Raw genomic sequence first — 55,839 nt, 5'->3', positions numbered from 1 at the left:
CCGGAGCTGCGCCGCTGGCATCTCGGGGAGCGGGCGCACTTCGCCGCCGACGGTACCGAGGCTCGGGCGGACCTGGTGGTCGACGGCGCCCCGGGGCTGCCGCACGACGCCGCCCGCTACTACGTGCGTCGCCGGTGAGGTGGTCGGGCGGGCCTGGCCGTGGCGACCGCCACCGCGTGCGTCGGTAAGGCCGACATACGATGCCGGTCATGACCACACCGATCTTGTCCGAGTCCGAGGTCCGGGCCGCCGTCGAGCGGGAGCTGCCCGGCGTCCGTGCCGACCTGGAACGCCTCGTCCGCATCCCCGGCATCGCGTTCGAGGGCTTCGACCACTCCCACGTGGAGCGTTCCGCCGAGGCGGTGGCCGACCTGCTGCGCGGCTGCGGTCTCGACGTCAAGATCGTGCGTTCCGGCGGCCAGCCGGCGGTCATCGGGATGAAGGCGGCCCCGCCCGGGGCGCCGACGGTGCTGCTCTACGCCCATCATGACGTGCAGCCGGTCGGCGACCTGACGCTGTGGGAGTCGGACCCGTTCGAGCCGGTGGAGCGGGACGGCCGGCTCTACGGCCGGGGCGCCGCCGACGACAAGGCCGGCATCATGGCGCACGTGGCGGCGCTGCGCGCGTACGGTGACGCGCTGCCGGTCGGCGTGGTGCTCTTCATCGAGGGCGAGGAGGAGTACGGCTCCGACTCGTTGGAGCAGCTGCTCGCCGAGCACCGCGACGAGATCGCCTCGGACGTCATCGTGATCGCCGACTCCGCCAACTGGGACATCGGCGTGCCGGCGCTGACCACCTCCCTGCGCGGCATCGTCAACTGCTTCGTGGAGGTGCGCACGCTCGACCACGCCGTGCACAGCGGCATGTTCGGCGGCGCGGTGCCGGACGCGCTGACCGCCCTGGCGCGGCTGCTGGCCACCCTGCACACCGACGCCGGTGACGTGGCCGTCGACGGGCTGGTCAGCCGGGAGGGCGCGAGCGTCGACTACCCCGAGACCCGGTTCCGCGCCGAGGCCGGGCTGGCCGAGGGCGTGAGCCTCATCGGCACCGGGCGGATCACCGACCGGCTCTGGACCAAGCCGGCCCTCGCGGTGCTCGGCATCGACGCACCGGCCACCGGCGAGGCGCCGAACGCCCTGGTTCCGGCCGCCAAGGCCAAGCTGAGCGTACGGCTGGCGCCGGGCGACGACCCGAAGCGGGCGTACGAGGCCCTGCGCACCCACCTGGAGAAGCACGCCCCGTGGGGGGCGCAGGTGACCGTCACCTTCGAGCACGACGGTGACCCGTGCGTCATCGACGCGTCCGGGCCGATGTTCGACGGGGCCCGTTCGGCGTTCCGGACGGCCTGGGACGGCACCGACCCGGTGGACCTCGGCATCGGCGGGTCGATCCCGTTCATCGCCACCTTCCAGGAGATGTTCCCGCGCGCGGCGATCCTGGTGACCGGCGTGGAGGATCCGCAGGCCCGGGCGCACGGCCCGAACGAGAGTCTGCACCTCGGGGAGTTCGCCCGGGTCTGCCTGGCCGAGGCGCTGCTGCTGAGGAACGTCGCCAAGGTGGGCGTCGACGGGCGTTAGGTGTCGGAACCGTAACTTCCGGGTCGATGTGGGAGTTTGCGGTGTGTCGGCCGTGGGGTTGTTATAGCCTCTCGAACATGCGTACGAACGAGGTGATGGGCCGGCTCGAGGCCGCCGTCAGTGCCCTGGGGGACGTAGACGTCTCCGCGTGGCCCGAGGACACGCTCAAGGAACAGCTCGGTGACCTGTCGGCCGCGCTGGTCGCGCTCGACACGGTGCTTTCCCGGGTCGCCGAGGAGATCCGTGCCCGGGGCCTGCGTATCGAGGAACCCGTCTCGGCCTGACCTGGGCACGGCAATGCCCGGGCGGTGTCGGCGGTGGCTGGCAGGATGGAGCTCGTGCGGTTCCTAGACCTGGCAGCCACCTCCGCTGCCGTTGGCGCCACCCGGGCCCGGCGGGCCAAGGTGGAGCTGCTCGCCGCCGCGTTGCGGGCGCTCGACGGGCCCGAGGTCCCGGCGGGCGCCTGCTGGCTGGCCGGCGAGCTGCGCCAGCGGCAGACCGGGGTGGGTTGGGCGAGCCTGCGTGACCTGCCGCCGCCGGCCGCCGAGCCGACCCTGACCGTGGCCGGCGTCGACGCGGCCATCGCCGAGATCGCCTCCGTGCAGGGGCCGGGCTCCCAGGCCCGCCGCCGGGCACTGCTGGGCGCGCTCTACGCCGCCGCCACCGCCGAGGAGCAGCGGCTGCTGACCGGCCTGTTCAGCGGCGAGCTGCGTCAGGGCGCGCAGGCGGGGCTGCTCGCCGACGCGGTGGCCCGGGCCGCCGACGTGCCGGTCGCCGCCGTACGCCGGGCGCTGCTGCTCGCCGGCGACCTGCGTACGGTCGCGGTCGCCGCGCTCGACGGGGGCGCGGCGGCGCTGGCCGCCTTCGGTCTCCAGGTCGGCCGCCCGCTCGCACCGATGCTGGCCCAGAGCGCGCCCTCGGTGGACGAGGCGCTCGCGGCCACCGGCACCCCGGCGGTGGTCGACGTGAAGCTCGACGGCATCCGGATCCAGGTCCACCGCTCGGGCGACGACATCGCCGTGTTCAGCCGCAGCCTGGACGACATCACCGCCCGGGTGCCCGAGGTGGTCGCCGCCGTGCGGGCGCTGCCCGCCCGCGAGCTGGTGCTCGACGGGGAGGCGATCGGGCTCGACGAGACGGGCCGGCCGCTGCCCTTCCAGCAGACGTCGAGCCGGGCGGCGCGGCGCAACACGGCGAGCGGCACCGGCCCCGCCCCGGCCGTGCGCGCCGCCGCCGGCACCAGCGACGAGACGGTGCTGACGCCGTACTTCTTCGACCTGCTGCATCTCGACGGCGACGACCTGATCGACCTGCCGGGTCGGGAGCGCTGGGCCGCGCTCGACGCGGCCGTGGGCGCCCCGCTGCGGGTCGGCCGGATGGAGGTCGACGGCCCCGACCAGGCCGGCGAGGCGTTCGCCGCCGCCGTCGACGCCGGCCAGGAGGGGGTCGTCGTGAAGGCGCCCGACGCCCCCTACGATGCCGGCCGGCGGGGCGCCGCGTGGGTGAAGGTGAAGCCCCGGCACACCCTCGACCTCGTGGTGCTGGCGGTGGAGTGGGGCAGCGGCCGGCGGCAGGGCTGGCTCTCCAACCTGCATCTCGGCGCCCGCGACCCGCGCACCGGTGACTTCGTCATGCTCGGCAAGACGTTCAAGGGGCTCACCGACGAGCTGTTGCGCTGGCAGACCGAGCGTTTCCTCGGCCTCGCCGTCGAGCACGGCGACTGGGTGGTGCGGGTGCGCCCCGAGCAGGTGGTCGAGATCGCCTTCGACGGGGTGCAGACCAGTTCCCGCTACCCGGGCGGGATGGCGCTGCGCTTCGCCCGGGTGGTGCGCTACCGCGACGACAAGACGGCGGCGCAGGCCGACACCATCGATGCCGTACGCGCCATCCACGCCGGCCGTGTCACGGGCTGAGCGGGCGGTCCGGGCAGCGGGCGTGGATCGTCAGGCGGCGCCCTGCGACGCGGGCTCGGCGGCCCGGTCGACGGGCCGCTTCGGTCCCACACCTGCCAGCCTGCGGGCCTCCCGGCGGGCCACCCAGCCGTAGCCGAACAGGGTCATCACGGCGAAGATCCACCACTGCACGACGTAGCCGAAGTTCTGCCAGTTGTTGGTGTATCCGACCGGCACGTCCTTGAAGGTCGGGTCGGCCGCCGGGGCCTGCTCGTCCAGCAGCACGTACGCCCCGTGCACCGGGTAGGGCAGCTCCCGGGCGAGGCGGGGCACGCCGATCCGTCGCGTCTCCAGCTTGCCGTCCCGCCGGGTCACGGGGACCGAGCCGCTCTCGCTCAGGCGTACGCGCCCCGTGACGGTGACCTCGCCGGGCGGGAGGGCCGGCACGTCGGGCTGGACGGTCGCGTCGCCGCCCGGGGCCGGCGGGATCCAGCCCCGGTCCACCAGCACGGCCGTGCCGTCGGCCAGCACGAGCGGGGTGATCACCTCGAAGCCGACCTTGCGGTCCACCGAGCGTCCCCGCACCAGGACCACGTTCGCCGGGTCGTAGCGGCCGGTCACGGTGACCTTGGTCCAGGACTTCTCGGCGGCGGGGGCGGGGCCGGCAGTGCCGTTGCCGCCGGTCGGGGCGGGCAGCACGTCGCGCAGCGGCACCGGGGTCATCCGCAGGCCGGCGTCGATCCGTTCGTTGATCTCCGTGCGGCCGTGGTAGCGGTCCAGCTGCCAGTTGCCGAGCAGCACCATCACCGCCGAGGCGACCAGGGTCAGTGCGAGAATGCCCAGCCAGCGCGGCGTCAGCAGGAACCGGTACACGACAACGAGGCTACCCCTCCGGCCGGAGGCACTCGCTTCGACAGCCCCCATTCGGGTCCGGGCGGGCGCCGACGGTCCGCTCGGCGACGCCCCAACCCCGTCGACCGGCCGGCTCGGCGACGCCCCGACACCGCCGACAGGCCGGTCCGACACCGCCGACGGGCCGGCTCGCGGCGGTCGCCCGCCGGTCGCCTGGGCTATCGTCACGCGGTCGGACCGGGCGGCCCGCCCGCCGCCGCGTCCCACCGCCACCCCGCAGGAGTCGATGATGACCGTCGTGCCGCGCCTGGTGCTCAGCGCGCCGTCCTCCGGCCACGGCAAGAACGCGCTGGCGATCGGGTTGCTCGCCGCGTTCGCCGACCGTGGTGTCGACGTCGCCGGATTCAAGGTCGGCCCCGACTACGTCGACGCCGCCTACCTCGGGCTGGCCGCCGGCCGCCCCGGTCGCACCCTCGACCCCCGGCTGGTCGGCGTCGAGCGCATCGCCCCGCTAGTCGGCCACGGCGCGGCGGGCGCCAGGCTCGCGGTGGTGCAGGGCAGCATGGGCCTGTACGACAGTCTCGCCGGCCGCCCGGAGAGCGAGTCGACGGCCGCCGTGGCCACCGCGCTGCGCAGCCCCGTCGTGCTGGTGGTCGACGTCGCCGCGACCGGGCAGTCGGTGGCCGCCCTGGTGCACGGCTTCCGGTCGTACGACGAGCAGCTCTGGCTCGGCGGGGTGATCCTCAACCGGGTGGCGTCCTCCCGGCACGAGGAGCTGCTGCGTGCGGCGCTCGACGACATCGGCGTGCCGGTCTACGGCACACTGCGCCGCCAGGACCTGCCGTCCGTGCTGCCCGCCCGCCGGTACGGGGCGGTGCCCGCGCTCGCCCGCACCGACGAGGCCACCCGGGCGGTGCGCCGGCTCGGCGAGGCCGTCGCCGCCACCGTGGAACTGGACCGGCTGCTGGGCCTGGCCCGTTCCGCCCCGCCGCTGCCCGCGCCGCCCTGGACGCCGGAGGCCGGGCGGGACGACGCCGGGGCCGTCGGTCCCGGCCCCGGGCCGCGTCCGGTCGTGGCGGTCGCCGGCATGTCGGGCGGCAGCTACAGCCACGCCGAGACGGCCGAGCTACTTCGGGCGGCCGGCGCCGAGGTGGTGACGGTCGATCCGTTGCACGACGAGGCGCTGCCCGCCGGCACGGGCGCGCTGGTCGTCGGCGGGGGGCTGCCCGAGGCGTACGCCGAGCAGCTCTCCGCCAACCGCAGGCTCTGCATCGCGGTCGCCGAGCTGGCCCGCACCGGACGACCCGTCATCGCCGAGGGGGCCGGCCTGCTCTGGCTGGCCCGGGAACTGGACGGGCTGCCCATGTGCGGTGTGCTCGACGCGGTGGGGACGCGCCGGGACGGCCTGGTGACGGGCTACCGGGAGGCGACGGCGCTGACGGACAGCCTGGTGGCGCCGGCGGGCACGGTGGTGTCCGGGCACAAGGAGCACCGCAGCGTGCTCACTCCGCGCGCCGGGGCACGGCCGGCGTGGAGTTGGGACGGCGGGTCGCCCGAGGGCTTCGTCTGGCGGGGGGTGCACGCCTCGCAGCTGACCCTGCACTGGGCGGCGTACCCACGGCTGGCCGCCCGGCTGGTGCGCGCCGCGGCGGACGCGCCGGCCGACCCCGCGATCGCCCCGCCGGGCGCGGTGAGCGCGTGACCGGTCAGGTGCGGTCCGCCGCTTCCCGGGGCTGAACTGCCCGGCCGGCGCGGGGCCGGCCGGGCCGTCAGCCGACGATGCGGTCCGAGGGTGGGGTGAACTCGCGGGTGGGCTTCCCCTTGAGGCCGTCGCGGAGGGTCTGCGCCACCGCGTTGATCGGGATCTGCGACTGGCCGTCACCGACCGCGTTGAACGGATTGTCCGGGTCGGAGATGAAGCTCGCCGCCGCCAGCTCCGGCGTGTAGCCGACGAACCAGGCCGACCGGGTGCTGTCGGTGGTGCCCGTCTTGCCGGCCACCGGGCGGCCGACGGTGCCTCGCACGCTGTCCGCGGTCGACCAGCCGCCGCAGCTCCCGCGGGCCGGGCTGTCGCCGGTCGGGCAGCGGGCGGCGTCGGTGGCGGCCCGGGCGGCGTCGGCGTTCACCACCTGCCGGCAGCGCGGCTTGGCGATCTCGCGTTCGATCCCGGAGGCGGTCTTCCAGGTGGCCGGTGTGCCGTCCCGGTTGTAGATCGCCTGCACCGGGATCGCCTCGCAGTAGCGGCCGTCCGCAGCGATCGCGGCGTACGCGTTGGCCATCTCCAGCGGTGTGGCGTCGGAGACTCCGAGGGTGAACGCGCCCCACTGTTTCGCCCTGGCCGGGGACGCGTGCTCCCGGTCGACGTCGGTGCGCCAGCGCAGCCCGAGCTGCTCGGCGAGGCGGACCGCCTTGTCCGCGCCGACCTGCTCCTCCAGCCACACGAAGTACGTGTTCACCGACTTGCCGAAGCCGGACCACATGGTCTGCTGTCCGCTCATCGCGCCGCTGGCGTTGGACGGCGCCCAGCCGTCGTAGATCTCGGAGCGGTACCGGTGCGGGGCGTTGAACGAGGTGGACAGCGGCATGCCCGCGTTCAGCGCGGCCAGCATCGGGAACATCTTGAACGTCGAGCCGGCCTGGTAGCCGGGCAGGTCGCCGCCGCCGAGCAGGGGCGCCACCGTGTTCGGGTAGTTCGCCTTGACCTTCGGCCCGGCCTCGGGGTTGGAACTCTGCCCGTTCTCGCTCAGGTCCAGCGAGTACGTCCGGTTGACGGCCATCGCCTTCACCCGGCCCGTGCCGGGCTCGGAGACCACGATGCCGTTGGCGAACGGGCTGCCGGTGTTCTCCTTGGTGCCGACGTTCTTCTCGGCCGCCTCCTGGATCTTCGGGTCCAGGCTGAGCACGATCCGGTAGCCGCCCCGGCGCAGCTTGTCCATCCGTTCCAGCCGGTTCTCCCCGAACGCGGGCTGCGCGCTCCACCAGTTCTTCAGGTAGTCGCAGGCGAAGCCCCAGCTGTTCCACTTCTCGGGCACCGAGGCGCAGTCGTTCGGCGGGTAGGTCAGCTTGAGCCGGATCGGCTCGCTCTTCGCCTGCGCGGCGTCGTCCGGCGAGAGGTAGCCGAGCTGGGCCATCCGGTCCAGCACGTAGTTGCGCCGGCCGGTGGCGTCCTTCTGGTCCGAGCTGGCGGGGTCGTACTCGGACGGGGACTTGACCAGGCCGGCGAGGGTGGCCGCCTCGACCGGGGTGAGGTCCTTCGGGGCCTTGGAGAAGAAGATCTCGCTGGCCGCGTAGATGCCGTACGCGCGGTGCCCGAAGTACGCGGAGTTGAGGTAGCGCTCCAGGACCTGCTCCTTGCTCAGTTCCTTCTCCAGGTCCATCGCCATCCGCATCTCCCGGACCTTGCGCAGGCTGGTCTGCTGGGTGGCCTCCTGCACCTCCTTCGGCGTCTTCGCGCTGTCCCGCAGCGCCATCCGCACGTACTGCATGGTGAGGGTGGAGGCGCCCTGGGAGACGCCGCTGGAGCGGGCGTTCGCCACGAAGGCGCGGGCGACACCCTTCGGGTCGACGCCCCGGTGCTGGTAGAAGCGGTTGTCCTCGGCGGCGACGATCGCCTGCTGCATGTTCGGCGAGATGTCGGCCAGCTTCGTGTACTGCCGGTACTCCTCGTAGAACATCGTCAGCACCGTCCTGCCGTCCGGCGCGTAGACGTACGACGTCTCGGCCGGTAGCGCGGTGGTGAGGATCTTGGTCTTGTGTTCCATGGCGTGCGCCGTGACCTTGGCGCCGAGGCCGGTGGCGGCGGCCACGGGGTACGCCACGGCGGCGACCACGATGCCGGCGATCAGCCCGGCGCGGAGAAGAGGGACGAGACGACCAACGGCAGCAAGGGGTCGATTGCTCACAGGGCCAAGTTATGACATTTCCGATTCGTACCTGTGAAATATTCATAAACGCCCGTGTGGTGATGCGGCCCACGCCGCGATCCGCTGTCCCGCGCGCCGCCTTCCCGGCAGGATCGCGGACATGCGTGGTCAGCCGACCGAGACCCTCCCCGGAGCCGGGCCCGAGCCCGACCCCACCCGCCCCGGCACCGGGCCCGAACCCGACCTCGGCCACCACGGCGACGCCGAGGTGGGGCCGGGGCTGGTCGACCTCGCCGTCAACGTGCGGCGCGACGCCATGCCGGACTGGCTGGCCGACCCGATCACCGCCGCGCTCGGCGACCTCGCCGCGTACCCCGACCCGCAGCCGGCGCGGGCCGCCGTCGCCGCCCGGCACGGCCGCCCGCCCGCCGAGGTGCTGCTGACCGCCGGCGCGGCCGAGGGCTTCGTGCTGCTCGCCCGGGCGCTGCGCGGCGTGCGCCGGCCGGTGGTGGTGCACCCGCAGTTCACCGAGCCGGAGGCGGCCCTGCGCGCCGGCGGGCACCAGGTGGAGCGGGTGCTGCTCGACGCGGACGACGACTTCCGGCTCGACCCGACCCGGGTGCCCGCCGACGCCGACCTCGTGATGATCGGCAACCCGACCAACCCGACGTCGGTGCTGCACCCGGCCGCCGACCTGGCCGCCCTGGCCCGGCCCGGCCGGGTGCTGGTCGTCGACGAGGCGTTCGCCGACACCACCGTCGCCCCCGGCGTGGCCGGCGAACCGGAGTCGCTGGCCGCCCGGCGGGACCTGCCCGGCCTGCTGGTGGTCCGCAGCCTCACCAAGACGTGGGGCCTGGCGGGCCTGCGGATCGGCTACCTGCTCGGCGAGGCCGCGCTGCTGGAGCGGCTGGCCGCCGCCCAGCCGCTCTGGGCCGTCTCCACCCCCGCCCTGGCCGCCGCGTCGGCCTGCGCCACGCCCGTCGCGGTGGAGGCCGAGCGCGCCATCGCCGCCCGCCTCGCCGCCGACCGCGACCACCTGGTCGCCCGCCTGTCGGCCCTGCCCGGCGTACGCGTCGCCGGCCGCCCCGCCAGCGCGTTCGTGCTGGTGCACCTGCCCGGCGCCGCCGACGTGCGGCTCGCCCTGCGACAGCGCGGCTGGGCGGTGCGCCGGGGCGACACGTTCCCCGGCCTCGGCCCGGACTGGCTGCGGATCGCCGTCCGCGACCCGGCCACCGCCGACGCGTTCACCGACGTACTGGCGGAGATCCTGGAGGCATGATGCTGGAGACCACGATCGCGGCGATCCGGCCGCCGGACGAGCCGGCGATGGCCGCTGCCCGGGAGTTGCAGGGGCGGCTGACGAAGCCCGCGGGTTCGCTCGGCGCCCTGGAGGAACTCTCCGTACGCCTCGCCGGCCTGGCCGGGCACTGCCCGCCGCCGCTGCCCGAACCGGCCGCGGTCGCGATCTTCGCCGGCGACCACGGCGTGCACGCCCAGGGGGTGACGCCCTGGCCGCAGGAGGTCACCGCGCAGATGATCGGCAACTTCCTGGCCGGCGGCGCGGTGGTCAACGCGTTCGCCCGGCAGGCCGGCGCCTCGGTCACCGTGGTCGACGTCGGCGTGGCCACCCCCTTCCCGGCCACCCCGCTCCCGGCCGCCGACGGTCCCGTCACCGCGCCGGGGGCGGACGACGGCGGCGACCGGCCGACCCGCGACGCGCCCCGGCTGGTCGCGGCGAACGTCCGCCCCGGCACCCGGGACCTGGCGGTGACCGCCGCGCTCACCCGGGACGAGGCCCGCGCGGCCGTGGAGATCGGCATCCGGGTGGCCGACGAGCTGATCGACGCCGGCGCCGGCATCCTGCTCACCGGGGACATGGGCATCGGCAACACCACGCCGGCCGCCGCCCTGATCGCCGCGTTCGCCGGCATCGACCCGGCGGAGACGACCGGCCGGGGCACCGGGGTCGACGACGCGACGTACGCCCGCAAGGTGGACGTCGTGCGGGCCGCGCTGCTCCGGCACGCTCCCGACCCGGCCGACCCGCTGGGCGTGCTCGCCGCGGTCGGCGGCCTGGAGCACGCCGCGCTGGCCGGGCTGATCCTGGGTGCCGCCGCCCGCCGGACCCCGGTGCTGCTGGACGGGGTGATCGCGGTCTCGGCGGCGCTCGCCGCGGCGGCCTTCGCCCCGCACGCCGTGGCCGCCATGGTGGCCGGGCACCGCTCCGCCGAGCCGGGGGCCACGGTCGCGTTGCGCAGGCTGGGCCTGGAGCCGCTGATCGACCTCGGGCTGCGCCTCGGCGAGGGCACCGGCGCGCTGCTCGCGCTGCCGGTGGTCACCGGCGCCGTCCGGGTGCTGCACGAGGTCGCCACCTTCGACTCGGCGGGGGTGGCCGAGAAGTGAGCGGACGAACCATCCGGCCCGGCGGAGAGGGAGCGGCGTGAGCGGCAACCCGTACCCGCTCGGCCTGCGGCTCGCCGGCCTGCGGGTGGTCGTGGTGGGCGGGGGAACGGTGGCCACCCGGCGGGTGCCGGCCCTGCTCGACGCCGGCGCACACGTCCTGCTCGTCGCGCCGGAGCTGACCCCGGCGCTGCGGGCGCACGTCGACGCCGGACGGCTGCACTGGGCGCCGCGCCGGTTCGCCCCCGACGACCTGGACGGGGCGTGGCTGGTCCAGGTCGCGGTCGACGACCCGACCGCCGCCGCGTCGGTCAGCGCCGCCGCCGCCGAGCGACGCATCTTCTGCGTACGCGCCGACGACCGCGTCGCCGCCACCGCGTGGACCCCGGCGGTGACCCGGCACGGGCCGGTGACCGTGGCGGTGCTCGGCGGGGGAGACCCGCGCCGGGCGATGAGCGTCCGCGACGCGATCCGCGACCTGCTGGAGGTAAGGAAGGGCCCCCTGTCAACGCCTGCGGTAGAGGAAGGGTCCCTGCCTTGCACCCGGGGCGGGCGGGTTGCGTTGGTCGGGGCGGGGCCCGGTGATCCGGAGTTGATCACCGTGAAGGGCTGGCGGCTGCTCACCGAGGCGGACGTGGTGGTCGCCGACCGGCTGGTGCCGGGGCTGCTCCTCGACGAGTTGCGGGCCGACGTCGAACTCGTGGACGCCTCCAAGATCCCGTACGGCCCGTCCCGCGCGCAGGAGGAGATCAACCGGATCCTGGTGGACCGGGCCCTGGCCGGGAAGTTCGTGGTCCGGCTCAAGGGCGGCGACCCGTACGTCTTCGGCCGGGGCGGCGAGGAACTGCTGGCCTGCGCGGCGGCCGGTGTCCCGGTGACCGTGGTGCCCGGCGTGACCAGCTCGATCGCCGCCCCGGGCGCGGCGGGCATCCCCGTTACGCACCGGGGGGTGGCCCACGAGTTCACCGTGGTCTCCGGGCACGTCGCGCCCGACTCGCCGGCATCCCTGGTCCGCTGGGACGCGCTGGCCCGGCTGCGCGGCACGCTGATCGTCCTGATGGGGCTGAAGAACCTGGCGGCGATCACCGCGACGCTGGTCGCGCACGGCCGGCCGGCGGAGACGCCGGCCGCCGTGGTGCAGGAGGCGACGACCGGGGCGCAGCGGGTGCTGCGTTCCACGCTCGGCGAGGTGGCCGCCGACGTGGCCGCCGCGGGGCTGCGCCCGCCCGCGGTGGTGGTGCTGGGGGATGTGGTTTCGGCCCTCGCCGGGGCTGAGCTTGAGGGATTTCCGGGGAGCCCGCTCGCTCCGGACGGTCAGGCTTGATCCCTCCGCGAGCGGGCTCCCCGGAAATCCTTCGTGGGCGCGTTGTCCGTGCGTTGGCTCGGGTTTGGACCGGGCAGGGTCTGACGGGATGAACGACGGCGGCCGGAGACGTGGTCTCCGGCCGCCGTTTAGCTGGTCAGGTCACTGCTTGAGCATGTTGTCCAGCAGCAGGGCACAGCGGATCAGGCCGAGGTGGCTGTAGGCCTGCGGGTGGTTGCCCAGCCCGCGTTCGGCCAGCGGGTCGTACTGCTCGGGCAGCAGGCCGGTGGGGCCGGCGGTGTCCACCATCTGTGCGAACAGCTCGTCGGCGTCGGTACGCCGCCCGGTGCGCAGGTACGCCTCGATGAGCCACGCCGTGCAGATGTGGAAGCCGCCCTCGCGCCCGGGCAGGCCGTCGTCCCAGTGGTAGCGGTAGACGACCGGGCCGCTGCGCAGATCCGACTCGATCCGCAGGACGGTGGAGAGGAAGCGCGGGTCGTCGCCGGGGAGCAGGCCGGACAGCCCGATCCACAGCGACGAGGCGTCCATGTCCTCGTCCCCGTACGCCACGCTGTACGCCTCGACGGCCTCGTGCCAGCCGTACTCCAGCACGTTGGCGCCGATCCGGTCGCGCAGCTCCACCCACTCGGGCCGGTCCTCGCCGCCGTGCTGGCGCATCACGTGCAGCGCCCGGTCGACGGTCATCCAGCACATCACCTTGGAGAAGATGTGGTGCCGAGGGGGGAGGCGGGCCTCCCAGATGCCGTGGTCGGGCTCGTGCCAGCGGCGGCGGACCGCCTCGACCATGTTGTCCAGCACCCGCCACTCGTCCTCGCGGACGGAACCGCGGGCGTCGGCCACGGCCGCGATGAGGTCCGCGATCGGGCCGAAGACGTCGAGCTGGAGCTGGTGGTTGGCGAGGTTGCCGACCCGGACCGGCCGGGAGCCGGCGTAGCCGGGCAGGGTGTCGATGACCGCCTCGGCGCCCAGCTCGTAGCCGTCCACCGTGTAGAGCGGGTGCAGCCGCTCCGGGTGCCCGCCGGTGCGTTCGATGCACCCGTCGACCCAGCGCAGCAGCGCCTCGGCTTCCTCGATCGAGCCAAGGTCGACCAGGGACCGTGCGGTCATCGCCGCGTCCCGCAGCCAGCAGTAGCGGTAGTCCCAGTTGCGGACTCCGCCCAGTTCCTCCGGCAGCGAGGTGGTCGCGGCGGCCAGGATCGAGCCGGTGGCCTCGTGGCAGAGCCCGCGCAGGGTCAGCGCGCTGCGTACCACCAGGTCCCGTGCGGTGTTCGGCAGCCGCAGGCTGGCCACCCAGTCCTTCCACGGCTGTTCGGCCAGGGCCTGCCGTTCGTGCACGGGCAGCCGGTGGTGTTCCAGGCTGTGGGTGGCGAAGCGCAGCTCCAGCACGACCTGCCCGCCGGCGGCGGAGAGGTCGACGACCGCCTTGGCCGTCTCGTAGCCGCCGTCGTTGGTGACCTCCCACTCGACCCCGGGCGAGTAGAGCGCGACCGGCTCGTTGGAGCCGAGCACCAGCAGTCCGTCGCCGATCGGCTGCAACTGCACCGCGACCTGGCCGAACTCGGGGCGGGGCGCGAACTCCACCCGGGCCCGGCCGGAGCCGGTGAGCACCCGGACCAGGGTAGAGTCGCCGGTGACGACGGCCGGACCGTCGGGCGTGGTCTCCTTGGCCGGCTTGTCGAGCCAGTCGGTGACGGTGAGGCCCGACCACCGGGTCTCGACGGTCATCGTGCCCGAGCGGTAGCGCTGGCCGAGCGGGATGCCCCCGCGTTCGGGCGAGACGCTGAAGTGCCCGGCCGGGCTGCCGCCGACCAGGTCGGCGAAGATCGCCGCCGAGTCGGGCTTGGGGTGGCAGAGCCAGGTGACCTTGGCCTCGGGGGTGAGCAGGGCCACCGTCCGCCCGTTGGCCAGCATCGAGTGGCGCTCGATGGGCACCGCGCGCTCGCCGAAGAGCCAGTGTCGGCGGGTCTCCAGCAGCAGGCCGAGGGCGCGGGCGGCCTCGATCGGCTCGGCGACCCGGTAACCGGCCCTGGTGTCCCCGGGCCCGATCTTGATGCCGACGTCCGGCCCGTGCAGGTTGCCGAAGGCGTTCTCGTCGGTGACGTCGTCGCCGATGAAGAGCACCGCGCTGGCGGAGAGCTGGGTGCGCAGCTGGTCGACGGCCGTGCCCTTGTGGGTGGCGACCACCGACAGCTCGATGACCTCCTTGCCCTGGGTGACCGTGACGTCGTCCCAGGTGGCGGGGCCGCTGCGGACCGCCTCGATGGCCGCCGCCGCGATCTGCGGATCCACCCCCCGGGTGTGCACCGCGACGCTCGCCGGCTTGCGTTCCAGCCGGATGCCGGGGTGGGCCGAGGCGATCTCGCGCAGCGCGTCGCGCAGCCGGGTGCGGACCGCGATCAACTCGGGGGAGAGCCGCTCCACGAAGCCGATGTCGAACTCGGAGCCGTGGCTGCCGACCAGGTGGACCTCGCTGGGCAGCCGGGAGAGCGCGGCCAGGTCGCGCAGGGCCCGCCCGGAGACCACCGCCACGGTGGTCTGGGGCAGGGCGGCCAGCGCCCGGACGGCCGCCACCGACTCCGGCAGCGGTACGGCCTTGCTCGGGTCCTCCACGATCGGCGCCAGGGTGCCGTCGTAGTCGCAGGCGATCAGAAGCTGGGGCACCCGGGCGATCCGGCCGATGGCCGCGCGCAGTTCCGGGTCCATGGAGCCGGCCGCCGGGGTGACGATGTCCGTGGCGGCGTTCACGCGTCCTCCGTCTGAGGCACACCGAGTTCGGTGAGGAAGGACTTCGCCCAGTGACCCACGTCGTGGGTGCGTAGGTGGCGTTGCATTGTCCGCATTCTGCGGCGTGCCTCCGGCTTCTCGACATGCACGGCCCGCAGCAGGGCGTCCTTGACCGCGTCAGGGTCGTGCGGGTTACACAGGAACGCCTGACGCAGCTCGGTGGCGGCGCCGGCGAACTCGCTGAGCACGAGTGCACCGCCCTGGTCGGCGCGAGATGCGACGTACTCCTTGGCTACCAGATTCATTCCGTCTCGCAGCGGGGTCACCATCATCACGTCGGCGGCGGCGTACATCGCGGCCAGTTCGGTGCGACTGTACGACTGATGCAGATAATGCACCGCCGGCACGCCGACCCTGCCGAATTCGCCATTAATCCGACCAACTTCGCGCTCCACCTTGACGCGAAGCGCCTGGTAGTGCTCCACGCGCTCGCGGCTGGGCGTGGCGACCTGCACCATAACCGCGTCGGGAACTGTCAACTTTCCGTCAGCGAGCAGTTCGCGGAAGGCCTTCAGGCGCAACTCGATGCCCTTGGTGTAATCCAGCCGGTCGACGCCCAGGATGATCGTCTTCGGGTTGCCCAGCTCCTCGCGGATCTCCTTCGCGCGGGCCTGGATCGCCGGGTCGGCGGCCAGCCGCTCCATCTCCTTCGTGTCGATGGAGATCGGGAACGCGCCGGCCTTCACCTGGCGGCCGTCGACCTGGATCATCTGCCCCTCGTAGCGCAGCCCGAGCAGGTGCCGGGCCAGCCGGACGAAGTTCTGCGCGGCGAGGCGCTGCTGGAACCCGACCAGGTCGGCGCCGAGCAGCCCGCGCAGGATCTCGGTGCGGAACGGCATCTGCATGAACAGCTCGATCGGCGGGAACGGGATGTGCAGGAAGAAGCCGATCCGCAGGTCCGGCCGCAGCTCGCGGAGCATCGCCGGGACGAGCTGGAGCTGGTAGTCCTGCACCCAGACCGTCGCGCCCTCGGCCGCGACCTCCGCCGCGGCCTCCGCGAAGCGGGCGTTGACCAGGCGGTACGCCTCACGCCAGCGACGCTTGTAGGCCGGCGTCTCCACCGCGTCGTGGTAGAGCGGCCAGATCGTCGCGTTGGACTGGCCCTCGTAGTAGCGCTCCAACTCCTCCGCGCTCAACGGCACCGGGTGCAGCCGGATGCCCTCCAGGTCGAAGGGCTCGGGAGCGGCGCCGGTGCCGCCGGCCCAGCCGACCCAGGTGCCCTGGTGCTCGGCGAGGACGGGGTGCAGTGCGGTCACCAGCCCTCCGGGGCTGCGACGCCACTGCCGTCCTTCGGGGGTGCTCACCTCGTCGACGGGTAGCCGGTTCGCCACTACGACAAAGGAGCTGCGGACGGTCACGTTCGGCCACCTCCGGGTGCTGACGGGTCAACCGCGAATGAGCGTACTGAGCGTAGCTGCGGCTTCTGGGGCCCCGTGCCGGAGTCACCTACCCATCCCACGATCGTCCAACCACCGACGTGATCTTGTCGATACCCCTGCTCGGGAAGCAGGGGTCACCCGGCGCGTCCGGGGCGTCGGGGGCGGGGTGATGTGGGCGCGGCGCCGCGTACCTGTCAGGATTGACGATGGCGTGCGTGCGGCCGATCAGCGGCCGGCGGCGGCGGGCGGAGGTCGAAGCCCGCGTCCGCGCCCGCCGGCCCCCAGTCGCAACCTATGGAGGTAGCCCGCACCGTGGCCCAGTACATCTACGTCCTGGAAAAGGCGCGCAAGGCGCACGGCGACAAGGTCGTGCTCGACAACGTGACGCTGAGCTTCCTGCCGGGGGCCAAGATCGGTGTGGTCGGCCCGAACGGCGCCGGTAAGTCCAGCCTCCTCAAGATCATGGCAGGGCTGGACAAGCCGAGCAACGGCGAGGCCCGGCTCATGCCCGGCTACACCGTCGGCATGCTCGCCCAGGAGCCCCCGCTCAACGACGCCAAGACCGTCCTCGGCAACGTCGAGGAGGCGGTGGCCGAGACCAAGGCCAAGCTGGAGCGGTTCAACAAGATCGCCGAGCAGATGGCCACCGACTACTCCGACGAGCTGATGGAGGAGATGGGCAGGCTCCAGGAGGAGCTGGACCACGCCGACGCCTGGGACATCGACTCCAAGCTCGAACTGGCGATGGACGCGCTGCGCTGCCCGCCGCCGGACGCCGACGTGACCCAGCTCTCCGGCGGTGAGCGCCGCCGCGTGGCGCTGTGCAAGCTGCTGCTGGAGGCACCCGACCTGCTGCTGCTCGACGAGCCCACCAACCACCTGGACGCGGAGAGCGTCTCCTGGCTGGAGCAGCACCTGGCCAAGTACGCCGGCACCGTCATGGCGATCACCCACGACCGGTACTTCCTCGACAAGGTGGCCGGCTGGATCCTGGAGCTGGACCGCGGCCGGGCCATCGGCTACGAGGGCAACTACTCCACCTACCTGGAGAAGAAGGCCGCCCGGCTGGCTGTCGAGGGGCGCCGCGACGCCAAGATGAAGAAGCGGCTCACCGAGGAGCTGGAGTGGGTCCGCTCCAACGCCAAGGCGCGGCAGACGAAGTCCAAGGCCCGCCTCGACCGCTACGAGGAGATGGCCACCGAGGCGGAGAAGACCCGCAAGCTCGACTTCGAGGAGATCCAGATCCCGCCGGGCCCGCGCCTGGGCAACACCGTGATCGAGGCGCAGGGCCTGAGCAAGGGCTTCGGCGACCGACTGTTGATCGACAACCTGTCGTTCTCGCTGCCGCGCAACGGCATCGTCGGCATCATCGGCCCCAACGGCGTCGGCAAGACCACGCTGTTCAAGACCATCGTCGGGCTCGAGCAGCCGACCGACGGCGAGGTCCGGGTCGGCCCCACCGTCTCGCTGTCGTACGTCGACCAGAACCGGCAGGGCCTCGACGGTGACAAGAGCGTCTGGGAGGTCGTCTCCGACGGGCTCGACCACCTGATGGTCGGCAAGGTCGAAATGCCGTCGCGGGCGTACATCGCCGCGTTCGGGTTCAAGGGGCCGGACCAGCAGAAGCCGACCAAGGTCCTCTCCGGCGGCGAGCGCAACCGGCTCAACCTCGCGCTGACGCTGAAGATCGGCGGCAACGTGATCCTGCTCGACGAGCCGACGAACGACCTGGACGTGGAGACCCTCTCCAGCCTGGAGAACGCGCTGCTGGAGTTCCCCGGCTGCGCCGTGGTCATCTCCCACGACCGGATGTTCCTGGACCGGGTCGCCACGCACATCCTGGCCTGGGAGGGCGACGACGAGAACCCGGCCAAGTGGTTCTGGTTCGAGGGCAACTTCGAGGCGTACGAGAAGAACAAGATCGACCGGCTCGGCGCCGAGGCGGCCCGCCCGCACCGGGTGACCTACCGCAAGCTGACCCGTGACTAGCAGCACGGATCGCTGCCTGACATGAGTGACCGTTTTGTTTACCACTGCACGCTGCGGTGGTCCGACCTGGACGCGTACGGCCACGTCAACAACTCGCGCTTCCTCACCCTCTACGAGGAGGCGCGGGTGGCGTTGATGTTCGCCGGCGGCCGGGCGTGGGGAGTGGGCTCGTTCGCCGACGGCGTCGTGATCAGTCGGCACGAGATCGACTACCTGCGTCCGATCGAGTACGCCCTCGGCCGGGCCACCGCGGAGGCCGCCCCCACCGTGCGCATCGAGCTGTGGGTGGAGGAGATCCGGGGCGCGTCCTTCACCGTCGCCTACGAGCTCTTCGACGGCGACGTCCTGGCCAGCCGTGCCCGCTCGGTGCTGGTGCCCTTCGACCTGACCCGGCAGCGGCCCCGACGGATCACCCCGGAGGAGCGGGCGTTCCTGCTCACGTACGCGCCGCAGGGCGGGGTGGCATGACGGCGGACGGTGGGCACGGGATCGCGGACGCCGCCGACGCGGAAGCCTTCCTGGCCCGGCTCGTCCGGCTGGACCGCGACGCGCCGGTCCGGCTCCGGGCGACCGGGGCGACGGGGCGTACGGCCCTCTGGGGCCGCCTGCCCTGGGGCGTGCTGGTCGTCCGGACGGTGGCCGGCGCAGGCCCCGGCGACGTCACGGTCTCGGCCGGCGAACTGCTGGCCGAGCTGGCGGCGGGGGGCGGGGCCCTGCCGGCGCGGCGGGACGAGCGGTGGCGGTGGCCGCTGCCGCCCTCGGCGAGCCGGCGGGTGGAGACGCTGCCCGGCGCGGAACTGCGGCGGATCGCGACGGCGGCGGCGGGTGCCCTGCGCGACGCCAGCACGCACGGCGTGGCGGGGCGTGCGGTCGGGCAGCGGGCGCTGCGTGACGCGCTGCTCGACCACGTGCCGGTGGTGGTCACCCCTGACGACCCGCCAGGCGAGCCGGTCGAGGTGACCCAGCGGCTGGTCCAGGGGTTGGTCCGGATGGGCTTCCTCGGTGCTGCCGAGGGGTCAGCCGAGACGGGCGGTGGTGGAGACGTACAGGTACGGACGGTTGGCCGATGGGTCGGCCTGGTGGGACCGTACGGAGCGATCTGGTCGCAGAAGGCCACGGATCTTGCCCTGCGGCCCGTCTGAAATCATCCGTTCGGATGACCCGTAGTCATTCTTCTGTCCTGGTGCTGGCGTTAGGGGGGTGCTTCAACTCGGCTGTCCGGGTACCGTCCATCCTCGGATCCAACGCAACGTAGGCGACTGGATCCGCTGGGGAGTGAGGTGCGCGAGCGATGCCGTGGTGGTCATGGCGCCCCGGTCCCGCCAACGGCGGCGGTGATCCGGAAAGGCGGAGCGGGATCACAGTGGAGAGCACCGTCCGGGTCGGGCCACCGACCCCCCGTCAGCCGGGAGACGACTGCCCGCCGACGGAACGAGCCGTGATCGCGGAGATGCCCGCCACGGTCGAGCAGGTCACCCTGTGCCGCGTCCGCGAGGCACTCGACATGCTCGACGTGCGCTACCTCGCAGACGGCGACGGCAACCTGCTGGCCATGTGGGAGCGGCACGCCGTGCTGGTCACGCTGGAGGGTCCGGAGGACGAGATCCTGGTGATGCGGGCGCGTCCACACGCGACGGTTCCGCCGGACTGGGCCGACCGCGCCTACCGCGTGGTCAACGAGTGGAACCACACCCGCCGCTTCTGCAAGGCCTACATCGGCGACCCGACCGAGCGCGGCCAGTTGCCGATCTACGCGGAGTTGCAGGTGCCGTTCAGCGCCGGGGCGCACGACGCCCTCCTGGTCGAGATGCTCGACTGCGGAGCGGCCGTCGCCACCAGCTTCGTGGACTGGCTGCACGACGAGGGCGCCCTGCTCTGACCCGTCCGACGCCCGTCAGCCGTCGACCGGGCCGTCAACCCGCCGCTTCGGCCGTCGTCGCCCCAGTGGGTCGTCAGCGGACGCGCCGGCCGGGCTGTCAGGCGGGCTGTGGGCCCGTCGCGGCCCCACGGCGTGTTTCGACCCGCCCGGGTGGGCCGCCAGGCGTCCACCGGGACGCGTGGCGGCTGGCACCGTCAGGCCGGCCCGGCCGGGTCCTCCATCACGTTCACCATGAAGTAGGCGGCGCGCTCCAGGTAGTCCCACAGCGCGGTGGCGATCTCCGGCGGCAGGTCGAGACGGTCGACGGCGCGGCGCATGTGGCGCAGCCACGCGTCCCGCTCGGCGGCCCCGATCCGGAACGGCGCGTGGCGCATCCGCAGCCGCGGGTGCCCCCGCTGCGCCGAGTACGTGTTGGGGCCGCCCCAGTACTGCATGAGGAACAAGGTCATCCGGTCTGCGGCCGGGCCCAGGTCCTCCTCGGGATACATGGGGCGCAACAGCGGGTCGGTGGCGATCCCGGCGTAGAACTCGTCCACCAGCTTGCGGAAGGTGGGCTCGCCGCCGACCGCTTCGAAGAGGGTCATCGACGCACCGGGACGGTCTGAATCACCTGCGGCATTCACCGTTCCATCCTGCCAGGTGCCGCGCCGGGGGGCCGGGGGGTGGCGGCTGTGGATCGGGTCACCGTGTGCCGCTGGTGTCCCGCCTCGCCGGGGCGACCGCCCAGTGGCCTGCCGACTCGCCGTGCCGTTCGTCCTCGGACGGCCCCCGTGCGCTCGTCGGGCCGATGGGGCCGGCCGGCCCGGGCACCGCCCCGCTCGCCTGCTGGGCCGCCGCGACGGCCGCGTCGATCGTCGGGCGGCTCGGCCAGCGTAGGGCGACGAGCGTCATCAGCAGCACCCCGACGGCGCTCCACACCCCGACCACGAGCGGGATGGAGTATCGCTCGGCCAGCAACCCGGTGACCAGGACGGCCATGCCCTGGATGACCTGGACGCCGGTTGCCATCACGCCGAAGGCGCGGGCCCGGAAGCCGTCCGGCAGGGCCTGGACGAAGAGCCCGTTTGCCACCGGCAGCATGCCGGCGACGGCGAACCCGCAGGCGGCGGCGAGCAGCGCCACCACCAGCGGCGGCGGGTCGAGCAGGGCCGGCACCAGGGCCAGCGGGGAGAGCACCGCCAGCGGTCGCATCAGGCTCAGCCGGCGGTCCGGCCCGAACGCCCGGCTGACGATCAGGCCGCCGAGGATGAAGCCGACGGGGTTCGCCGCCATGATGATGGCCTGGGCGGCGCCGGCGTCCAGGCGGCCGGCGTGCTCGCTCGCCCAGGCGGCGGCGAGGCCCTCCGGCACCACCGAGAAGAGCATGGCGGCGAAGACCAGCAGGGCGATGGCCCGCAGCACCGGGGTGCCGAACACGATCTGGAAGCCCTGCGCGGTCTCCCGCAGCAGGTGGCTGCGGTGCGCGGCGGTCATCGCCGGCGGCCGGTCCGCCACGCCGAACCGGACCAGCGCGGCCGACAGGGCGAAGGTCGCCGCGTTCACCAGGAGCGCCGCGGTCGGGTTGAACGCGGCGATGGCGGCGCCCGCCAGGTAGCCGACGACCTGGGCGGCCTGGCCGACGCTGCTGATCATCGAGAGCCCGACCACCAGGCGGTCGCCGGTGAGGATCAGGGGGATCAGCGCCGACTTGGCGGCCTGGCTCGGTGGATTGGCGAGCGTGGTGGCGAAGAGCAGGGCCAGGATCACCGGGATGGGCATGCCGGGGATGGCGATGCCCACCATCAGCACCATCCGGACGACGTCGCAGATCGCCATGACCTGCCGGTATCGGTGCCGCTCCGCGAGCGTGGCGAGCAGGGGGCCACCGACCAGCCAGGGCAGGTAGCTCACCGCGAAGGCGGCGGCGGAGAGCGCGACGGAGCGGGTCTCCTCGTAGACCAGCAGGGTGACGGCGGCCTTGGCGATGTAGTCGCCGATCCAGGAGAGAGCGCTCGCTGAGAAGACTGCGCCGTATTCGCGATTGGCGAACACCTCGCGGAAGGTTGCCGGCCCTTCCGGGGATGGTCGCTCGTCGGGCACCGTCGCCTCCATCGTTCCCTGGGCGGGCCACTCGTGATGGACGGCCCGGGAAACCGTCGTCAGATCTGCGGATCAGCGAGGACGTGATCACGCTCCGGGGAGCGCGTGCACCGGATTTTGCCCGATCGTCCGACGACTGGCTAGGGCGAAGGGGTTGATCGTCGCATCTCCGACTGAACGAACGGACGATACCCGAGGGGCCACCCGGCTCGCGACCCCCGCCGCCCGTCGCCCTGCGAACCTCAGGTGGCGCCGCCCTGCCCGGTCTCGCCGGGGGCGCGGACCGGCAGGCCGGGATAGAGCCGGGCGGCGGCGATCTTGGCAGTGATGCCCGAGTTCTCCAGCGACTCGGCGAGCCGGCGGCGCAGCTCCCGGCCGACGGCGAACTGCCCGTCGGCGGTCGTCTTGACCACCGTACGGATGACCGCGCCGTCGACCGTCATCTGCTCGACGCCCAACACCTCCGGCGCGTCGACGATCTCCGGCGCCAGGTCGGGGTCCATCGCCACCGAGGCTGCGGCGGTCCGCAGCACGGCCGTGGCCTCCTCCGTGCCGGCGAAACCGATCGGCAGGTCCACCACCACGAGGGCCCAGCCCTGGCTCTTGTTGCCCACCCGGACGATCTCGCCGTTGCGGATGTACCAGAGCACGCCCCGCGCGTCGCGGACGGTGGTGACCCGCAGGCCGACCGCTTCCACCGCACCGGTCGCCTCGCCGAGATCCACGGTGTCCCCGACGCCGTACTGGTCCTCGATCAGCATGAACAGGCCGGCGATCAGGTCCTTCACCAGGCTCTGCGCGCCGAAGCCGAGGGCCACGCCCGCGATGCCGGCGCTGGCCAGCAGCGGGGCCAGGTCGAAGCTGAACTCCTTGAGGACCATCAGCAGCGCGATGCCGAAGATGAACGCGGTGCTCAGGCTGCGCAGCACCGAACCGATCGCCTCGGCCCGCTGCCGGCGTCGCTCCGGGACGAACTCGCCCGGCTCCACCGCAGCGGTGGGGATCCGCTCGCGCAGTGGCCGCAGCATGGTCGGCACGCCCGCGTCGGTCGTGGTGCGCACCAACCGGCTGATCGTCCGGTGCACCAGCCACCGTGCGGCGACCGCCAGCAGCAGGATCAGCACGATCCGCAGCGGCTTGAGCAGGATCCAGTAGCTGCCCTCGGCGAACCACACCGAGCCGGTCACGTCGTAGACGCCCTTGCAGAGGACGTCGTCCAGGCAGGTCGGCGACGGGGCCGGGTCCGGCGCGTCGACGACGGGCAGGGCGGGCGGCGTCAGGCTGGCAGCGGTCACGTTGTCTTCGTACCGCACGTGGCCGGGCCGGATCCCGCCGACCCTCCGCGCCGTGACCCGGCCGGCCCACCATGCCGAGGGGCGTCAGCGGAGGGGAGCAGGAAGCGGCACTTCCCCCCTCATCGCCTTCCCGGCCAACTCGATGCGCTGTGGGTGGAGAGTGTTGTCACCCAGCGGGTGGCCAGGCACCTTCATGCAGCGTTGGCCCGCCCGGGAGTCGCAGACCGGGCACTGGAGGAACAGTCCGCTGGACGGCACAAGATCAACGCCTTGGGTCAGGGCCGCCCGACCGATCTTGACGATTGCCTCGTAAAGGCTGTTGTCGTTGTAACGCGTGGCGGCTGCGGCTGCCTCCCGCATTCCTTCCCAGAACTGCTCGGCGGCCCTTGGCTCGTCCAGGTCGATGCGCACGGGCGGGAGTTCCCGCCCCCGGGCCGGCAAAACCTCGGTTGACTAACGAAATCCAGTGCACGTAGGTCTCCAACGTGATCCGCAGGCTGGCGTGCCGCAGTGCCTTCTGTACCTCCTGCGGCTCGACCCCGTTGCTCATTTAGGTCCCTCTGGTTCCTGGCGCGTCCGATCAGCTCGGTCAGGCCGAGGTGATCACCGTTACGGGCGAGCCGAAGGTGGAGGAGCCGGGACCGTGCGCGAGGCGGATCAGGACCCGGTTACCGAGCGGGGCGGCCAGGCGCACCACCACCTCGCGCTTCTCCGCGTAGGCCAGTCGAATGCCGCCCGGTTCGTCAAGGGGGACTACCACTGGCTTGACGAGCACCGCCGTGTCCGTCTCGAACACCTCGGCGTAGGGATAGTCGGCATATTGCTTGGGTGTGCCCGTGAACCGGTACGTCAGAGTGCGGCGGTCATCCGCGAGCACGGATTCCTCGTCACTGTAAGCGCTGAGGCCCGGCGGCCACCACGTCATCCGTCGTTTGAAGTCTGGGTCCAGGGCGATGAACGGCCATCTACGGTCCTCGGGATACATCATCCACGCCGGAAGCCCGCGGAGGCCCCGATCGGTGGCGAAGGGCCCGTTCGCCCGAATGAAGCGGGCCAACGGTCTCGGCGCCCCGGTCTGCAAATCGCGGCAGTAGTCGATCGCGGCCGGAACGATCTCCGGCGGTAACTCAGACTCCGGAACACCAGGGCCATCGAACAACGCTCGCCACCGGGTGTTCGCCTTGAGCCGGTCGAGCGCCACGACGCCCATCTCCGTCAGCACGAATGGGCGTGGCTTACGGTGGACCGGAAAACCCTCCCACTTCGCCAACGCCTGTCGGGCATGCTCCGCATCGATCCGCATGTCGGTCAGGCTACAGATCTTGAATGGCCAGGTTCGTCCGATGTGGTCTGTGTGATGGCCTTGGGCAGGGGTAGATCGATGGGATGAGGTATCCCGATGGAGGTGGGTTGTCCGCGCGGGGGCGGGCGAAGCGTGAGGCGGTGCGGCGGCAGGCGGCCGGGTGGTTCGCCGAGGACGTGTCGGTGCCGGAGATCGCGCGCAGGCTGCGGGTGTCGCAGACCGCGGTGTAGGGCTGGCGTCAGCGGTGGCGGGCCGGTGGTGAGCAGGCTCTGGCGTCGAAGGGGCCTGGTGGGTCTCGGTGCCGGCTGGATGAGGGGCGGCTGCGGCGGCTGGCCGATGCCCTGGAGCAGGGGCCGGCGGCGCATGGGTTCGGCGCCGATCAGCGGTGGACCCTGGCGCGGGTGTCGGACTTGATCGCTCGAATGTTCCGCACCCGGTACACGCTGCGTGGCACGGCGAACATCATGTATCGGCTTGGCTGGTCGGTGCAGGTTCCCGCGCATCGTGCGGTCGAGCGTGACGATGCCGGGATCGTCACTTGGCGGCGGGAGACGTGGCCGGCGGGAAAACGGTAGCGGCGCAGCGGCAGGCGTGGCTGGTCTTCGAAGACGAGGCCGGCCAGACGCTGCGCCCGCCAAAGGCGCGGACCTGGGGACGACGCGGCACCACCCCGGTCGTCCCGGTCTCGGGCAAGGGATCCGGTCGCGTCTCGATCGCCGGGTTGACCTGTTACCGACCCGGCCAGCGGTCGCGTTTCATCTACCGGACGATCGTGCATCGCGGCCGCAAGAACGAGCGCCGAAGCTTCAGCGAGCGCGACTACATCGCCCTGCTGGATGCCGCCCACCAACAACTCGACGGCCCGATCGTGTGTGTCTGGGACAACCTGAACACCCACGTCTCCGCCGCCATGCGGCAGATGATCGATGCCCGGAACTGGCTGACCGTCATCCGGCTACCGGCCTACGCCCCGGACCTGAACCCAACCGAGGCAGTGTGGTCCCACCTCAAACGCAGCATCGGCAACCTCGCCGTGACCGGCGTCGACCATCTCCTCGCGATCATCAAGAACCGGCTCAAGAGCATCCAGTACCGCACCGACCTACTCGACGGCTTCCTCGCTCACACCGGACTGACACTCGAACCCGACACAACCTGACCATTCAAGATCTGTAGCCACTCAGCGCTCGGCCGAGCGTCACGCACGTCCTGAGACCGGTTCGGCACGCCGGTCCTGAGACCCGACACTATGGCCGAAGCGTGTGCCTGGTCTCGCATGGTGGTTGACGAAACGGCGTCGCAGGACGCTTGACACGAGGTCGAGATCGATTAGGGCTTGTGTTGCCGTTCAGCGTAGGGCAGTCAGTTTGAGCGGGCGGGGCTTCCTGGTCGTTAGTCCTGCTGGCCCGGCCGGTTTTCGATGACGATGATCATCTCTTGGGTGTACTTGTCGAGGTCGTCGTGGAGCCATGCTTCGCCTGGGCGCAGTTGGTGGAAGCGGAAGGTTCCGTTGGTGTCGTTTGCGCTGGTGATGCAGCAGATCGGTGGCCTGTCGGGCAGGTTGGCGGCCAGGCCGATGATGACTCGGGACAGCAGCACGCCCTGTTTGAGCATGTGCAGTTGGTGTTCGTAGCTGATGTGTGGTGCGCCCTCGTCGTCGATGTCGACATGGATGACCGGATGGTCGTCGAGGTGCCAGGAGTTTCGCTGCGTTTCTCGGTAGGTGAGCTCGGTGAAGTCTGGGACCTTGAACGACAGCCCGGGGATGATCAGTCCGCCTCGTTCGTCGCGGGCCAGGCCTGCCGCGACGATCCTGAGGGCGAGCTCACCTACATCGATGTTGTCGAGGCCTGGAATGGCTGCGAATGGTTGATAGCCGAGGCCGCGGGCGGCTGCCTCGTTGAGCCGCATGCCGATCACTGCCGGAGCATGGCGTCCGGCATGGTCGGGGTCAAGGCAGTTACCGACGTTATGAGGCCGACCACGGCTCCCCACTTGACCGTCCAGACCCTCCACCCGCCGCGAACTTCTCGAACCTCAGGGTTTGATTCCGTGGCCTGTGCTTTCGTGGCCGCAGGCGGCCAGGGCGGGCAGGTCGAGGTCAGCGGCGGACCAGTTCAGAGCGGCGGCGGGATGGCAGAGGGCCGGCGCTGGTTGCGCTACGCCGGGCGGCTGCCGGGTGGTCTCTTCGGCAGCGCGCGCCTACTCGGAGGTCAGCTGCTGCGCCAGCCGATCCAGGCCGCCCTTGATCAGCTGCCCGTACTCGTCATCGCCAAGCGTGCCAATCCCCGCCTGCGCACTCTGGAGGTACTCACGGGCACGGCCGAGATCGCCGAGCTTGCGGTAGCACTCACCCAGGTTGAGGTGCAACGACGGATACAAACCGGCCACCGGCAGCGTCACCCCAGCCTGAGCAACCTGGGCATCGGTGAGCAAGTCGGCCGCCGCCAGCGCTCGCTGATCCCAGACCAACTCCTGGTGGACGTCGTCCTGCACATCGGCCATCGCGTGCGCGAGGACGCAAACGTGCAAAGGGTCGCCTCGCTCCCCGTCGATCTCATCCCAGATCTGCGCAAACAAGTCGCGAGCAGCCTCACGCTGGCCTTGATGATGATGCAACTGCACCCCTTGGTTAATGCGGGCGAGCGTTGCGTCGGTGATCATCGGCTGCTCCTGTACGGCTCATCTCGCGACGACGGCATGGATCGTACTTTGCTCGGGCCGAGCAAGCGGCTGAGTTCGTGTCTCATGGGATCTGGCGGCTCGGCGCACTCGTCTCACGGCGGCGACCACCCTGGTCGCAGCGCTGACAACCTTCGTCGGTGCTGTCGCGACCGTCGCGGCACTGTTCGTCGCCTGACGGCCAGGGAGCAGGGTCTACGTATGCTCTGCCCCCAGCCTGCTTTGGGCCGACAGCACGCTCATCGCCACCAGGCAGTGGGGCTTCCCACTTCACGTCAGGCACTCAAGTGATCTTGAGCTATCTTGATCAAGTTTATCCAACTCAATATGCACGCATGATCATCGGGCACGGATTCGGCACAACTGAGCCCGAAAACGGGTGTAAAACGTCAGGAGGCGTTGAGGAGTCCAGCCCCGCTCAGAGGCGGGATCTGCCCTTTCCGGGCGATGTCTACTTGGCTTCCGACATTAGTACGTGCAATCCGGGGGCCGATCAGGGACGATGGGCGCACGGACGTCGGTGATCCGGCCGGCGTCGGCCGTGTGGGTCGCTGTGCCCGTTCCCGGTCGGCGGTGGTAGGCAGGAGCCGCTGAACCGGGAGGGTGAACGCGATGCCTGACATACGACCCACGGTGGGCTCCGGTGCGCTGGTCCTCAACGCCACCTACGAGCCGCTGTGCGTCGTGTCGGTGCGTCGTGCCGCCATTCTCGTGCTCTCCGCCAAGGCGATCTGCGTCGCCGACGGCGAGGGCATCCTGCACAGCGCCCGCGACGCGCTGCCGGTGCCCTCGGTGGTCCGGCTCACCCGCTTCGTGCGGGTGCCCTACCGCACCCATGTCGGGCTCTCCCGCCGGGCCATCTTCGCCCGGGACAGCTGGCGCTGCGCGTACTGCCGGGGCCCCGCCGAGACGATCGACCACGTCTTCCCGCGCAGCCGGGGCGGCCGGCACGCCTGGGAGAACGTCGTGGCGGCCTGCGCCCGGTGCAACCACACCAAAGGCGACAAGACGCCGGCCGAGCTGGGCTGGCGGCTGCACGCGCTGCCGGCGGCCCCGAAGGGCACCGCCTGGCGGGTGCTCGGTCACCGGGCGCCGGATCCCCGCTGGGCCGACTGGCTCGACCTGCGCGAGCCCGAGGCCGCCTGACGAGAGGTCCTCGGCGTCCTGGAACGGCGCCTCAACCCTGACGTGCGCGGACCAGGGACGCGAAGACCACCACGTTGTCGGCGTATCCGGTCTCCCCGCCCACCCAGCGGCCGCCGCAGGTGATCAGGCGCAGCCGGGGGCGGCTGAAGTCCCCGAAGACCTCGTCCGCCGGCAGTTTGTCCTTGTCGAAGCGTTCGACCGAGTCGACCTCGAAGACCGCCACCGAACGGTCCTGCCGGGCGACCTCGATCCGGTCGCCGTCCCGCAGGTCCCGCAGCTTGTGGAAGACCGCCGGCCCGCTGGTGGTGTCGACGTGGCCGACGATCACCGAGGGACCGTACTGCCCGGGGGTCGGTCCCTGGTCGTACCAGGCGGCCTCCTGGGCGCGGGCGGCGTCCGGCACCGCGATGCTGCCGTCCGGGGCGATGCCGACGCCGTGCACTGGCGCCTCGACGTCGATCGGGTCGATGGCGATGCCGACGGGCCGGCTGGCGGGCAGCACCGGGAACTTCTTCGGCGCGGGCCGCAGCCCCGCGAGGAAGCGTTCCGGCAGCACGCTCACGCCGGCGACCCGCTCCACGCCGAGCATCGTGACGATCAGCACCATCAGCGTCCCGATCACCAGGACCGGCAGGCCGGGGCCCCGACCGGGGACCAGCCAGCGGCGGCCGGCCGGAATCCGGGACCGGGCGGGCAGCGGCCCGGCCGCCGGGTCGGTGGTGGGGACGCTCGCCGACACGGCCTCCCCGGCCACCCGGCGCAGCCGCCGGGCGGCCGCGGCCGCCGCCCGCCGTGCCCGCCGGGTGGTCGCCCGGACCCGGCCCGGATCCGATCGCCTCGTACGCCTGTGGGAGCCGGCCATGGCGACGGCGGGTCAGGAACCGGCCCCGGTCCGGCGGCGGTTGCCGAAGAAGCCGAAGCCCACGGCCAGGCCCACCACCGCGAGTCCGCCGACCAGCAGCATGGTGCCGGTGCCCGAGGCGCCGGCGGTGCCACCGCCCCCGGTCGCCGGGCCCTTGCTGGGCTGCTCCATGTTCAGCACCGTCAGCGTGGTGGTCGCGGTCCTGCCGTTGTCGCAGCGCAGGTCGACCGGGTAGTCGCCGGGCTGCTTGTTGCCCGGGATGGTGACGTGGCCGGTCAGGAAGCCGTTGTCCGGCCGCAGCGCCACCGGCCCGCCGAACGCGTCGGAGCGGACGGTGGCCTGACGGTTGTTGGTGTTGTCGCAGCTGGCCCGGATGCTCACCCGGGTACCGGCCTGCGCGCTGTTGGGCACCACCTCGACGAAGGTGTTCTCACCCGCCCAGGCGGGTGCGACGGTCGTCAGGACGAACGCCCCGACCAGGCCCAATACGGTCAGGGCGCGGGTCAGGGCACGTTGGAACGATGTGAGCACCGGCATGATCCCCCCTTCCGGTGACGATCACCGGAATCCTCCCCGGGCAACAGGGCCTGCTTTCCCGCTGGCCGGGGGGCAAACCCGGGCGGGTCAGCGGGCCTGGTCGGCCGGGGGCAGGGAGGTGACGGGCTGCCACTGGAGCGGGGTGGAGAGCACCATCGTGCTGGACGGCTGGCCGTACGGGGCGAGCCGGTCGATGACCGCCTCGAAGTCCCCGATCGAGCCGGCGGCCACCTTGAGCATGCTGCACGCGTCGCCGGTGATGCGGTGGATCTCCAGGATCTCGGGCCAGCCCGTCACGTCCGGGTCGTGCAGGATGCACCGCGCGCCGTAGCAGGACATCCGGATCAGCGCTACCACGGTGCGGCCGGCCCGGGTCAGGTCGACGTGGGCGTGGTAGCCGGTGATCACCCCGGACTCCTCCAGCCGGCGCACCCGCTCGGCCACGGCCGGCGGCGACAGGTGCACCCGGCGGGAGAGTTCGCTGAAGGAGAGGCGTGCGTCGGCCTGCAGTTCCCGGAGCAGTGCCCAGTCCATGTCGTCCATGCGGCGACCTTACTTTCCCGAAGCCGAATCCCCCTCATGCCTTCTGCGCCGCAGGTCAGATGGGGTAAGTGCCGTTGATCCGGCATTCCATTCGGGCGTTCCGCCGAGAGATCATGTCGGTCATCCCCGTAAACGGGCGGCTGCCGGCCGTCCCGGGTGACACAGAGCAGAGGGAGGCCACCGGTGGAGCAGACGGACCTGCGTGTACCCGTCCAGGCGGCGGTGCGCCCGGCGACCCCGCGGCAGCGCGCGGCCCGCGCCGCCCGCAACGGCGGCGAACCGACGCTGGAGTTCACCGAGCGGGTGCCGTACGACGCGTACGTGCAGGCCAGCACGCTGCACCGGTTGCAGCAGCCGCTGAGCGACGACCCCGGCGAGATGTCGTTCCTGATGGTCAGCCAGATCATGGAGCTGTACTTCGGGCTGACCTGCCACGAGTTGCGAGACGCCCAGCGGCTGCTGCGGGCGGACCGGGTGTGGGACGCGCTGGCCCCGCTGCGCCGTGCCGCGCTGCACCTGGAGGGGCTGAACGCGGCCTGGAAGGGTCTGCGCTGGATGACCCCGGCCGACTTCAACCGGTTCCGCAACCTGCTGGGCGAGGGCTCCGGCTTCCAGTCGGCGATGTACCGCCACCTGGAGTTCCTGCTCGGCCTCCGCGACGAGACGCTGATCCGGCCGTTCCGCCGGCAGACCGACGTGTACGCCGACCTGCGCGCCACCCTGACCGCGCCGAGCCTCTGGGACGACGTGCTCGCCCTGCTGGCCCGGCACGGCCACGACCTGCCGGCCGACCTGCTCGACCGGGATTTCACCGCCGAGCACCAGCCGCACGCCGACGTGGAGGCGGCCTGGGTACGGATCTACGCCGAGCCCGGGCCGGAGAACCACCTGCGGATGCTGGGCGAGGCGCTGACCGAGGTGGCCGAGCAGTTCGGCGACTGGCGGCAGCACCACGTCAAGGCGGTGCAACGCACAATGGGCGCCAAGGTCGGCAGCGGTGGCTCCGCCGGACTGGCGTGGTTGCAGCGCAGCATGGCCCGGGTGGTCTTCCCCGAGCTGTGGTCGGCCCGGACAGCGATGTGACCCGAGAGCGAGACAACCCCATGAACACCCCCGCACCTGAGTCGTCCGGGTTCGCCGCCGGTGAAGCCGAGGCACGCCGCCTCGACGCCGCCCACCCCGGGCACCGCCACCTGTTCCACGTGCCGCCGGCCGAGGGCGGGCGCTTCCGCGACGCCGCGTACCTGGCCGGCAACTCCCTGGGCCTGCAACCCCGGGCCACCCGCGACGAACTCATCGCCGACCTGGACGCGTGGCGCCGGCTCGGCGTCGAGGGGCACTTGGAGGCGGAGCGCGCCTGGCTGCCGTACCACGAACTGCTGACGGCGCCGGCGGCGCGACTGGTCGGCGCCGCCCCGGCGGAGGTCGTGGTGATGAACTCCCTGACGGTCAACCTGCACCTGCTGATGGTCAGCTTCTACCGGCCGGCCGGTGCGCGGACCAGGATCGTCATCGAGGACAGCGCCTTCCCCTCGGACAGCTACGCCGTGCGCAGCCAGGCCCGCTTCCATGGCCTCGACCCGGACACCACCGTCGTCCGGCTGCGCCCCCGCGCGGGCGAGGACACCCTGCGCACCGAGGACGTGACCGCCTACCTGGCCGCCGAGGGCGACAGCGTGGCGCTGCTGCTGCTCGGCGGGGTCAACTACCTCACCGGCGAGCTGATGGACATCCCGACGATCACCGCCGCGGGCCGCGCGGCGGGGGCCGTGGTCGGCTGGGACCTGGCGCACGCCGCCGGCAACGTCCCGCTGGCGCTGCACGACTGGGACGTCGACTTCGCCGCCTGGTGCTCCTACAAGTACCTGAACTCGGGGCCTGGCGCGCTGGCCGGCGTCTTCGTGCACGAGCGGCACCTCGGCGACCCGGCCCTGCCCCGCTTCGAGGGCTGGTGGAGCACCGAGGCGGCCACCCGGTTCGAGATGACCCCCGTCTCCCGGCCGCCGGCCACCGTCGAGGCCTGGCAGATCTCCAACCCGCCGATCTTCGCGATGGGCCCGGTGCGGACCTCGCTGGAGCTCTTCGACAGCGTCGGGATGCCCGCGCTGCGCGAGCGCAGCGTCCTGCTCACCGGCTACCTGGCCGGGCTGCTCGACGAGGTGACCGCGAACCGTCCGCTGACCGTGGTCACCCCGCGCGAGCCGGAGCGGCGGGGCTCCCAGCTCTCGGTGCGCATCGGCGCGGGCAGCGCGGCCGGGCTGGCCAAGCGGCTGCGGCACGAGCACGGCGTGATCGCCGACGCCCGTGAGCCCGACATCATCCGGTTCGCCCCGGTGCCGCTCTACTGCACGTTCCACGACTGCTGGCGGGTCGCCGACGCGCTGGCCGCCACCGTTGCGGAGGTGAGGAACTCATGACCGACCAGCGGGACGAGATCGCGGTGGTCGGCGCGGGACTGGCCGGCTGCCTGCTGGCCTGCTACCTGGCCCGGCGCGGCTACCCGGTGGCGCTCTACGAGCGGCGGCCCGACCCGCGTATCGGCACGGTCGAGCGGGGACGCTCCATCAACCTGGCGCTCTCCGAGCGGGGCCTGGACGCGCTGCGCCGCATCGGCCTGGAGGAGCAGGTGCTGGCGGACGGGCTGCCGATGCGCGGCCGGATGATCCACCCGGTGGAGGGGGAGGCGCAGTTCCAGTCGTACAGCGCCTCCGGCGACCGGGCGATCAACTCGATCAGCCGGGGCGCGCTGAACAACGCCCTGCTCGACGCGGCCACCAGCCTGCCCGGGGTGCGGGCCGTCTTCGACCACCGGCTCGTCGGGCTCGACCCGACCAGCGGCGGGATGACCTTCGAGACCCCGCAGGGCGCGGTCACGGCCACCGCGTCGGTCGTCCTCGGCAGCGACGGCGCCGGCTCGGCGGTGCGCGGGCATCTGCTGGCGTACGGGCTGCTGACCGAGAGCGTGGACTTCCTCGACTACGGCTACAAGGAGCTGACGATCCCGCCGCTCGGCGGGGACTTCGCCCTCGACCCGGAGGCGCTGCACATCTGGCCGCGCGGCACCTCGATGATGATCGCGCTGCCGAACCCGGACCGCTCGTTCACCTGCACGCTCTTCTGGCCCACCCACGGCACCGCCAGCTTCGCCTCGCTGGGCAGCCCGGCGGCCATCGAGCGGTACTTCGCCGAGCACTACCCGGACCTGCCGCCGCTCGCCCCCGGCCTCGTCGACGACTACCAGCACAACCCGGTGGGCGTGCTCGGCACCGTCCGCTGCACCCCGTGGCAGGCGTACGGGAAGGTCGGCCTGCTCGGCGACGCGGCGCACGCCATCGTCCCGTTCTACGGCCAGGGCGCGAACTGCGCCTTCGAGGACGTGGTCGAGCTGGACCGTTGCCTGGACGAGTGCGCCGACGACTGGTCCGAGGCGCTGCCGCTGTTCCAGCAGCGGCGGCAGGAGAACGCCGAGGCGATCGCGCAGATGGCGCTGGCCAACTTCGTGGAGATGCGGGACAAGGTCGCCTCGCCGCTGTTCCAGGCCGGCCGGAAGGTCGAGCACGCGCTGGAGCGGGTGCTGCCGGGCCGGTACGTTTCCCGGTACGAGCTGGTGTCCTTCTCGACCACCCCGTACGCCCAGGTGCGTCGTCGGGTCCGCCGGCAGCACCGGGTGCTCGGGGTGGTGGCCGCCGGGGTGGCGGCGTTGCTGGCCGGCGCGGTCGGCCTCACGATCAACCGAGAGAGGCGTCGATGACGGTGACCTGGGATCCCCGGCTGATGGCCGGTGGGGCGCCCGACGGCCCGGAGCTGCTGCGCAACTTCGTCGGCGGCGAGTTCGTGGAGGCCGGTCGACGGTTCACCAAGCGCAGCCCGGTCACCGGCGAGCCGGTCTTCGAGGTCGCCGAGGCGGACCGGGCGTGCGTCGACGACGCGGTCGCCGCCGCGCGGGCGGCGCTGCGTGGGCCGTGGGGCCGGATGGGGGAGCGGGAGCGCGCGGAGGTGCTGCGCCGGGTCGCCGACGAGTTGGAGCGCCGCTTCGACGACCTGGTCACCGCCGAGGTCGCCGACACCGGCAAGTCGATCTCGCAGGCGCGGACGTTGGACATCCCGCGCGGCGCGGCGAACTTCCGCGCCTTCGCGGAGATCGTGGCGACCGCGCCGACAGAGTCCTTCACCACGGTCACCCCGAGCGGCGGCCGGGCCCTGAACTACGCGGTCCGCAAGCCGGTCGGCGTGGTCGCGGTCATCGTGCCGTGGAACCTGCCGCTGCTGCTGCTCACCTGGAAGGTCGCTCCCGCGCTGGCCTGCGGCAACGCCGTGGTCGTGAAGCCCAGCGAGGAGACGCCCGCCTCGGCGACCCTGCTCGCCGAGGTGATGGCCGCCGCGGGCGTGCCCGACGGGGTGTTCAACCTGGTGCACGGCTTCGGCCCGGACTCGGCCGGGGAGTTCCTCACCCGGCACCCGGGGGTGGACGCGATCACCTTCACCGGCGAGTCGGCCACCGGGAGCACCATCATGAGGGCGGCGGCCGAAGGCGTGAAGGCGGTCTCCTTCGAGCTGGGTGGCAAGAACGCCGGTCTGGTCTTCGCCGACGCCGACCTCGACGCGGCGGTGGCCGGCTCGGTGCGCTCCAGCTTCACCAACGGCGGCCAGGTCTGTCTCTGCACGGAGCGGATCTACGTGCAGCGCCCGGTGTTCGAGGAGTTCACCGCCCGGCTCGCCGAACGGGCCGGGAAGCTCGCGTACGGGTGGCCCGCCGACGAGGCCACGGTTAACATGCCGCTGATCTCGCACCAGCACCGCGACAAGGTGCTCGGCCACTACGAGCTGGCCCGCACCGAGGGCGCCGAGGTGCTCACCGGGGGCGGCACGCCGCGCTTCGGCGACGCCCGCGACGGCGGCGCGTACGTGCTGCCGACGGTGCTGACCGGGCTGGGCCCGCAGGCCCGCACCAACACCGAGGAGATCTTCGGCCCGGTGGTGCACGTCGCGCCGTTCGACGACGAGGACGAGGCGTACGCGCTGGCCAACGGCACCCCGTACGGCCTGGCGGCGACGGTCTGGACCCGCGACGTCGGCCGGGCCCACCGGGCGGGCACCCGGCTCGACGCCGGCATCGTCTGGGTGAACACCTGGTTCCTGCGCGACCTGCGCACCCCGTTCGGCGGGGTCAAGGCGTCCGGCATCGGGCGCGAGGGCGGCGTGCACTCACTCGACTTCTATTCCGAACTCACCAACGTCTGCGTGGACTTTTCATGATCGATTACGAGGTCGCTGCCGGGGAACTCATCGAGGCGCGCGAGGACGGCAAGCCCTGCCCGCCGCTGCGCGGGCGGCTGCTGCCCGAGGGGGACGTCACGTCCGCGTACGCCGTCCAGCAGCTCCAGGTGCGGCAGTGGTTGCAGCGGGGTCACCGGCGGGTGGGCGCGAAGATCGGGCTGACCTCCCGGGCGGTGCAGGAGAGCTTCGGTGTTTTCCAGCCGGACTTCGGGGTGCTGCTGGACAGCATGGCGGTGCCCGACGGCGCCGAGGTCGCCATGGACCGGCTGCTCCAGCCCCGGGTCGAGGCGGAGGTCGCGTTCGTGCTCGGCGCGGACCTGCCCGACGAGCGGGTCACGAGCGCGGACGTGATCCGGGCGGTCGACCACCTGCTGCCGGCGATCGAGATCGTGGATTCGCGGGTCGCCGGGTGGGACATCTCGATCGTGGACACCGTCGCGGACAACGCCTCCAGCGGCCTGTTCGTGCTGGGTACGGCGCCGCGTCGGCTGGCCGACGTGGACCTGCGGCTGTGCGGCATGGTCCTGGAGCAGGCCGGTGAGCCGGTCTCGGTCGGGGCGGGCGCGGCCTGCCTGGGCAACCCGCTGCACGCGGTGGAGTGGCTGGCGCGGACGATGGCGCGCTCCGGCGACCCGTTGCGCGCGGGCGACGTGGTGCTGTCCGGGGCGCTCGGCCCGATGGTGCCGGTGACGCCGGGCGCGGCGTACGAGGCGCGGATCTCCGGCCTCGGTTCGGTGCGGACCTGTTTCGGGAGGGCGGCCTCATGACCGTCGGCGTGGCGGTGATCGGGTCCGGCAACATCGGCACCGACCTGATGATCAAGGTGCTCCGGCTGTCGGAGTCGCTGCGGATGGTGGCGATGGCCGGCATCGACCCCGACTCGGACGGCCTGGCGCGGGCCAGGCGGCTCGGGGTGGCGACGACCGCCGGGGGCGTCGACGGGCTGGTGGCGATGCCGGAGTTCGCCGATGTCGAGCTGGTGTTCGACGCCACCTCGGCGGGTGCGCACCGGCACAACGACGCGGTGCTGGCCGCGCACGGCCGCACGGTGGTCGACCTGACCCCGGCGGCCATCGGCCCGTACGTGGTGCCGCCCGTGAACCTCGACGAGCACCTGCACGAGCGGAACGTCAACATGGTGACCTGCGGCGGGCAGGCGACCGTGCCGATCGTCGCCGCCGTCGGCCGGGTCACGCCCGTGGCGTACGGGGAGATCGTGGCGTCGATCGCGTCGAAGTCGGCGGGGCCGGGGACGCGGGCGAACATCGACGAGTTCACCGAGACCACCGCTCGGGCGATCGAGGTCGTGGGCGGCGCCGGGCGGGGCAAGGCGATCATCGTGCTCAACCCGGCGGATCCGCCGCTGCTGATGCGCGACACCGTCTACTGTCTCTGCCCGGACGCCGACGCCGACCGGGCCGCGATCGCCGCCTCCGTGGCGCAGATGGTGGCCACGGTGCAGGAGTACGTTCCCGGCTACCGGCTGAAGCAGGACGTGCAGTTCGACCGGGTCGACACGTACGTGCCTGCGCTGGGTCGGCACCTGACGGGGTTGCAGGTGTCGGTGTTCCTGGAGGTCTCCGGCGCCGGGCACTACCTGCCGGCGTACGCGGGGAACCTGGACATCATGACGTCGGCCGCGCTGCGTACCGCGGAGCGGCTGGTCGCGCTGCGGCCCGAGGCCGTTTCGGAGGTCCTCTCATGACTGACCTGTACATCCAGGACGTGACGCTGCGCGACGGTATGCACGCGATCGCCCACCGCTACACCGTCGAGCAGGTACGCACGATCGCCGCCGCGCTGGACGCGGCGGGGGTGGCCGCGATCGAGGTGGCGCACGGTGACGGGCTCGCCGGCTCCAGCGTCAACTACGGCCACGGCGCGGCCAGCGACGCCGAGTGGATCGCGGCGGCGGCCGACGTGATGACGACCGCGAAGCTGACCACCCTGCTGCTGCCCGGCATCGGCACGATCGCCGATCTGAAGGCGGCGAAGGCGCTCGGCGTGACCAGCGTCCGGATCGCCACCCACTGCACCGAGGCCGACATCTCCGCCCAGCACATCGCGTGGGCACGGGAGAACGGCATGGACGTGGCCGGCTTCCTGATGATGTCGCACATGTCCGACCCGGCCGGGCTCGCCGCGCAGGCGAAGCTGATGGAGTCGTACGGGGCGCACTGCGTCTACGTCACCGACTCCGGCGGCCGGCTGCTGATGTCGGACGTGGCGCAGCGGGTGGACGCGTACCGGCAGGTGCTGGAGCCGGAGACGCAGATCGGCATCCACGCCCACCACAACCTGTCCCTCGGGGTGGCCAACAGCGTGGTCGCGGTGGAGCACGGCCGGATCCTCGGCGACGGCCCGCCCGGTTCGCCGTCCGGGCGGACGGTGCGGGTGGACGCCTCGCTGGCGGGGCAGGGCGCCGGGGCCGGCAACGCGCCACTGGAGGTGTTCGTCGCGGTCGCCGAGCTGCACGGCTGGCAGCACGGCTGTGACGTGTTCGCGTTGATGGACGCCGCCGACGACATCGTCCGGCCGTTGCAGGACCGGCCGGTGCAGGTGGACCGGGAGACGCTCTCCCTCGGCTACGCCGGGGTGTATTCGAGCTTCCTGCGGCACGCCGAGCGGGCCTCGGACCGCTACGGCGTGGACGTCCGGTCGATCCTGGTCGAGTTGGGCCGTCGCCGGATGGTCGGCGGCCAGGAAGACATGATCGTCGACGTGGCGCTGGACCTGGCCGGCGACCGCGAGCAGAAGGAGGAGATGCTGTGATCGGGCCGGACACCGCGGGGATCGCCGAGCGGTTGGGAGTGGCGGCCGACACCGCCACCGCGATCGGGCAGCTGGCCGCCGAGACCGGTCTCGACGTCGACGCCGCGTACGCGGTGCAGACCGCGCTGATCCAGCGCCGGCTGGACCGGGGCGAGCGCCTTGTGGGGCTGAAGATGGGCCTGACCAGCAAGGCGAAGATGGCCCAGGTCGGCGTGGACGAGGTGATCTGGGGCCGGCTCACCGACACCATGCGGGTGCCCGACGGCGGCAGCGTCGACCCGGCCGCCTTCATCCATCCCCGGGCCGAGCCGGAGGTGGCGTTCCTGCTGGACCGGCTCCCCGAGCCCGGCGAGCCGGTCGGCGACTTCACCGACGCGGTCCGGGCCGTCGCCCCGGCGATCGAGCTGATCGACTCCCGGTACGCGAACTTCACCTTCTCCCTGCCGGACGTCGTCGCCGACAACGCCTCGGCCGCCGCGTTCGTCATCGGGCCGTGGAGCCCGGTGCCGGACGGGGTGGAGAACCTGGGCGTGGTGCTGGAGGTCGACGGACGGGTGGCGGAGGTCGGCTCGACCGCCGCCATCCTCGGCGACCCCCGACGGGCCCTCGACGAGGGCATCCGCCTCGCCGGCCGGCACGGGGTGCGGCTGCGCGAAGGCTGGGTCTTCCTCGCCGGTGCCGCCACCGCCGCCGTGCCGCTGCGCCCCGGCGCCCACGTCCGCGCCGTGGTGGAGAAGCTCGGCACGGCCTCGTTGCGGGCGTCGGCATGAGCGGGCAGGCGCGGGTCGTCGCGGGCAAGGCCGTCCCCCGGGGCGCCTTCCCGCACGTCAAGGTGGCCGGCGGGTTCGTCTTCGTGTCCGGTACGTCGTCCCGGCGGCCGGACAACACCTTCGCCGGGGTCGAGGTCGACGAGTTCGGCACCACGAACCTCGACATCCGGGCGCAGACCCGGGCCGTGATCGGCAACATCGGGGACCTGCTGCGTTCGGTCGGCGCCGACCTCTCCGACCTGGTGCAGGTCACGACCTACCTGGTCAACATGAACGACTTCGGTGGCTACAACGAGGTGTGGGCCGAGTTCTTCGACGCGACCGGCCCGACCCGCACCACGGTGGCCGTGCACCAGTTGCCGCACCCGCACCTGCTCATCGAGATTCAGGCCGTGGCCCTTCTTCCGTCAGGAGGTCAGTCGTGAGTGAGATCGCGGAGCCGTTCAGCTTCCCCGGTTGGATCGCGGAGAACCAGCACCTGCTCAAGCCGCCGGTCGGCAACCGGGAGATGTTCCCGGGCGGGGACGACTTCATCGTGATGGTGGTGGGCGGGCCGAACCAGCGCACCGACTTCCACGTCGACCCGTACGAGGAGTTCTTCTACCAGGTCAAGGGCAACATGCACGTCAACCTGATGACCCCGGAGGGGCCGCGTACGGTGCACGTGCGCGAGGGCCAGATGTGGATGCTGCCGCGCAACACCCCGCACTCGCCGCAGCGCCCGGAGGCCGGCTCGATCGGCGTGGTCGTGGAGCGGGTCCGCGAGGAGGGCACGCTGGAGAAGTTCCAGTGGTACTGCACCGAGTGCGGGCACCGGGTGCACGAGGTGGAGTTGCAGGTCAGGGACATCGCCGCCGACCTGCCCCCGGTCTTCGCGGCGTTCTACGCCGACGAGGCCGCGCGTACCTGCGCGAACTGCGGCGCGCTGCACCCGGGCAAGGGCTGATGCCCGCCGGGCCCGGGCCGGGGCGGCCTCCGGTGGTCGACGTGCACACGCACGTCGTACCGAAGGGATGGCCGGACCTCGGCGCGGCGTGCGGCGGGTCCGGTTGGCCCTGGCTGCGGGTCGACTCCGAGCGCGCCGCCATGATCATGGTGGGGGAGACGGAGTTCCGCCCCGTCGGGGCGGAGTGCTGGGACGCGCCGACCCGGCTCGGCGACATGGACGCCGACGGCGTGGACGTGCAGGTCGTCTCACCCACGCCGGTCTTCTTCAGCTACGACCGCCCCGCCGACCAGGCGGTGAAGGTGGCGCGGATCTTCAACGACCTCACCCTGGAGGTCACCGCCGGCGGTGGCGACCGGCTGGTGCCGTTCTGCCAGGTGCCGTTGCAGGACCCGGCGGCGGCCTGCGCCGAACTGGACCGCTGCCTCGCGGCGGGCCACGCCGGGGTGGAGATCGGCAACCACGTCGGCGACCGCGACCTGGACGACGCCGGGATCGTGGAGTTCCTGACGCACTGCGCCGAGGTGGGCGCCCCCGTCTTCGTGCATCCCTGGGACATGCCGGGCGGCCCCCGGCTGGACCGGTGGATGGCCCGCTGGCTCGTCGGGATGCCCGCCGAGACGCACCTGTCGGTGCTGGCGCTGATCCTCGGCGGCGTCTTCGACCGGGTGCCGGACACGCTGCGGATCTGCTTCGCGCACGGCGGCGGCAGCTTCCCGTTCTGGCTGGGCCGGGCCGACAACGCCTGGCACCGCCGGGGCGACCTGGTACGCGGGGCCTCGACCGCCCCACCCAGCTCGTACGTCGACCGGTTCAGCGTCGACTCGGTGGTCTTCTCCACGCCGGCGCTGCGGCTGCTGGTCGACACGATGGGCGCCGAGCGGGTGCTCCTCGGCAGCGACTACCCGTACCCGCTGGGGGAGCGGCCGGTCGGCCGGGTGGTGCGCGAGGCGGACTTCCTCACCGGAGAACAGGGCGACATGCTGCTCGGCGGCAACGCGCTGCGCTTCCTCGGCCGCTGACGGTGGTCCGTCGTACGCGAGGCGGCCGGTCGTGTCGTTCGGCGCAGCGGCGGTGGGACCAGGCAGGATGACGGGATGGCCGAGCCGCACGACCTGACCGCGCTGGAGCAGGCCGCCGCGATCGCCGGGGGCGAGCTGTCCAGCGTCGAGTTGGTCGAGCACCACCTGACCCGGGTCGACGCGCTGGCCGACACCGTCGGCGCTTTCGTCACGGTGACCGCCGAGCGGGCCCGGGCGGCGGCCCGCGCCGCCGACGCCGTTCCCGTCGACGAGCGCGGCCCGTTGCACGGCGTACCGACCGCGATCAAGGACCTCACCCTCACCGCCGGGGTGCGCACCACCTTCGGCTCGGCGGCGTTCGCCGACTTCGTGCCGCCGGTGGACGCCGACGTGGTCCGGTTCATGGCGGAGGCCGGGCTGGTCAGCCTGGGCAAGACCACCACCTCCGAGTTGGGCTGTTCGCTCTACTCGGAGGGGCTCGTCGCGCCGCCGGCCCGTAACCCGTGGGACTTGGCGTACACGGCCGGCGGCTCCAGCGGGGGAGCGGCGGCGGCCGTCGCGGCCGGGCTGGTGCCGGTCGCCCAGGGCTCCGACGGCGGCGGCTCGCTGCGCATCCCCGCCTCGCTGTGCGGCCTGGTCGGCTACAAGCCGAGCCGGGGTCTGGTCTCCGGCGGGCCGGTCGGCTCCGGCGCCTTCGGCCTGCCGACCAGCGGGCCGATCGGGCGTACGGTCGCCGACGTGGCGGCGCTGCTCGACGTGCTGGCCCGGCCGGTGCCCGGCGAGCCCTACCTGGCGCCCGCCCCGCCCGCCGGCGGCTGGCTCGGCGCGGCGCGGGCAGCCGACCCGGGACGGCTGCGGGTCGGGCGGTTCACCACCCCGATGCTCGCCGACGAGCCGGTCCACCCCGACTGTCTCGCCGCCGTGGACCGGGCGGCGGCGCTGCTCACCGCCGCCGGCCACGAGGTGGTCGACGTCCCCGCGCCCCTCGGGCCCGCGGTGTGGCCGCTGTTCGAGATCGTCTGGTACGTGCTGGCGCTCGCGCCGGTGCCGCTCGAGCGGGAGAGCGCACTGCTGCCGTTGACCCGTCACCTGCGGGCCCGGGGCGCGGAGGTCTCCGCCGCCACCCTCGCCGCCACGCTCGGCGAACTCCAGGCGCAGGTACGCCTCGGTGTCCGCCGCACCGCCGGCTGTGACCTGCTGCTCTGCCCCACCCTCGCCGCGCCGCAGGCGCCGCTGGGCTGGTTCGCGGAGGGCGGCGACCCGGCGGCGGACTTCGACCGGCAACGCCGCTTCTCGCCGTACTGTGCCGTCTTCAACGTCACGGGTGATCCGTCCGTCTCGCTGCCGGTGGGTGTCACCGCCGAGGGGCTGCCCGTGGGGGTTCTGCTCACCGGCCGGTACGGCGACGACGCGAGGTTGATCGCCACGGCTGCGCAACTGGAGCACTCCAGTGGCGGATGGGATCGCCACCCCGCAATTTGGCGGGCCGTGGGCTCCGCTAACGTGAATAGCAGCGGTGTCGGGCGGTCGGCGCCATGATCGTCCACCCGACCCGGATCCTTGAGGTCTCTTCTTCCGCCTGGGGGCGTTGGGATTGTCTGTAACCGAGACGTTGCTGGTTTTCGTCGGCATCCCGGCGGCCGCGGTGCTGGTGATCGCCGGCCTGGCCTACGCCGGCAGCAGTGGTGACGGTGGTGGCGGCGCCAAGCGCTACCGGCCGGGCCGGTCCTTCGACTTCACTCCGGTCTGGTTCGTGGGCCGGCCGGAGCAGCTGGCCGACTCGGCCGGCACCGCCCTGGCAGCGGGCGCGCAGGCGCCGGCGCTGACCAGCCACAAGCTCGAGCGGGCCGGCGTCGAGGCGCCGGCCGGTGGAACCGGAGGCGCAAGTGACCGTTGGTGAGAAGCAGGCGGGGGCGCAGAACCCGCCCGAGGTGCTCGACGGGCCGTTCTCGACCCGCCAGTTGCTGCGCATCGACGAGGCCCTGCGTCTGGCCGACCAGGGCACGGGCCTGGTCTTCTCGGTGTTCGTCGGCGGGCTCGACGAGCCGATCCGGGAGCACGCCGAGCGGCTGCACCACCAGCTCGCCGAGCCCGACCGGTCGATCCTGATCGCGGTGTCGCCCAACCAGCGGCAGCTGGAGATCGTCACCGGCCGGCACGCCCGCAAGCGCATCCCCGACACGTACGCCCGGCTCGCCGCGCTCTCCATGGTGGCGGCCTTCGGCGGCGGCGACCTGGCCGGCGGCATCATCAACGGCCTCGACCAGCTCGCCAGCCACGCCGGCAAGGGCTGAGCCCGCACACCTCGTAACCTCGCACCGAAGCCCGGTCCGCATGGCGGACCGGGCTTCGTCGTGTGTGCTGCCGAGGCGGGAGATCGCGGAACGGAGCGGCCCCGGACAGGGCCCGCGCGCCAGGATCTCGCTGCTGCGGGCCGCGAGGGCCGGCGCGGGCTCGCGCCCACGCCGGCCCTCGCGACGCGTACCGTCCGGTCAGGCGCTGCGGGCGTCCCGCTCGCGGGCGCGGAGGGCGCGGAGGACGCCGTCGCGGCCCTCGGCCACCAGCCGGCGCAGCGACGTCGGGTGGCCCTCGCCGGCCAGCCACGCGTCGGTGGCCGCCACCGTGTCGTCGTCCACCAGGTACGCCGGGTACGCCAGCTGCGCGAACTCCTGCGCCGGCTCGCTGTCCCGGTTGCCCCAGACCTGGTCGACCACGGCGAAGTACTTCTCCCGGTAGGGCACGAGCAGCTCCATCTGCGCCGCGTGGGTGAAGCCCTGCAACAGCGCCCGGTTACGCCAGTTCGGCAGCGACTCCGGGCCGGTCAGCTCGGCCCAGACGGCGGCCTTGTTCTCCGCCGTCGGCACCAGCGCGTGCGCCTGCGCGGCCTCCCGCTCGCCGCTGGCCGTCCGGTCCCCGGCCAGCTCGGCCTCGATCTCGGCGACCCCGGCCGCGCCGTTGGCGACCAGCTCGGCCAGCACGGCCCAGCGCAGCTCGGTGTCGATGGCCAGGCCGGCCGGGACGTCGTTGCCGGCCAGCCAGCCACGCAGGGTGGCCAGGTCCTCGGCGGAGCGGGCCGCCGAGGCGTACGCACGGGCCCAGGTGAGCTGGAATCCGCTGCCCGGCTCCGCCGCCGCCACCGCCGTCCGCGCGGTGCGGGCCAGCTCCGCCCAGCCGGTCGGCGCCCAGGCCGGGTCGGCGTAGAAGGTGAGCGCCGTGGTGGCCTGGCGCAGGGTGGCGTTGACCAGGTTGATGTCGGTCTCGGCGGGCAGCCCGGCCAGCACCAGCGCCAGGTAGTCGCGGGCGGCCAGCTCGGAGTCGCGGGTCATGTCCCACGCGGCGGTCCAGCACAGCGCGCGGGCCAGCGACGACTCGAAGCCGGCGATGTGCTGCACCACGTTGGCCATCGACCCCTCGTCGAGGCGCAGCTTGGTGTACGTGAGGTCGTCGTCGTTGAGCAGCAGCACGTCGGCGGCGGGCACGCCGTGCAGGGCGGTCAGCTCGGTCCGCTCACCGGTGACGTCGACCTCGTACCGCTCGCGGCGGACCAGCCGGCCGTCGGTCAGGTCGTAGAGGCCCACCCCGATCCGGTGCGTACGCAGCGTCGGGTGCCCGGCGGGCGCCTCCTGGAGGACCACCACCCGCTCGTAGTTGCCGTCCGCGCCGACCGTCAGCTCCGGCCGCAGGGTGTTGACCTGCGCCGTCTCCAGCCACTGGGCGGCGAACTTGCGCAGCTCCCGGCCGGACGCCGCCTCCAGCTCGGTGAGCAGGTCGTCGAAGGTGGCGTTGCCCCAGGCGTGCTTGGCGAAGTAGGCCCGCAGACCGGCCAGGAACGGCTCCTCGCCGACGTACGCGACCAACTGCTTGAGCACGCTCGCGCCCTTGGCGTAGGTGATGCCGTCGAAGTTGACCTCGACCGCCTCCAGGTCCGGCATCTCGCAGTAGACCGGGTGGGTGGAGGAGAGCTGGTCCTGCCGGTAGCCCCAGTTCTTCCGGATGGACAGGAACGTCGTCCATGCCTCGCGGAACCGGGTGGCGTGGGTGTTGCACCAGTGGCTGGCCCACTCGGCGAACGACTCGTTCAGCCACAGGTCGTTCCACCAGCGCATGGTGACCAGGTCACCGAACCACATGTGCGCCAGCTCGTGCAGGATCGTGTTCGCCCGCTGCTCGTACTCGTAGTCGGTGACCTGCGAGCGGAAGATGTAGTGCGACTCGGCGTGCGTGACGCAGCCGAAGTTCTCCATCGCGCCGGCGTTGAAGTCGGGCACCCACAGCTGGTCGTACTTGGGGAGCGGGTAGCGCACGCCGAACTGCTCGTGGAAGAAGTCGAAGCCCTGCTTGGTGACCAGGAAGAGGTCGTCCGAGTCGAGGTGCTGCGCCATCGAGGCCCGGCAGAACGCGCCCAGGTCGATGCCGTCGTGACTGTCCCGCACCTCGTGGTACGGCCCCGCGCAGAGGGCGGTGATGTAGGTGCTCATCCGCACCGACGTGGCGAGGTGGACCGTCTTCAGCCCCTCGCCCGCCGCCTCCTCCCGCTCCACCGGCATGTTCGAGACCACCTTCCAGTGGTCCGGGACGGTGGCGTGCCAGGTGTAGACGCTCTTCAGGTCGGGCTGGTCGAAGCAGGCGAAGACCCGTTGGGCGTCGGCCGTCTCGAACTGGCTGTAGAGGTAGGTCTCGCCGTCGACCGGGTCGACGGTGCGGTGCAGGCCCTGCCCGCTGTTCGAGTACGCGAAGTCCGCCTCGACGACCAGCGTGTTCTCGCTGTCCAGTCCCGACAGCGTCAGGCCCTTCTCGGCAGACCAGTCGCTCAGGTCCACCGGCGCGCCGTTCAGCGTGGCGGACCGCACGGAGTCGGCGGCCAGCTCGATGAAGGTGCTCGCGCCGGGCTCCAGGCAGCGGAACCGGACCTCGGTGGTCGAGCGGAAGGTGCGAGCCTCGGCTGCCCGCACGGCGGACGAGAGATCCAGACTGATGTCGTATCCGGTCACGTCGAGCAGGCGGGCCCGCTCGGTGGCCTCGACCTGCGTCAGGTTGCGCACTCCCGGCACTTTTCGTCTCCATCCCGTTTCGCCGCACGCCCTGTTGGCGCCGTCATCGACCGCTCGTGACGGCCGGATTCGAGTCTTCCATGCACGAACACTCCGTGGTGGGCGAGGTCACGCTCTCATTCCCCTGCCCGCGGGCAGTTGCCGGGGTGAGGATCGGGCAAGGCGCCGGGAGGCCGGCGCACCCGTCGTGAAGGGACCAACCGTGAGCGAGCGCGCCGCCGTAGACATGTGGTTCGACCCCCTCTGCCCGTGGGCGTGGATCACCTCTCGATGGCTGCTGGAGGTCGAGCAGGTCAGGGACGTGGACATCCGGTTCCGTGTGATGAGTCTGGCGGTGCTCAACGAGGGCCGGGAGCTGCCCGAGCCGTATCAGGAGCTGATGCGGACCGGCTGGGGCCCGGTGCGGATCTGCATCGCGGTGGAACAGCGGTACGGCCAGGACGCCGTCCGGAAGCTGTACACCGCGCTCGGCACCCGGATCCACCTCGGGCAGGAGAAGCTCGGACCAAAGCTGTTCACGGCCGCGCTGGCCGACGTCGGGCTCGACCCGGCGCTGGCCGACGTCGCCGAGGACACCGGCCACGACGAGGCGCTGCGGGCCAGCCACGAGGCCGGGATGCGTCCGGTCGGCACCGACGTCGGGACCCCGGTGATCCACGCCCCCGGCCCGGACGGCGGCACGGTCGCCTTCTTCGGCCCGGTGATCACCCCGGCACCGAAGGGCGAGGCCGCCGGCCGGCTCTGGGACGGCGTCCTGCTGGTCGCCGCCACCCCCGGCTTCTACGAGCTGAAGCGCTCCCGCGACCGCGACCCGATCTTCGACTGACAAGACCCCACCCCTCAGACCTTCTCCCGTCGATCAAGAGGTTCGGGTCAGGTGCGGTCGCTGATTCCTGACCAAACCTCTTGATCGACGGGTGAGGGCGGCCCGGGGTGGGGGTGGGGTGGGCGGGCGGGGTGGCGTCACCGGGGTGGCGGCGGGATCGTTGGCCCCGGTGTCCGCCGCAGCGACCCGCAGGGCCGCACCCCGCAGCTCGTGGAGGCAATCCCGATGGCCAAGCACCGTGCGTCCGGTGACGATCCGTCGACCCGGAAGGGGGTGACCGAGCGCCCGGACACGGCGTACTGGTCGGTCGACGACTCCCCCTGGCAAACGGTCCGCCCCGACCTTCCCGACCACATGGTGGACCTGCTCGCCCCGCCGATCGTGGTCGGCGTAGCCCGCGTGCCGGTCACCTGCCGGCTCACCCCTCCGCCCGACCTCCGGCCCACCGCGCCGCCTGACGCCCGGCCAACTGCGCCGGCCGATGTTCGGCCGACCGCGCCGGCCGATCCCCGGCCCGCCCTGGACGATCCACGGTCCGTCGTCCCGGCCGGGTACCGGAGGACCGTGCCCGCCGGACCGGGTTCGCCGGGCCGTCGACCGGCGGGGGCCACCGCGCCGGGCGGTCGGCACCGACAGGCGGCGGGACGCCCCGACCGCACCTCCTGAGCCCGGCGCCCGCCCCCGGTGGCTCTTTCATCTGGTGGACCCGTGCGGGTCCCGCGCCGACGGAGTTCGGCTCGCCGGTAGCGTCTTGGCACATGACGGTCGTGCATCCGATCGCCCGGGCCTGGATCACCACTGGCGGCACCGGCGCGCAGAACTACGACGAGTTCGCCGACGACGCGGAGATCACCGCGATCATCGAGGAGAACCCGCATAGTGCCCTCGGCATCGAGATGCCGCACCGGGCGCCGGAGAGCCTGGGGAAGTCCTTCCTCGACGCCCTGCCGGACGCGGTCACCCGCCTCGCCGAGGCCAAGGCCGACGGCAGCTACACCCCCGCCGAGCAGGTCGTGGTCCTCTACCGGATCAGCGCGCCGGAGGAGGAGAACGCGTACGGGCTTTGGGCCATGACCGACACCGACCAGATCTCCACCCGGGCCGACGAGCCCGGTCTGGTCATCCGCAACGAGGACGTCTTCATCGCCAAGGTGCGGGAGCGGGTGGCCCTCGCCGAGGCGCTGGGCCACCTGCTGTCGCCCGTACTCCTGCTGCAGGCCGGGCGCGGCGACGAGCTGCACGCCGCCCTCGCGGCGGCGACCGACGCGGCCGGGGCGCCAGCGGCGACCGACACCGACCAGGCCGGGCGCACCCACGCCATCTGGCTGCTCGGGCCGGGCCCGCGCCAGGACGAGCTGACCGCCCTGGCCGGCGGCGGCGAGCTGGTCGTGGCCGACGGCAACCATCGGAGCCTGGCCGCGCAGACCGGTGGGCTGCCGCGCTTCCTGTCGGTGATCACCACCCCGGCGTCGGTGGCGATCCAGCCCTACAACCGGCTGGTCAGCGAGCTGGCCACCACCGCCGACGACCTGCTCGCCCGGCTCCGCGCCGCAGGCGCGGAGATCAGCCCGATCGACGGCCCGGTCGAGGTCCCGGCGGCCGGCGGCACCGTCCACCTCCGCCTTCCCGACCAGGGGTACGCGGTCAGCCTGCCGCACGTCGGCGAGAACCGGCTGGAGAACCTGGACCACGCCCTGGTCGAGCGGCTGCTGCTGCGCGAGGCGCTCGGGCTCGACCCGGGCGACAAGCGGATCACCTACGTCGGCGGCGACTACCCGGCGAGCTGGCTGACCGGCGAGGTCGACGCGGGCCGGGCCGAGCTCGCGGTGCTGGTCGCCCCGGTGACGGTGGACGACTTCGTGGCGGTCAACCTGGCGCGGGAGAAGATGCCGCGCAAGAGCACCTGGTTCACCCCGAAGGCGCGCGGCGGCCTGGTGGTCGCCGAGCTGTCCCACTGAGCTGTGACCAATCCGCCTCCGGGGCGCCGCCCGCGCGTCGCCCCGGAGACGCGCCTGACAGACTGCGCGGTATGCGCGTCTACCTGGGATCCGACCACGCCGGTTTCGAGTTGAAGGTGCACCTGGTCAACCACCTGACCAAGGAGGGGTACGACGTCGTCGACGTCGGCCCGCACGCCTACGACCCGGACGACGACTACCCGGCCTTCTGCCTGCACACCGGTGACCGGGTGGTGGCTGACAGCGGCACCCTCGGGGTGGTCATCGGCGGCTCGGGCAACGGCGAACAGATCGCCGCGAACAAGGTGGCCGGCGTCCGGGCGGCCCTCGCCTGGAACATCGACACCGCCCAACTGGCCCGCGAGCACAACGACGCGAACGTCGTGGCGGTCGGCGCCCGCCAGCACACGCTGGACGAGGCGACCGCCATCGTCGAGGCGTTCCTGACCACCCCGTTCTCGGGCAACGAGCGGCACGCCCGCCGGATCGCCCAGGTTGCCGACTACGAGGGCACCCGCCAGCTCCCCACGCTTCCCTGACCGTCCCGGCTGGTCGGGCTCGCGGTTCGCCTGCCCGACCGCCCTGGTCGCCTGGTTTCCTTGGTCGCCCGGCCGGTTTGGCTGCCCGGCCGGTTTGGCTGCCCGGCCGGTTTGGCTGCCCGGCCGGGTCGGCCTGACTGCTGGGCCGCGATGGTCGGACACCCGCCCTCGCCACAGGAAACCCGGAGGCCGGGTCGCCCTGGCTGTCGGGCCCGCTTGGCGCCCAACTCAACCGCCCGGACTGCTCGTCCTACCCCGACTCGACGCCCTTGGCACCCGCACCGGGTCGTCGGCGTAGATCTTGGACGATTCATGCCCAAGATAGGGGCCATTTTCCGCCAAGATCTGCTGGTGCTGGGTTGGGGGTTGGGTCAGCGGCGGGGGAGGTCCTCGCGGGGGGTCCAGTTGCGGCGGATGATCACCACACGCTCCTCGGCCTCGGCCAGATCCTCGTCCGTGGGGCGGGCGGCGTCGCGGGCTCGCATCGCGGCGGTCACGCTCACCTGGGATGAGCCGGGGCCGACGAGACCACGTAGACCCCGATCGCCCTCGTCACCCGGGCCACCCCGGCGACCGCGTGGCTGCTCGGGGCCGTCGTGCACCCCGGTGGTCGTCGAGTTCGGAGTCCCCGTCCCACCCGTGTCGCCGCTCGGGTGCCGTAGCCGGCGCCGGCGCCGCTCCGCGTCTCCCATCAGCCGACCGTACCGTCCCGCCCCGATCGACGCCGGCCCGTCCGTCGCGGTGATGGCCGGCGCAGAGCGGGCTTCGGTCGAGCGGTCGGTGTCAACTCGTCGTCGCCGTCGACTGGCTGCGGGCCTTCAGGGCGGGTGGGTCCCGGTGGACAGCCGGACGATGGGGTGACCTCGATCACGATGAGGCGATCATGCGGGTCAGACCGGCCGGATCGACCCCGCTGGGGCCAGGGACAGGGGCCCTCGCCCCGGTGCCGGCCTCGGCGACCGATTTGCCGGCTGGCTACCCTCGGAACGGACGGCGTCGGTGGTCGCCGTCGGGTCCAGGGGAGGGGACGAGATGGTCGACCAGACGCAGCCGTGGGCCGAGCGGACCGTCGAGGTGCCGCCGCAGCCCGGTGCGGGGGTGCCGCCGCAGCGCGACGCGTTCCAGCGGGGGGTGGCCTCGGTCGGGCAGTCCCGTGCGCCGCGCACCGAGCCGTTTCCGGTCGTCGAGCACGAGCCGACGGGTACGGGGTGGCCGGACGGGCCGGTGCCGCGTCGGCCGCTCAGTTGGCATGTCGAGCAGTTGAAGCGCGGCGGCGAGTGGAGTGCCGCCGGCGCGCTCTTCGCCTTCGTCTGCTGGGGGATCTGGGCCATCTCGGGCGGAGGCGATCTCGCCGGACCGCTGCTGATCTTCCTGCTGAGCCTGTTGGTGGCCGTCGGCCTCTTCGCGTTGGCCCGGCTGCTCGGTCGGCTGGTGCTGGAGCGGCAGTTGGGCCGGGTACGGCGCAGCGCGCGCGGGGCGCACCTGGTGACGGCGATCTTCCTGGCAGGCCTCGGGATCGCCTACCTCCAGCAGACCGAGTGGGTCGTGTCGGCCTGGAACTGGATCAGCGGCAACTGACCGTACGCCCGGGCGGGCCGGCCTGCGCCGCCCGCCCGCGCGTCCGGTCGCGGCGTCTCGCGACCTCCGGTCGTTCCACCAGGTTGCCGGCTGCTTACCCGGCCGGCCGCAGTTCATCCGCGCCCGGCCGGAGCTGATCCACAGGTCAGGGCTTCCTGGCCGGGCCCTCCGCCTCCGCCTTCGGGAAGGGCATCCGTCGGCCGGTCTTCGAGGCCGGGCTGCCTGGCGTGTGAGGCCCCGGTCGGCTGCGGTATGACCGACGCGGGATGTGTCAAGGCATTGCTAATCATCGATATATATCCATAGGCTCCCGCCATCGGTTGCCGGCGCGTCGCCTCGGCGCGCCGCGGAGGTTCGGGAGGCTCCCATGGTCCGTTGGCGCACACTCGTCGGCCGGTTGGCCGCCGCGTTGGTGGCGGTCACCGCAGGCTCGTTCGTCCTGGCCGTTCCGGCCTCCGCCAAGCCCGGGCCCGAGGTGACCCCGTACGTCGTCGGCGGGACGCTCGCCGCGCAGGGGGAGTTCCCGTTCATGGTGCGGCTCTCCATGGGCTGCGGCGGTTCGCTCTACAGCCCGAACCTGGTGCTGACGGCCGCGCACTGCGTCGGCAGGACCGGCGCGAACACCGGCATCACGGCCACGCTCGGCGTGGTGGACCTTCAGTCGTCGAGCCGGATCCAGGTGCGCTCGAACTACGTCTACCGGGCGCCCGGCTACAACGGCAACGGCAAGGACTGGGCCCTGATCCGGCTCGCCACGCCGGTCACCACGCTCCCGACGCTGAAGATCGCCACCAGCACCGAGTACGACAACGGCACCTTCACCGTCGCCGGGTGGGGTGCCACCCGCGAGGGCGGCGCGCAGCAGCGCTACCTGCGCAAGGCGACCGTACCGTTCGTCAGTGACGCCACCTGCAACTCCTACTACGGCGGCCAGATCATCGCGAGCGAGGAGATCTGCGCCGGCTACGCCAGCGGCGGCATCGACACCTGCCAGGGGGACTCGGGCGGCCCGATGTTCCGGCGGGACGCGAGCAACGCCTGGATCCAGGTCGGGATCGTGAGCTGGGGCAACGGCTGTGCCCGGCCCTCCTACCCCGGCGTCTACGCGCAGGTGAGCACCTTCGCCCCGGCGATCGCCTCGGCGGCGGCGAGCCTCGGCGGCTGAGCCGAACCGCCCCCCGGGGGCCCGGCCGGCTCGTCCGGCCGGGCCCCCGGCGCGCGTGCTCCGGCTGGCCCTAGGCCGTTCCCGGTCCGGGCGGTGGGGCCGTTCCCGGTCCCGGCGGTGGGCCTTTCCGGTCGGGACTGTTTCCGGTCCGGGTCGATTGCGGCCCCGGCGGGCGTCTCGTGCGTCCCGCGAACGGACAGGAGCGGACCTCGCGCAGGTCGAGCGGCCAACCCCCACCCCGGTCGTGCGTCGGGGTGGGGGCTGGCCGTGGCTCGCCCGGGGTCAGACGTTGTCCAGCTCGCTGTCCAGGATGTCGAACAGGTCGTCCGCCGTGACCGAGGCGAGGTCCGTGGCCTCGGCCGGGCTGGACTTGTCGCGCCACCTGGTCAGCAGCCGTTGCAGGGCCGCGGCGATGTCCGTCTCCGCCGTCTGCGCCGCGTCCACCAACTCCAGCGTCGCCTCCACCCTGGCGATGCCGTCGACGAGAGTGCGCAGGTTGAGCTGTGCCTGGTTGCCGCCCAGCTCCCCGATCAGGTGCTCCACGAGCGCCGCAGGCGTGGGGTGGTCGAACGTCAGTGTCGCCGGCAGGCGCAGGCCGGTGGCCTGGTTGAGCCGGTTGCGCAGCTCCACCGCCGTCAGCGAGTCGAAGCCCAGCTGCTTGAACGCCTGGTCCGCCCGGACGCTCTCCACCGAGCCGTGGGCCAGCACCGAGGCGACGTTCGTGCGTACCAGCTCCAGCAGCGCCTCGCGCTGCTCCGGCTCGGCGAGGCCGGCCAGCCGGCGTGACAGCGGCACTGCGGGGCCCGCCGGGGTGGCGCGGCGGGGGCGGGTGAAGGAACGCAGGGGTGGCGGTGCCGTCGTGCTGGTGCGCAGGGTGGTCATGTTCAGCTTGATCGGGACCAGGCACGGTTCGTCCGTCCGGCAGGCCGCGTCGAACAGGGCGAGCCCCTCCTCGACGGTGTGCGCCAGCACGCCGTTGCGCCCGATGCGGGCGAGATCGGCCTCGGTCAGCCCACCGGTCATCGCTCCACCGTCCGGAGCCCACAGGCCCCAGGCGAGCGACGTCGCCGTGCGGCCGGACGCCCGACGTCGTGCGGCGAGCGCGTCCAGGAAGGCGTTCGCCGCCGCGTAGTTCGCCTGGCCGGCCGTGCCCAGCACCCCGGTCGCCGAGGAGAACAGTACGAACAGTTCGACGTCGCCGGCCAGCTCGTGCAGGTTGAGCGCGGCGTCGACCTTCGCCCGCAGCACGGCGTCCACCCGTTCCGGCGTGAGCGACTCGATTGTTCCGTCGTCCAGCACGCCCGCCGCGTGTACGACGCCGACCAGGCCGGGCAGGGACGTCAGGAGTTCCGACAGCGCGGCCCGGTCGGCGGCGTCGCAGGCGGCGACCGTGACCCTGGCGCCCAGCGACTCCAGTTCGGCGGTCAGCTCCGCGGCGCCCGGCGCGGCCGGTCCTCGGCGGGAGGTCAGCACGAGGTGCCGCGCGCCGTGCGTGGTGACCAGGTGGCGGGCCAGCGCGGCGCCCAGTGCTCCGGTACCGCCGGTGACGAGCACGGTGCCCGTCGGGTCGAACAGGCGGCGGTCCGAGGCGGCCGCGAACGTCGCGAGCCTCGGCACGGTCGGCACCCCGTCGCGGACGGCCACCTGTGGCTCGCCGGTCGCGACGGCCGCGCCGACGAGGGCCGGATCGTCGGTGTCGACGAGGACGAAGCGGTCCAGGTGCTCGGTCTGGGCGGAGCGGACCAGACCCCAGACCGCCGCGCCGGCCGGGTTCGTGCCGTCGGTGGCGCCCCGGGACACGAACACCAGCGGGGAGCGGTCGCCGGGCAGCCACTCGTGGATCGCCGCGAGCGCGTCGTGCACGGCGGCCCGTACCGCCTCGGCGTCCGTGCCGACCGGGACCTGGAAGACGTCGAAGGCGCCGGCGGGGGCCACGGGCGCGGGTACCGGCAGCCACTCCAACCGGTGCAGCCCGTCCGGACCGGCAGCGGTGCGCAGCTGCTCGACCGTCACCGGGCGCGCGACCAGCGACTCGACCGTGGCCACCGGCATCCCGGTGCCGTCGGCGAGCGTCAGGGCGTACGCGTCCCCGGCGGTGGGCGTGATCCGCACCCGCAGCGCCGTCGCGCCGGTGCTGAACACCCGTACGCCGTGCCAGCTGAACGGGAGGCGCAGCGGGCCGTCGGTCCCGGTGGTCAGGAAGATCGGGTGCAGGGCCGCGTCCAGCAGCGCCGGGTGCAACCCGAAGCGGCCCGCCGGTGCGTCGGCGGGTAGCGCGACCTCCGCGAGCAGTTCGTCGCCCCGACGCCAGGCCGCCACCAGTCCCCGGTACGCGGGCCCGTAGTCGATGCCGAGGTCGGCGACCCGGTCGTACAGGTCGTCGACCGGGGCGGGGACGGCGTCGGCGGGCGGCCATTCACCGGCCCATCCGGTGTCGGGCTCCACGGCGGCGTCGAGCAGGCCGCTCGCGTGCTGCGTCCACGGCTCGCCGTCGGGTGCGTCCTCGCGTCGGGAGTGCACCCGCAGCGGCCGGCGGCCGGACTCGTCGGGTTCCCCGATCTCCACCTGTATCCGCACCGCGCCGTCCGGTGGCAGCACCAGTGGCGCGTGCAGGGTCAGCTCCTCGATGCGGTCGAGGTCGACGTGCTCGGCGGCCCGCCGCGCGAGCTCGACGAACGCGGCGCCGGGGAGCAGGACGGTGTCCAGGACGGCGTGGTCGGCGAGCCAGGGCTGCTCACGCAGGGAGAGCCGTCCGGTGAGGACGGTCCGCTCCGAGTCGGCGAGCCCCAGCACCGCGCCGAGCAGCGGGTGGTCCGCCGTACCGAGCCCGAGCCCGCCCGCGTCGGCGGGGGAGTCGTCGGGGACCAGCCAGTACCGCTGGTGCTGGAACGGGTACGTCGGCAGCTCCACCTCGCGGGCGCCCGCCAGGTACGCGCCGGCGTCGGGGCCGGCCCCGACGGTGAAGAGCTGCCCGACGGTCCTGGCGAGGGTCGCGGTCTCGGACTGCCCGCGGCGCGTGGTGGCGATGGTGGTGGCGTCGCCGGTGGCGGCGGCCGTGGCGAGGACGGTGTCGGGGCCGATTTCGAGGTAGGTGTCGACGTGGTGGTCGTTGGTGAGGGTGGTGATGGCGTCGTGGAAGCGGACGGCCTGGCGGACCTGGTCGACCCAGTGGTCGGCGGTGGGCCGTAGTGGTTGGCCGTCGACGGTGGAGATGAGGGGGATGAGGGGCTCGTGGTGGGTGATGGACGCGGCGATGGCTCGGTAGTCGTCGAGTATGGGGTCCATCAGGTGGGAGTGGAAGGCGTGGGAGACGGTGAGGCGTCGGGTCTTGTGTCCGGCGTGGGCCAGCTTTTCGGCGGCGGTGAGGGTGGCGGTTTCGTCGCCGGAGATGACGAGGTTGGTGGGGGTGTTGATGGCGGCGATGCCGACCTGGTCACTCAGGTACGGGGTGGTCTGGTCTTCGGTGGCGTCGATGGCGATCATGGCGCCGCCGGTGGGTAGGTGTTGCATGAGTCGGGCGCGGGCGGCGACGAGTTTCGCGGCGTCGGT

Annotated in this window: 53 protein-coding genes and 1 pseudogene (1 of these 54 only partly in view); 37 read left to right on the top strand and 17 right to left on the bottom strand. The window is 72.7% G+C overall.

What is annotated here, in order from left to right; all coding sequences use genetic code 11:
* The 4 genes from AB0D32_RS18465 to AB0D32_RS18450 form a co-directional block, all read left to right on the top strand.
* A protein-coding gene (locus AB0D32_RS18465) for a hypothetical protein (RefSeq protein ID WP_357091179.1) crosses the window boundary here: on the top strand, positions 1 to 138 show its 3' end. The gene continues 486 nt to the left of window position 1, outside the view; the window shows 138 of its 624 coding nt (coding positions 487-624); the start codon falls outside the window, past its left edge; the stop codon is at positions 136 to 138.
* Positions 139 to 209: 71 nt separating this feature from the next.
* Entirely contained in the window at positions 210 to 1,577 is a 1,368-nt protein-coding gene (locus AB0D32_RS18460; protein ID WP_357091177.1) for a dipeptidase, read from the top strand.
* A gap of 77 nt (positions 1,578 to 1,654) precedes the next feature.
* Positions 1,655 to 1,861, top strand: coding sequence for a hypothetical protein (locus tag AB0D32_RS18455; RefSeq protein WP_101412453.1), 207 nt, complete (start codon positions 1,655 to 1,657; stop codon positions 1,859 to 1,861).
* A 45-nt stretch (positions 1,862 to 1,906) separates the two neighbouring features.
* Positions 1,907 to 3,490, top strand: coding sequence for an ATP-dependent DNA ligase (locus AB0D32_RS18450; RefSeq protein WP_357091175.1), 1,584 nt, complete (start codon positions 1,907 to 1,909; stop codon positions 3,488 to 3,490).
* 30 nt (positions 3,491 to 3,520) lie between these two features.
* Here the strand turns inward: AB0D32_RS18450 and AB0D32_RS18445 are convergent, their stop codons facing one another.
* Positions 3,521 to 4,393 (bottom strand): SURF1 family protein, encoded by an 873-nt coding sequence (locus AB0D32_RS18445; RefSeq protein WP_357091173.1) that lies wholly within the window; start codon positions 4,391 to 4,393, stop codon positions 3,521 to 3,523.
* 217 nt (positions 4,394 to 4,610) lie between these two features.
* Between AB0D32_RS18445 and AB0D32_RS18440 the strand changes: the two genes are divergently transcribed.
* Positions 4,611 to 6,023 (top strand): cobyrinate a,c-diamide synthase, encoded by a 1,413-nt coding sequence (locus AB0D32_RS18440; RefSeq protein ID WP_357091171.1) that lies wholly within the window; start codon positions 4,611 to 4,613, stop codon positions 6,021 to 6,023.
* A gap of 67 nt (positions 6,024 to 6,090) precedes the next feature.
* On the opposite strand, the gene AB0D32_RS18435 is transcribed toward AB0D32_RS18440, so the two are convergent.
* A complete protein-coding gene (locus AB0D32_RS18435; RefSeq protein ID WP_357091168.1) occupies positions 6,091 to 8,223 on the bottom strand; it encodes a transglycosylase domain-containing protein in 2,133 nt (710 codons plus the stop codon).
* A 121-nt stretch (positions 8,224 to 8,344) separates the two neighbouring features.
* Here AB0D32_RS18435 and cobC point away from each other — a divergent pair, with 121 nt between their 5' ends.
* Genes cobC through cobA form a run of 3 tightly spaced genes read left to right on the top strand, consistent with a single transcriptional unit; the run spans position 8,345 to position 11,908 of the window.
* Positions 8,345 to 9,463 carry an Rv2231c family pyridoxal phosphate-dependent protein CobC gene (gene cobC / locus AB0D32_RS18430; RefSeq protein ID WP_357091166.1) on the top strand — a complete coding sequence of 373 codons (1,119 nt, stop codon included), beginning with the start codon at positions 8,345 to 8,347 and terminating at the stop codon, positions 9,461 to 9,463.
* A complete protein-coding gene (locus AB0D32_RS18425) occupies positions 9,463 to 10,587 on the top strand; it encodes a nicotinate-nucleotide--dimethylbenzimidazole phosphoribosyltransferase (protein WP_357091372.1) in 1,125 nt (374 codons plus the stop codon). Before cobC ends, AB0D32_RS18425 begins: the two co-directional genes overlap by 1 nt.
* Before the next feature lie 37 nt (positions 10,588 to 10,624).
* Positions 10,625 to 11,908: a uroporphyrinogen-III C-methyltransferase gene (gene cobA, locus AB0D32_RS18420; protein ID WP_357091164.1), complete on the top strand. Its 1,284-nt coding sequence runs from the start codon at positions 10,625 to 10,627 to the stop codon at positions 11,906 to 11,908.
* Positions 11,909 to 12,049: 141 nt separating this feature from the next.
* Here cobA and otsB read toward each other — a convergent pair whose 3' ends face one another.
* Positions 12,050 to 14,653, bottom strand: coding sequence for a trehalose-phosphatase (gene otsB, locus AB0D32_RS18415; RefSeq protein ID WP_357091162.1), 2,604 nt, complete (start codon positions 14,651 to 14,653; stop codon positions 12,050 to 12,052).
* Positions 14,650 to 16,050 carry a trehalose-6-phosphate synthase gene (locus AB0D32_RS18410; protein ID WP_357091160.1) on the bottom strand — a complete coding sequence of 467 codons (1,401 nt, stop codon included), beginning with the start codon at positions 16,048 to 16,050 and terminating at the stop codon, positions 14,650 to 14,652. Before AB0D32_RS18410 ends, otsB begins: the two co-directional genes overlap by 4 nt.
* Before the next feature lie 333 nt (positions 16,051 to 16,383).
* Here AB0D32_RS18410 and ettA point away from each other — a divergent pair, with 333 nt between their 5' ends.
* The 4 genes from ettA (at position 16,384) to AB0D32_RS18390 (ending at position 19,939) form a co-directional block, all read left to right on the top strand.
* Positions 16,384 to 18,060: an energy-dependent translational throttle protein EttA gene (gene ettA / locus AB0D32_RS18405; RefSeq protein ID WP_357091370.1), complete on the top strand. Its 1,677-nt coding sequence runs from the start codon at positions 16,384 to 16,386 to the stop codon at positions 18,058 to 18,060.
* 21 nt (positions 18,061 to 18,081) lie between these two features.
* Positions 18,082 to 18,528 (top strand): thioesterase family protein, encoded by a 447-nt coding sequence (locus AB0D32_RS18400; RefSeq protein WP_357091158.1) that lies wholly within the window; start codon positions 18,082 to 18,084, stop codon positions 18,526 to 18,528.
* On the top strand, positions 18,525 to 19,202 hold the full coding sequence (locus AB0D32_RS18395; RefSeq protein ID WP_357091156.1) for a hypothetical protein: 678 nt from the start codon (positions 18,525 to 18,527) through the stop codon (positions 19,200 to 19,202). Before AB0D32_RS18400 ends, AB0D32_RS18395 begins: the two co-directional genes overlap by 4 nt.
* Positions 19,203 to 19,351: 149 nt before the next feature.
* Positions 19,352 to 19,939, top strand: a complete 588-nt coding sequence (locus tag AB0D32_RS18390) for a YbjN domain-containing protein (RefSeq protein ID WP_357091154.1) — start codon at positions 19,352 to 19,354, stop codon at positions 19,937 to 19,939.
* Positions 19,940 to 20,133: 194 nt separating this feature from the next.
* Here AB0D32_RS18390 and AB0D32_RS18385 read toward each other — a convergent pair whose 3' ends face one another.
* From AB0D32_RS18385 to AB0D32_RS18365, 5 genes are all read right to left on the bottom strand, one after another.
* On the bottom strand, positions 20,134 to 20,523 hold the full coding sequence (locus AB0D32_RS18385) for a globin (protein ID WP_357091152.1): 390 nt from the start codon (positions 20,521 to 20,523) through the stop codon (positions 20,134 to 20,136).
* Between the two features lie 97 nt (positions 20,524 to 20,620).
* Positions 20,621 to 22,030 (bottom strand): MFS transporter, encoded by a 1,410-nt coding sequence (locus AB0D32_RS18380; RefSeq protein WP_357091150.1) that lies wholly within the window; start codon positions 22,028 to 22,030, stop codon positions 20,621 to 20,623.
* Positions 22,031 to 22,260: 230 nt separating this feature from the next.
* Positions 22,261 to 23,283, bottom strand: coding sequence for a mechanosensitive ion channel family protein (locus AB0D32_RS18375; RefSeq protein ID WP_357091368.1), 1,023 nt, complete (start codon positions 23,281 to 23,283; stop codon positions 22,261 to 22,263).
* A gap of 114 nt (positions 23,284 to 23,397) precedes the next feature.
* Positions 23,398 to 23,724 (bottom strand): hypothetical protein, encoded by a 327-nt coding sequence (locus AB0D32_RS18370; RefSeq protein ID WP_357091147.1) that lies wholly within the window; start codon positions 23,722 to 23,724, stop codon positions 23,398 to 23,400.
* A 178-nt stretch (positions 23,725 to 23,902) separates the two neighbouring features.
* The gene (locus AB0D32_RS18365) at positions 23,903 to 24,616 is read right to left on the bottom strand and encodes a hypothetical protein (protein ID WP_357091145.1); all 714 of its coding nucleotides are present in this window, start codon (positions 24,614 to 24,616) and stop codon (positions 23,903 to 23,905) included.
* Positions 24,617 to 24,699: 83 nt separating this feature from the next.
* Between AB0D32_RS18365 and AB0D32_RS18360 the strand changes: the two genes are divergently transcribed.
* The 4 genes and pseudogenes from AB0D32_RS18360 (at position 24,700) to AB0D32_RS18345 (ending at position 25,775) form a co-directional block, all read left to right on the top strand.
* Positions 24,700 to 24,846, top strand: a complete 147-nt coding sequence (locus AB0D32_RS18360; protein ID WP_357091143.1) for a hypothetical protein — start codon at positions 24,700 to 24,702, stop codon at positions 24,844 to 24,846.
* 15 nt (positions 24,847 to 24,861) lie between these two features.
* Positions 24,862 to 25,035, top strand: a pseudogene (locus AB0D32_RS18355) (transposase); the annotation flags it as partial.
* A gap of 3 nt (positions 25,036 to 25,038) precedes the next feature.
* Positions 25,039 to 25,191: a winged helix-turn-helix domain-containing protein gene (locus AB0D32_RS18350; protein WP_357091366.1), complete on the top strand. Its 153-nt coding sequence runs from the start codon at positions 25,039 to 25,041 to the stop codon at positions 25,189 to 25,191.
* Positions 25,155 to 25,775 (top strand): transposase, encoded by a 621-nt coding sequence (locus AB0D32_RS18345; RefSeq protein ID WP_357091141.1) that lies wholly within the window; start codon positions 25,155 to 25,157, stop codon positions 25,773 to 25,775. Before AB0D32_RS18350 ends, AB0D32_RS18345 begins: the two co-directional genes overlap by 37 nt.
* A 233-nt stretch (positions 25,776 to 26,008) precedes the next feature.
* Here the strand turns inward: AB0D32_RS18345 and AB0D32_RS18340 are convergent, their stop codons facing one another.
* Together AB0D32_RS18340 and AB0D32_RS18335 are read right to left on the bottom strand one after the other, a co-directional pair.
* Positions 26,009 to 26,536: a hypothetical protein gene (locus AB0D32_RS18340; protein ID WP_357091139.1), complete on the bottom strand. Its 528-nt coding sequence runs from the start codon at positions 26,534 to 26,536 to the stop codon at positions 26,009 to 26,011.
* Between the two features lie 282 nt (positions 26,537 to 26,818).
* Positions 26,819 to 27,280 carry a hypothetical protein gene (locus AB0D32_RS18335; protein WP_357091137.1) on the bottom strand — a complete coding sequence of 154 codons (462 nt, stop codon included), beginning with the start codon at positions 27,278 to 27,280 and terminating at the stop codon, positions 26,819 to 26,821.
* 630 nt (positions 27,281 to 27,910) lie between these two features.
* On the opposite strand from AB0D32_RS18335, the gene AB0D32_RS18330 reads away from it, so the two are divergent.
* Complete coding sequence (locus tag AB0D32_RS18330) at positions 27,911 to 28,444, top strand: HNH endonuclease (protein WP_357091135.1); 534 nt, start codon at positions 27,911 to 27,913, stop codon at positions 28,442 to 28,444.
* A gap of 31 nt (positions 28,445 to 28,475) precedes the next feature.
* On the opposite strand, the gene AB0D32_RS18325 is transcribed toward AB0D32_RS18330, so the two are convergent.
* The 3 genes from AB0D32_RS18325 to AB0D32_RS18315 all read right to left on the bottom strand — a co-directional run bounded on the left by AB0D32_RS18325 (position 28,476) and on the right by AB0D32_RS18315 (position 30,386).
* Entirely contained in the window at positions 28,476 to 29,306 is an 831-nt protein-coding gene (locus tag AB0D32_RS18325; protein WP_357091133.1) for a class F sortase, read from the bottom strand.
* Positions 29,307 to 29,318: 12 nt separating this feature from the next.
* Positions 29,319 to 29,843, bottom strand: coding sequence for a hypothetical protein (locus AB0D32_RS18320; protein WP_357091131.1), 525 nt, complete (start codon positions 29,841 to 29,843; stop codon positions 29,319 to 29,321).
* An 87-nt stretch (positions 29,844 to 29,930) separates the two neighbouring features.
* Entirely contained in the window at positions 29,931 to 30,386 is a 456-nt protein-coding gene (locus AB0D32_RS18315) for an Lrp/AsnC family transcriptional regulator (protein WP_357091129.1), read from the bottom strand.
* Between the two features lie 183 nt (positions 30,387 to 30,569).
* Here AB0D32_RS18315 and AB0D32_RS18310 point away from each other — a divergent pair, with 183 nt between their 5' ends.
* The 14 genes from AB0D32_RS18310 to AB0D32_RS18245 all read left to right on the top strand — a co-directional run bounded on the left by AB0D32_RS18310 (position 30,570) and on the right by AB0D32_RS18245 (position 43,467).
* Positions 30,570 to 31,469 carry a tryptophan 2,3-dioxygenase family protein gene (locus AB0D32_RS18310; protein WP_357091127.1) on the top strand — a complete coding sequence of 300 codons (900 nt, stop codon included), beginning with the start codon at positions 30,570 to 30,572 and terminating at the stop codon, positions 31,467 to 31,469.
* 20 nt (positions 31,470 to 31,489) lie between these two features.
* Complete coding sequence (kynU, locus tag AB0D32_RS18305) at positions 31,490 to 32,803, top strand: kynureninase (protein ID WP_357091125.1); 1,314 nt, start codon at positions 31,490 to 31,492, stop codon at positions 32,801 to 32,803.
* Positions 32,800 to 34,137: an NAD(P)/FAD-dependent oxidoreductase gene (locus AB0D32_RS18300; protein WP_357091123.1), complete on the top strand. Its 1,338-nt coding sequence runs from the start codon at positions 32,800 to 32,802 to the stop codon at positions 34,135 to 34,137. The genes kynU and AB0D32_RS18300 overlap by 4 nt, the downstream gene beginning before the upstream one ends.
* Before the next feature lie 23 nt (positions 34,138 to 34,160).
* Entirely contained in the window at positions 34,161 to 35,642 is a 1,482-nt protein-coding gene (locus AB0D32_RS18295) for a 2-hydroxymuconic semialdehyde dehydrogenase (RefSeq protein WP_357091364.1), read from the top strand.
* Positions 35,639 to 36,430, top strand: a complete 792-nt coding sequence (locus AB0D32_RS18290; protein ID WP_357091121.1) for a fumarylacetoacetate hydrolase family protein — start codon at positions 35,639 to 35,641, stop codon at positions 36,428 to 36,430. The genes AB0D32_RS18295 and AB0D32_RS18290 overlap by 4 nt, the downstream gene beginning before the upstream one ends.
* Entirely contained in the window at positions 36,427 to 37,368 is a 942-nt protein-coding gene (locus AB0D32_RS18285; protein ID WP_357091119.1) for an acetaldehyde dehydrogenase (acetylating), read from the top strand. Before AB0D32_RS18290 ends, AB0D32_RS18285 begins: the two co-directional genes overlap by 4 nt.
* Positions 37,365 to 38,435, top strand: coding sequence for a 4-hydroxy-2-oxovalerate aldolase (gene dmpG, locus AB0D32_RS18280; RefSeq protein WP_357091116.1), 1,071 nt, complete (start codon positions 37,365 to 37,367; stop codon positions 38,433 to 38,435). Before AB0D32_RS18285 ends, dmpG begins: the two co-directional genes overlap by 4 nt.
* Positions 38,432 to 39,205, top strand: a complete 774-nt coding sequence (locus AB0D32_RS18275) for a fumarylacetoacetate hydrolase family protein (RefSeq protein ID WP_357091114.1) — start codon at positions 38,432 to 38,434, stop codon at positions 39,203 to 39,205. Before dmpG ends, AB0D32_RS18275 begins: the two co-directional genes overlap by 4 nt.
* Positions 39,202 to 39,630: a RidA family protein gene (locus AB0D32_RS18270; protein ID WP_357091112.1), complete on the top strand. Its 429-nt coding sequence runs from the start codon at positions 39,202 to 39,204 to the stop codon at positions 39,628 to 39,630. The genes AB0D32_RS18275 and AB0D32_RS18270 overlap by 4 nt, the downstream gene beginning before the upstream one ends.
* Positions 39,627 to 40,151 carry a 3-hydroxyanthranilate 3,4-dioxygenase gene (locus AB0D32_RS18265; RefSeq protein WP_357091110.1) on the top strand — a complete coding sequence of 175 codons (525 nt, stop codon included), beginning with the start codon at positions 39,627 to 39,629 and terminating at the stop codon, positions 40,149 to 40,151. Before AB0D32_RS18270 ends, AB0D32_RS18265 begins: the two co-directional genes overlap by 4 nt.
* Complete coding sequence (locus tag AB0D32_RS18260) at positions 40,151 to 41,173, top strand: amidohydrolase family protein (protein ID WP_357091108.1); 1,023 nt, start codon at positions 40,151 to 40,153, stop codon at positions 41,171 to 41,173. Before AB0D32_RS18265 ends, AB0D32_RS18260 begins: the two co-directional genes overlap by 1 nt.
* 75 nt (positions 41,174 to 41,248) lie before the next feature.
* Entirely contained in the window at positions 41,249 to 42,712 is a 1,464-nt protein-coding gene (locus AB0D32_RS18255; RefSeq protein WP_357091106.1) for an amidase, read from the top strand.
* Positions 42,713 to 42,785: 73 nt separating this feature from the next.
* Positions 42,786 to 43,073, top strand: a complete 288-nt coding sequence (locus tag AB0D32_RS18250) for a hypothetical protein (RefSeq protein WP_357091362.1) — start codon at positions 42,786 to 42,788, stop codon at positions 43,071 to 43,073.
* A complete protein-coding gene (locus tag AB0D32_RS18245; protein WP_357091104.1) occupies positions 43,060 to 43,467 on the top strand; it encodes a DUF5130 family protein in 408 nt (135 codons plus the stop codon). The genes AB0D32_RS18250 and AB0D32_RS18245 overlap by 14 nt, the downstream gene beginning before the upstream one ends.
* Before the next feature lie 198 nt (positions 43,468 to 43,665).
* Here the strand turns inward: AB0D32_RS18245 and pepN are convergent, their stop codons facing one another.
* The gene (gene pepN, locus AB0D32_RS18240) at positions 43,666 to 46,215 is read right to left on the bottom strand and encodes an aminopeptidase N (RefSeq protein ID WP_357091102.1); all 2,550 of its coding nucleotides are present in this window, start codon (positions 46,213 to 46,215) and stop codon (positions 43,666 to 43,668) included.
* Positions 46,216 to 46,426: 211 nt separating this feature from the next.
* On the opposite strand from pepN, the gene AB0D32_RS18235 reads away from it, so the two are divergent.
* The 4 genes from AB0D32_RS18235 (at position 46,427) to AB0D32_RS18220 (ending at position 49,547) form a co-directional block, all read left to right on the top strand.
* Entirely contained in the window at positions 46,427 to 47,050 is a 624-nt protein-coding gene (locus AB0D32_RS18235; RefSeq protein WP_357091100.1) for a disulfide bond formation protein DsbA, read from the top strand.
* Positions 47,051 to 47,275: 225 nt separating this feature from the next.
* Positions 47,276 to 47,716 (top strand): hypothetical protein, encoded by a 441-nt coding sequence (locus AB0D32_RS18230; RefSeq protein WP_357091098.1) that lies wholly within the window; start codon positions 47,276 to 47,278, stop codon positions 47,714 to 47,716.
* Between the two features lie 92 nt (positions 47,717 to 47,808).
* On the top strand, positions 47,809 to 49,008 hold the full coding sequence (locus AB0D32_RS18225; protein WP_357091096.1) for a DUF1015 family protein: 1,200 nt from the start codon (positions 47,809 to 47,811) through the stop codon (positions 49,006 to 49,008).
* Between the two features lie 71 nt (positions 49,009 to 49,079).
* Positions 49,080 to 49,547, top strand: coding sequence for a ribose-5-phosphate isomerase (locus AB0D32_RS18220; RefSeq protein WP_357091094.1), 468 nt, complete (start codon positions 49,080 to 49,082; stop codon positions 49,545 to 49,547).
* A gap of 371 nt (positions 49,548 to 49,918) precedes the next feature.
* Here the strand turns inward: AB0D32_RS18220 and AB0D32_RS18215 are convergent, their stop codons facing one another.
* The gene (locus AB0D32_RS18215; protein ID WP_357091092.1) at positions 49,919 to 50,239 is read right to left on the bottom strand and encodes a hypothetical protein; all 321 of its coding nucleotides are present in this window, start codon (positions 50,237 to 50,239) and stop codon (positions 49,919 to 49,921) included.
* Positions 50,240 to 50,579: 340 nt separating this feature from the next.
* Between AB0D32_RS18215 and AB0D32_RS18210 the strand changes: the two genes are divergently transcribed.
* Both AB0D32_RS18210 and AB0D32_RS18205 read left to right on the top strand, forming a co-directional pair.
* A complete protein-coding gene (locus AB0D32_RS18210; RefSeq protein WP_357091090.1) occupies positions 50,580 to 51,125 on the top strand; it encodes a hypothetical protein in 546 nt (181 codons plus the stop codon).
* 367 nt (positions 51,126 to 51,492) lie between these two features.
* The gene (locus tag AB0D32_RS18205; RefSeq protein ID WP_357091088.1) at positions 51,493 to 52,290 is read left to right on the top strand and encodes a serine protease; all 798 of its coding nucleotides are present in this window, start codon (positions 51,493 to 51,495) and stop codon (positions 52,288 to 52,290) included.
* Positions 52,291 to 52,572: 282 nt separating this feature from the next.
* On the opposite strand, the gene AB0D32_RS18200 is transcribed toward AB0D32_RS18205, so the two are convergent.
* The coding region (locus AB0D32_RS18200; RefSeq protein ID WP_357091086.1) for an SDR family NAD(P)-dependent oxidoreductase at positions 52,573 to 55,839 on the bottom strand (3,267 nt) is incomplete at its 5' end.

Origin of the sequence: Micromonospora sp. NPDC048170 (genome assembly GCF_040652795.1) — a bacterium.
In the GTDB taxonomy this organism is placed as follows: Bacteria; Actinomycetota; Actinomycetes; order Mycobacteriales; family Micromonosporaceae; genus Micromonospora.
Note: the sequence above shows the minus strand (reverse complement) of the source record. Positions and strands in the feature narration are given on the sequence as shown.

Coding starts and splice junctions, on each gene's coding strand:
- AB0D32_RS18460 (WP_357091177.1), top strand. CDS start 210: ATGACCACACCGATCTTGTCCGAGTCCGAGGTCCGGGCCGCCGTCGAG.
- AB0D32_RS18455 (WP_101412453.1), top strand. CDS start 1,655: ATGCGTACGAACGAGGTGATGGGCCGGCTCGAGGCCGCCGTCAGTGCC.
- AB0D32_RS18450 (WP_357091175.1), top strand. CDS start 1,907: ATGGAGCTCGTGCGGTTCCTAGACCTGGCAGCCACCTCCGCTGCCGTT.
- AB0D32_RS18445 (WP_357091173.1), bottom strand. CDS start 4,393: ATGGGGGCTGTCGAAGCGAGTGCCTCCGGCCGGAGGGGTAGCCTCGTT.
- AB0D32_RS18440 (WP_357091171.1), top strand. CDS start 4,611: ATGACCGTCGTGCCGCGCCTGGTGCTCAGCGCGCCGTCCTCCGGCCAC.
- cobC (WP_357091166.1), top strand. CDS start 8,345: ATGCGTGGTCAGCCGACCGAGACCCTCCCCGGAGCCGGGCCCGAGCCC.
- AB0D32_RS18425 (WP_357091372.1), top strand. CDS start 9,463: ATGCTGGAGACCACGATCGCGGCGATCCGGCCGCCGGACGAGCCGGCG.
- AB0D32_RS18400 (WP_357091158.1), top strand. CDS start 18,082: ATGAGTGACCGTTTTGTTTACCACTGCACGCTGCGGTGGTCCGACCTG.
- AB0D32_RS18395 (WP_357091156.1), top strand. CDS start 18,525: ATGACGGCGGACGGTGGGCACGGGATCGCGGACGCCGCCGACGCGGAA.
- AB0D32_RS18390 (WP_357091154.1), top strand. CDS start 19,352: ATGCCGTGGTGGTCATGGCGCCCCGGTCCCGCCAACGGCGGCGGTGAT.
- AB0D32_RS18385 (WP_357091152.1), bottom strand. CDS start 20,523: ATGACCCTCTTCGAAGCGGTCGGCGGCGAGCCCACCTTCCGCAAGCTG.
- AB0D32_RS18380 (WP_357091150.1), bottom strand. CDS start 22,030: ATGGAGGCGACGGTGCCCGACGAGCGACCATCCCCGGAAGGGCCGGCA.
- AB0D32_RS18365 (WP_357091145.1), bottom strand. CDS start 24,616: ATGCGGATCGATGCGGAGCATGCCCGACAGGCGTTGGCGAAGTGGGAG.
- AB0D32_RS18360 (WP_357091143.1), top strand. CDS start 24,700: ATGAGGTATCCCGATGGAGGTGGGTTGTCCGCGCGGGGGCGGGCGAAG.
- AB0D32_RS18350 (WP_357091366.1), top strand. CDS start 25,039: ATGTTCCGCACCCGGTACACGCTGCGTGGCACGGCGAACATCATGTAT.
- AB0D32_RS18335 (WP_357091137.1), bottom strand. CDS start 27,280: ATGATCACCGACGCAACGCTCGCCCGCATTAACCAAGGGGTGCAGTTG.
- AB0D32_RS18330 (WP_357091135.1), top strand. CDS start 27,911: ATGCCTGACATACGACCCACGGTGGGCTCCGGTGCGCTGGTCCTCAAC.
- AB0D32_RS18325 (WP_357091133.1), bottom strand. CDS start 29,306: ATGGCCGGCTCCCACAGGCGTACGAGGCGATCGGATCCGGGCCGGGTC.
- AB0D32_RS18320 (WP_357091131.1), bottom strand. CDS start 29,843: ATGCCGGTGCTCACATCGTTCCAACGTGCCCTGACCCGCGCCCTGACC.
- AB0D32_RS18315 (WP_357091129.1), bottom strand. CDS start 30,386: ATGGACGACATGGACTGGGCACTGCTCCGGGAACTGCAGGCCGACGCA.
- kynU (WP_357091125.1), top strand. CDS start 31,490: ATGAACACCCCCGCACCTGAGTCGTCCGGGTTCGCCGCCGGTGAAGCC.
- AB0D32_RS18300 (WP_357091123.1), top strand. CDS start 32,800: ATGACCGACCAGCGGGACGAGATCGCGGTGGTCGGCGCGGGACTGGCC.
- AB0D32_RS18295 (WP_357091364.1), top strand. CDS start 34,161: ATGGCCGGTGGGGCGCCCGACGGCCCGGAGCTGCTGCGCAACTTCGTC.
- AB0D32_RS18290 (WP_357091121.1), top strand. CDS start 35,639: ATGATCGATTACGAGGTCGCTGCCGGGGAACTCATCGAGGCGCGCGAG.
- AB0D32_RS18285 (WP_357091119.1), top strand. CDS start 36,427: ATGACCGTCGGCGTGGCGGTGATCGGGTCCGGCAACATCGGCACCGAC.
- dmpG (WP_357091116.1), top strand. CDS start 37,365: ATGACTGACCTGTACATCCAGGACGTGACGCTGCGCGACGGTATGCAC.
- AB0D32_RS18270 (WP_357091112.1), top strand. CDS start 39,202: ATGAGCGGGCAGGCGCGGGTCGTCGCGGGCAAGGCCGTCCCCCGGGGC.
- AB0D32_RS18260 (WP_357091108.1), top strand. CDS start 40,151: ATGCCCGCCGGGCCCGGGCCGGGGCGGCCTCCGGTGGTCGACGTGCAC.
- AB0D32_RS18255 (WP_357091106.1), top strand. CDS start 41,249: ATGGCCGAGCCGCACGACCTGACCGCGCTGGAGCAGGCCGCCGCGATC.
- AB0D32_RS18230 (WP_357091098.1), top strand. CDS start 47,276: ATGGCCAAGCACCGTGCGTCCGGTGACGATCCGTCGACCCGGAAGGGG.
- AB0D32_RS18225 (WP_357091096.1), top strand. CDS start 47,809: ATGACGGTCGTGCATCCGATCGCCCGGGCCTGGATCACCACTGGCGGC.
- AB0D32_RS18220 (WP_357091094.1), top strand. CDS start 49,080: ATGCGCGTCTACCTGGGATCCGACCACGCCGGTTTCGAGTTGAAGGTG.
- AB0D32_RS18215 (WP_357091092.1), bottom strand. CDS start 50,239: ATGGGAGACGCGGAGCGGCGCCGGCGCCGGCTACGGCACCCGAGCGGC.
- AB0D32_RS18210 (WP_357091090.1), top strand. CDS start 50,580: ATGGTCGACCAGACGCAGCCGTGGGCCGAGCGGACCGTCGAGGTGCCG.
- AB0D32_RS18205 (WP_357091088.1), top strand. CDS start 51,493: ATGGTCCGTTGGCGCACACTCGTCGGCCGGTTGGCCGCCGCGTTGGTG.